Source organism: Streptococcus sp. HMSC066F10 (assembly GCF_001813805.1).
In the GTDB taxonomy this organism is placed as follows: Bacteria; Bacillota; Bacilli; order Lactobacillales; family Streptococcaceae; genus Streptococcus; species Streptococcus vaginalis.
The window spans coordinates 54,961-111,981 of the sequence record NZ_KV813993.1 but is presented as its reverse complement, the minus strand read 5'-3'; the positions used below and the strand labels follow the sequence as shown (position 1 = coordinate 111,981).

At 37.6% G+C, this 57,021-nt stretch carries 54 protein-coding genes and 3 pseudogenes (1 of these 57 only partly in view); 32 read left to right on the top strand and 25 right to left on the bottom strand.

Annotated features, from left to right (window positions below; genetic code table 11):
* The 4 genes from dnaB to rpsD all read left to right on the top strand — a co-directional run.
* Positions 1-869: the 3' portion of a replicative DNA helicase gene (gene dnaB, locus HMPREF2933_RS08420; protein ID WP_024053275.1), read on the top strand. It extends 484 nt beyond the left edge of the window; only the last 869 of its 1,353 coding nucleotides appear in the window; the start codon falls outside the window, past its left edge; the stop codon is at positions 867-869.
* A 3-nt stretch (positions 870-872) separates the two neighbouring features.
* Positions 873-1,145 carry a Veg family protein gene (locus HMPREF2933_RS08415; RefSeq protein ID WP_003026751.1) on the top strand — a complete coding sequence of 91 codons (273 nt, stop codon included), beginning with the start codon at positions 873-875 and terminating at the stop codon, positions 1,143-1,145.
* A 57-nt stretch (positions 1,146-1,202) separates the two neighbouring features.
* Positions 1,203-1,835 carry an HAD family hydrolase gene (locus tag HMPREF2933_RS08410; RefSeq protein WP_024053274.1) on the top strand — a complete coding sequence of 211 codons (633 nt, stop codon included), beginning with the start codon at positions 1,203-1,205 and terminating at the stop codon, positions 1,833-1,835.
* 205 nt (positions 1,836-2,040) lie between these two features.
* On the top strand, positions 2,041-2,652 hold the full coding sequence (rpsD, locus tag HMPREF2933_RS08405) for a 30S ribosomal protein S4 (protein WP_003026749.1): 612 nt from the start codon (positions 2,041-2,043) through the stop codon (positions 2,650-2,652).
* A gap of 115 nt (positions 2,653-2,767) precedes the next feature.
* On the opposite strand, the gene HMPREF2933_RS08400 is transcribed toward rpsD, so the two are convergent.
* Positions 2,768-3,301 (bottom strand): TetR/AcrR family transcriptional regulator, encoded by a 534-nt coding sequence (locus HMPREF2933_RS08400; RefSeq protein WP_070672793.1) that lies wholly within the window; start codon positions 3,299-3,301, stop codon positions 2,768-2,770.
* A gap of 174 nt (positions 3,302-3,475) precedes the next feature.
* Between HMPREF2933_RS08400 and HMPREF2933_RS08395 the strand changes: the two genes are divergently transcribed.
* Positions 3,476-6,052, top strand: a complete 2,577-nt coding sequence (locus HMPREF2933_RS08395; RefSeq protein ID WP_024053272.1) for a YhgE/Pip domain-containing protein — start codon at positions 3,476-3,478, stop codon at positions 6,050-6,052.
* 39 nt (positions 6,053-6,091) lie between these two features.
* Here HMPREF2933_RS08395 and HMPREF2933_RS08390 read toward each other — a convergent pair whose 3' ends face one another.
* Both HMPREF2933_RS08390 and HMPREF2933_RS08385 read right to left on the bottom strand, forming a co-directional pair.
* On the bottom strand, positions 6,092-6,865 hold the full coding sequence (locus tag HMPREF2933_RS08390; protein WP_024053271.1) for a Cof-type HAD-IIB family hydrolase: 774 nt from the start codon (positions 6,863-6,865) through the stop codon (positions 6,092-6,094).
* A 17-nt stretch (positions 6,866-6,882) separates the two neighbouring features.
* Positions 6,883-7,764, bottom strand: a complete 882-nt coding sequence (locus HMPREF2933_RS08385) for a helix-turn-helix domain-containing protein (protein ID WP_024053270.1) — start codon at positions 7,762-7,764, stop codon at positions 6,883-6,885.
* Between the two features lie 525 nt (positions 7,765-8,289).
* On the opposite strand from HMPREF2933_RS08385, the pseudogene HMPREF2933_RS08380 reads away from it, so the two are divergent.
* Positions 8,290-8,613 (top strand): annotated as a pseudogene (locus HMPREF2933_RS08380) (hypothetical protein); the annotation flags it as partial.
* A gap of 148 nt (positions 8,614-8,761) precedes the next feature.
* Here the strand turns inward: HMPREF2933_RS08380 and HMPREF2933_RS08375 are convergent.
* The 3 genes from HMPREF2933_RS08375 to HMPREF2933_RS08365 are packed head-to-tail and all read right to left on the bottom strand — an operon-like array spanning position 8,762 to position 10,697.
* Positions 8,762-9,379: an HAD family hydrolase gene (locus HMPREF2933_RS08375; protein WP_024053267.1), complete on the bottom strand. Its 618-nt coding sequence runs from the start codon at positions 9,377-9,379 to the stop codon at positions 8,762-8,764.
* Between the two features lie 9 nt (positions 9,380-9,388).
* The gene (locus HMPREF2933_RS08370; protein WP_024053266.1) at positions 9,389-10,384 is read right to left on the bottom strand and encodes a DUF4097 family beta strand repeat-containing protein; all 996 of its coding nucleotides are present in this window, start codon (positions 10,382-10,384) and stop codon (positions 9,389-9,391) included.
* The gene (locus HMPREF2933_RS08365) at positions 10,371-10,697 is read right to left on the bottom strand and encodes a PadR family transcriptional regulator (RefSeq protein ID WP_003026733.1); all 327 of its coding nucleotides are present in this window, start codon (positions 10,695-10,697) and stop codon (positions 10,371-10,373) included. Before HMPREF2933_RS08365 ends, HMPREF2933_RS08370 begins: the two co-directional genes overlap by 14 nt.
* Before the next feature lie 303 nt (positions 10,698-11,000).
* On the opposite strand from HMPREF2933_RS08365, the gene HMPREF2933_RS08360 reads away from it, so the two are divergent.
* From HMPREF2933_RS08360 to dltD, 5 genes are read left to right on the top strand one after another with little or no spacing between them, the layout of a single operon-like run.
* Positions 11,001-11,132 carry a teichoic acid D-Ala incorporation-associated protein DltX gene (locus tag HMPREF2933_RS08360; RefSeq protein ID WP_021002226.1) on the top strand — a complete coding sequence of 44 codons (132 nt, stop codon included), beginning with the start codon at positions 11,001-11,003 and terminating at the stop codon, positions 11,130-11,132.
* Positions 11,133-11,165: 33 nt separating this feature from the next.
* On the top strand, positions 11,166-12,692 hold the full coding sequence (dltA, locus tag HMPREF2933_RS08355; protein ID WP_206151501.1) for a D-alanine--poly(phosphoribitol) ligase subunit DltA: 1,527 nt from the start codon (positions 11,166-11,168) through the stop codon (positions 12,690-12,692).
* Positions 12,689-13,933, top strand: a complete 1,245-nt coding sequence (dltB, locus tag HMPREF2933_RS08350; protein ID WP_024053264.1) for a D-alanyl-lipoteichoic acid biosynthesis protein DltB — start codon at positions 12,689-12,691, stop codon at positions 13,931-13,933. The genes dltA and dltB overlap by 4 nt, the downstream gene beginning before the upstream one ends.
* Before the next feature lie 15 nt (positions 13,934-13,948).
* Positions 13,949-14,188, top strand: coding sequence for a D-alanine--poly(phosphoribitol) ligase subunit DltC (dltC, locus tag HMPREF2933_RS08345; protein ID WP_003026725.1), 240 nt, complete (start codon positions 13,949-13,951; stop codon positions 14,186-14,188).
* A complete protein-coding gene (gene dltD / locus HMPREF2933_RS08340; RefSeq protein ID WP_024053263.1) occupies positions 14,181-15,449 on the top strand; it encodes a D-alanyl-lipoteichoic acid biosynthesis protein DltD in 1,269 nt (422 codons plus the stop codon). The genes dltC and dltD overlap by 8 nt, the downstream gene beginning before the upstream one ends.
* 128 nt (positions 15,450-15,577) lie before the next feature.
* Here dltD and HMPREF2933_RS08335 read toward each other — a convergent pair whose 3' ends face one another.
* On the bottom strand, positions 15,578-16,402 hold the full coding sequence (locus tag HMPREF2933_RS08335) for a Cof-type HAD-IIB family hydrolase (protein WP_070672790.1): 825 nt from the start codon (positions 16,400-16,402) through the stop codon (positions 15,578-15,580).
* Between the two features lie 252 nt (positions 16,403-16,654).
* On the opposite strand from HMPREF2933_RS08335, the gene HMPREF2933_RS08330 reads away from it, so the two are divergent.
* A complete protein-coding gene (locus HMPREF2933_RS08330; RefSeq protein WP_024053261.1) occupies positions 16,655-17,239 on the top strand; it encodes a DNA-3-methyladenine glycosylase in 585 nt (194 codons plus the stop codon).
* Between the two features lie 66 nt (positions 17,240-17,305).
* Here HMPREF2933_RS08330 and HMPREF2933_RS08325 read toward each other — a convergent pair.
* Together HMPREF2933_RS08325 and HMPREF2933_RS08320 are read right to left on the bottom strand one after the other, a co-directional pair.
* A pseudogene (locus HMPREF2933_RS08325) lies at positions 17,306-18,479 on the bottom strand (CynX/NimT family MFS transporter).
* Positions 18,480-18,544: 65 nt separating this feature from the next.
* Positions 18,545-19,066 carry a TetR/AcrR family transcriptional regulator gene (locus HMPREF2933_RS08320; RefSeq protein ID WP_037593732.1) on the bottom strand — a complete coding sequence of 174 codons (522 nt, stop codon included), beginning with the start codon at positions 19,064-19,066 and terminating at the stop codon, positions 18,545-18,547.
* A gap of 170 nt (positions 19,067-19,236) precedes the next feature.
* Here HMPREF2933_RS08320 and HMPREF2933_RS08315 point away from each other — a divergent pair, with 170 nt between their 5' ends.
* Positions 19,237-20,100: a cation diffusion facilitator family transporter gene (locus HMPREF2933_RS08315; RefSeq protein WP_024053257.1), complete on the top strand. Its 864-nt coding sequence runs from the start codon at positions 19,237-19,239 to the stop codon at positions 20,098-20,100.
* A 189-nt stretch (positions 20,101-20,289) separates the two neighbouring features.
* A complete protein-coding gene (locus HMPREF2933_RS08310) occupies positions 20,290-20,589 on the top strand; it encodes a tyrosine-type recombinase/integrase (protein ID WP_042754219.1) in 300 nt (99 codons plus the stop codon).
* Positions 20,590-20,979: 390 nt separating this feature from the next.
* On the opposite strand, the pseudogene HMPREF2933_RS10435 reads toward HMPREF2933_RS08310, so the two are convergent.
* The 3 genes and pseudogenes from HMPREF2933_RS10435 to HMPREF2933_RS08285 form a co-directional block, all read right to left on the bottom strand.
* Positions 20,980-22,191 (bottom strand): annotated as a pseudogene (locus HMPREF2933_RS10435) (helix-turn-helix domain-containing protein); the annotation flags it as partial.
* A gap of 50 nt (positions 22,192-22,241) precedes the next feature.
* On the bottom strand, positions 22,242-22,580 hold the full coding sequence (cadX, locus tag HMPREF2933_RS08290; RefSeq protein ID WP_024053250.1) for a Cd(II)/Zn(II)-sensing metalloregulatory transcriptional regulator CadX: 339 nt from the start codon (positions 22,578-22,580) through the stop codon (positions 22,242-22,244).
* Positions 22,581-22,591: 11 nt separating this feature from the next.
* Positions 22,592-23,206, bottom strand: coding sequence for a CadD family cadmium resistance transporter (locus HMPREF2933_RS08285; protein ID WP_002911684.1), 615 nt, complete (start codon positions 23,204-23,206; stop codon positions 22,592-22,594).
* A 28-nt stretch (positions 23,207-23,234) separates the two neighbouring features.
* Here HMPREF2933_RS08285 and HMPREF2933_RS10430 point away from each other — a divergent pair, with 28 nt between their 5' ends.
* Complete coding sequence (locus HMPREF2933_RS10430; RefSeq protein ID WP_002892741.1) at positions 23,235-23,420, top strand: hypothetical protein; 186 nt, start codon at positions 23,235-23,237, stop codon at positions 23,418-23,420.
* A gap of 205 nt (positions 23,421-23,625) precedes the next feature.
* On the opposite strand, the gene HMPREF2933_RS08280 is transcribed toward HMPREF2933_RS10430, so the two are convergent.
* Positions 23,626-24,081: a helix-turn-helix domain-containing protein gene (locus HMPREF2933_RS08280; protein WP_070672787.1), complete on the bottom strand. Its 456-nt coding sequence runs from the start codon at positions 24,079-24,081 to the stop codon at positions 23,626-23,628.
* Between the two features lie 311 nt (positions 24,082-24,392).
* On the opposite strand from HMPREF2933_RS08280, the gene HMPREF2933_RS08275 reads away from it, so the two are divergent.
* From HMPREF2933_RS08275 to HMPREF2933_RS08255, 5 genes are all read left to right on the top strand, one after another.
* Positions 24,393-24,680 (top strand): hypothetical protein, encoded by a 288-nt coding sequence (locus tag HMPREF2933_RS08275; RefSeq protein ID WP_083308060.1) that lies wholly within the window; start codon positions 24,393-24,395, stop codon positions 24,678-24,680.
* 375 nt (positions 24,681-25,055) lie between these two features.
* Positions 25,056-25,478, top strand: a complete 423-nt coding sequence (locus HMPREF2933_RS08270) for a hypothetical protein (protein ID WP_070672781.1) — start codon at positions 25,056-25,058, stop codon at positions 25,476-25,478.
* Positions 25,471-26,529, top strand: coding sequence for a replication initiation factor domain-containing protein (locus HMPREF2933_RS08265; protein WP_070672777.1), 1,059 nt, complete (start codon positions 25,471-25,473; stop codon positions 26,527-26,529). Before HMPREF2933_RS08270 ends, HMPREF2933_RS08265 begins: the two co-directional genes overlap by 8 nt.
* A 94-nt stretch (positions 26,530-26,623) precedes the next feature.
* Positions 26,624-26,824 (top strand): DUF3173 family protein, encoded by a 201-nt coding sequence (locus HMPREF2933_RS08260; protein ID WP_070672774.1) that lies wholly within the window; start codon positions 26,624-26,626, stop codon positions 26,822-26,824.
* On the top strand, positions 26,817-27,935 hold the full coding sequence (locus tag HMPREF2933_RS08255) for a site-specific integrase (RefSeq protein WP_070672771.1): 1,119 nt from the start codon (positions 26,817-26,819) through the stop codon (positions 27,933-27,935). Before HMPREF2933_RS08260 ends, HMPREF2933_RS08255 begins: the two co-directional genes overlap by 8 nt.
* Positions 27,936-28,069: 134 nt before the next feature.
* On the opposite strand, the gene HMPREF2933_RS08250 is transcribed toward HMPREF2933_RS08255, so the two are convergent.
* Positions 28,070-28,981: a type II restriction endonuclease gene (locus HMPREF2933_RS08250; RefSeq protein WP_070672769.1), complete on the bottom strand. Its 912-nt coding sequence runs from the start codon at positions 28,979-28,981 to the stop codon at positions 28,070-28,072.
* Between the two features lie 100 nt (positions 28,982-29,081).
* On the opposite strand from HMPREF2933_RS08250, the gene dcm reads away from it, so the two are divergent.
* Positions 29,082-30,254 carry a DNA (cytosine-5-)-methyltransferase gene (gene dcm, locus HMPREF2933_RS08245; protein ID WP_070672766.1) on the top strand — a complete coding sequence of 391 codons (1,173 nt, stop codon included), beginning with the start codon at positions 29,082-29,084 and terminating at the stop codon, positions 30,252-30,254.
* Between the two features lie 105 nt (positions 30,255-30,359).
* Here dcm and rpmG read toward each other — a convergent pair whose 3' ends face one another.
* Positions 30,360-30,509 carry a 50S ribosomal protein L33 gene (gene rpmG / locus HMPREF2933_RS08240; RefSeq protein WP_003026692.1) on the bottom strand — a complete coding sequence of 50 codons (150 nt, stop codon included), beginning with the start codon at positions 30,507-30,509 and terminating at the stop codon, positions 30,360-30,362.
* A gap of 15 nt (positions 30,510-30,524) precedes the next feature.
* Positions 30,525-30,707, bottom strand: a complete 183-nt coding sequence (gene rpmF / locus HMPREF2933_RS08235; protein WP_003026691.1) for a 50S ribosomal protein L32 — start codon at positions 30,705-30,707, stop codon at positions 30,525-30,527.
* Between the two features lie 228 nt (positions 30,708-30,935).
* Between rpmF and hisS the strand changes: the two genes are divergently transcribed.
* From hisS to HMPREF2933_RS08215, 4 genes are all read left to right on the top strand, one after another.
* A complete protein-coding gene (gene hisS, locus HMPREF2933_RS08230) occupies positions 30,936-32,216 on the top strand; it encodes a histidine--tRNA ligase (RefSeq protein ID WP_024053242.1) in 1,281 nt (426 codons plus the stop codon).
* An 80-nt stretch (positions 32,217-32,296) separates the two neighbouring features.
* A complete protein-coding gene (locus tag HMPREF2933_RS08225) occupies positions 32,297-32,503 on the top strand; it encodes a hypothetical protein (RefSeq protein WP_003027825.1) in 207 nt (68 codons plus the stop codon).
* 119 nt (positions 32,504-32,622) lie between these two features.
* Entirely contained in the window at positions 32,623-34,377 is a 1,755-nt protein-coding gene (gene aspS / locus HMPREF2933_RS08220) for an aspartate--tRNA ligase (protein ID WP_024053241.1), read from the top strand.
* Positions 34,364-35,299, top strand: coding sequence for a YitT family protein (locus HMPREF2933_RS08215; protein WP_024053240.1), 936 nt, complete (start codon positions 34,364-34,366; stop codon positions 35,297-35,299). The genes aspS and HMPREF2933_RS08215 overlap by 14 nt, the downstream gene beginning before the upstream one ends.
* Positions 35,300-35,520: 221 nt before the next feature.
* On the opposite strand, the gene pulA is transcribed toward HMPREF2933_RS08215, so the two are convergent.
* The 6 genes from pulA to HMPREF2933_RS08185 form a co-directional block, all read right to left on the bottom strand.
* Positions 35,521-37,596 carry a type I pullulanase gene (pulA, locus tag HMPREF2933_RS08210; protein WP_024053239.1) on the bottom strand — a complete coding sequence of 692 codons (2,076 nt, stop codon included), beginning with the start codon at positions 37,594-37,596 and terminating at the stop codon, positions 35,521-35,523.
* Between the two features lie 13 nt (positions 37,597-37,609).
* Complete coding sequence (locus HMPREF2933_RS08205; RefSeq protein WP_003071525.1) at positions 37,610-38,596, bottom strand: LacI family DNA-binding transcriptional regulator; 987 nt, start codon at positions 38,594-38,596, stop codon at positions 37,610-37,612.
* A gap of 10 nt (positions 38,597-38,606) precedes the next feature.
* On the bottom strand, positions 38,607-39,419 hold the full coding sequence (locus HMPREF2933_RS08200; protein WP_024053238.1) for a maltodextrose utilization protein MalA: 813 nt from the start codon (positions 39,417-39,419) through the stop codon (positions 38,607-38,609).
* Between the two features lie 97 nt (positions 39,420-39,516).
* Positions 39,517-40,359: a sugar ABC transporter permease gene (locus HMPREF2933_RS08195; protein ID WP_003026676.1), complete on the bottom strand. Its 843-nt coding sequence runs from the start codon at positions 40,357-40,359 to the stop codon at positions 39,517-39,519.
* A 1-nt stretch (position 40,360) separates the two neighbouring features.
* On the bottom strand, positions 40,361-41,656 hold the full coding sequence (locus HMPREF2933_RS08190) for a sugar ABC transporter permease (protein ID WP_024053236.1): 1,296 nt from the start codon (positions 41,654-41,656) through the stop codon (positions 40,361-40,363).
* Positions 41,657-41,729: 73 nt separating this feature from the next.
* Entirely contained in the window at positions 41,730-42,992 is a 1,263-nt protein-coding gene (locus tag HMPREF2933_RS08185; protein ID WP_070242133.1) for an extracellular solute-binding protein, read from the bottom strand.
* Positions 42,993-43,321: 329 nt separating this feature from the next.
* Between HMPREF2933_RS08185 and malQ the strand changes: the two genes are divergently transcribed.
* The 4 genes from malQ to nrdI all read left to right on the top strand — a co-directional run bounded on the left by malQ (position 43,322) and on the right by nrdI (position 48,321).
* Positions 43,322-44,845 (top strand): 4-alpha-glucanotransferase, encoded by a 1,524-nt coding sequence (malQ, locus tag HMPREF2933_RS08180; RefSeq protein WP_024053233.1) that lies wholly within the window; start codon positions 43,322-43,324, stop codon positions 44,843-44,845.
* 25 nt (positions 44,846-44,870) lie between these two features.
* Positions 44,871-47,129 carry a glycogen/starch/alpha-glucan family phosphorylase gene (gene glgP, locus HMPREF2933_RS08175; protein WP_024053232.1) on the top strand — a complete coding sequence of 753 codons (2,259 nt, stop codon included), beginning with the start codon at positions 44,871-44,873 and terminating at the stop codon, positions 47,127-47,129.
* Positions 47,130-47,280: 151 nt separating this feature from the next.
* Entirely contained in the window at positions 47,281-47,790 is a 510-nt protein-coding gene (locus tag HMPREF2933_RS08170; RefSeq protein ID WP_024053231.1) for an ABC transporter permease, read from the top strand.
* A gap of 75 nt (positions 47,791-47,865) precedes the next feature.
* Positions 47,866-48,321 (top strand): class Ib ribonucleoside-diphosphate reductase assembly flavoprotein NrdI, encoded by a 456-nt coding sequence (nrdI, locus tag HMPREF2933_RS08165; protein ID WP_024053230.1) that lies wholly within the window; start codon positions 47,866-47,868, stop codon positions 48,319-48,321.
* 54 nt (positions 48,322-48,375) lie between these two features.
* Here nrdI and argS read toward each other — a convergent pair whose 3' ends face one another.
* Positions 48,376-50,064 (bottom strand): arginine--tRNA ligase, encoded by a 1,689-nt coding sequence (argS, locus tag HMPREF2933_RS08160; protein WP_024053229.1) that lies wholly within the window; start codon positions 50,062-50,064, stop codon positions 48,376-48,378.
* A gap of 103 nt (positions 50,065-50,167) precedes the next feature.
* Between argS and argR the strand changes: the two genes are divergently transcribed.
* Both argR and mutS read left to right on the top strand, forming a co-directional pair.
* On the top strand, positions 50,168-50,608 hold the full coding sequence (gene argR / locus HMPREF2933_RS08155; protein ID WP_003027809.1) for an arginine repressor: 441 nt from the start codon (positions 50,168-50,170) through the stop codon (positions 50,606-50,608).
* Positions 50,609-50,976: 368 nt separating this feature from the next.
* Positions 50,977-53,538, top strand: coding sequence for a DNA mismatch repair protein MutS (gene mutS / locus HMPREF2933_RS08150; protein WP_024053228.1), 2,562 nt, complete (start codon positions 50,977-50,979; stop codon positions 53,536-53,538).
* Between the two features lie 188 nt (positions 53,539-53,726).
* On the opposite strand, the gene HMPREF2933_RS08145 is transcribed toward mutS, so the two are convergent.
* Positions 53,727-54,185, bottom strand: coding sequence for a DUF3021 domain-containing protein (locus HMPREF2933_RS08145; RefSeq protein WP_024053227.1), 459 nt, complete (start codon positions 54,183-54,185; stop codon positions 53,727-53,729).
* Positions 54,182-54,622, bottom strand: a complete 441-nt coding sequence (locus HMPREF2933_RS08140) for a LytTR family DNA-binding domain-containing protein (protein WP_024053226.1) — start codon at positions 54,620-54,622, stop codon at positions 54,182-54,184. The genes HMPREF2933_RS08145 and HMPREF2933_RS08140 overlap by 4 nt, the downstream gene beginning before the upstream one ends.
* 253 nt (positions 54,623-54,875) lie before the next feature.
* Between HMPREF2933_RS08140 and mutL the strand changes: the two genes are divergently transcribed.
* Positions 54,876-56,822 (top strand): DNA mismatch repair endonuclease MutL, encoded by a 1,947-nt coding sequence (gene mutL / locus HMPREF2933_RS08135; protein ID WP_024053225.1) that lies wholly within the window; start codon positions 54,876-54,878, stop codon positions 56,820-56,822.
* Positions 56,823-57,021: the final 199 nt, after the last annotated feature.

Sequence of the window (57,021 nt, the reverse complement as noted above, 5' to 3'; positions counted from 1 at the left end):
TTAAAGAGATTTTGAATCTTAACTTTGGTAGCTTGGAAACGCGGTCTCAGCAAACTTCTGATATTACAGGGATTGCGACAGGTTATCAAGATTTGGATCACATGACCACAGGACTGCATGAAGAAGAGTTAATCATCGTGGCAGCTCGTCCAGCGGTTGGTAAAACAGCTTTTGCTCTCAATATTGCTCAAAACATTGGAACAAAGCTAGATAAAACAGTCGCTATCTTTTCTTTAGAAATGGGGGCAGAAAGCCTGATAGACCGAATGCTAGCAGCAGAGGGATTAATTGAATCACATTCAATCCGTACAGGACAATTGACGGAGGAGGAATGGAGGAAGTATGCAATTGCACAAGGAAATCTAGCAGAAGCTAGTATTTACATTGACGATACGCCAGGAATTCGGATTACAGAAATTCGTTCGCGTGCTCGAAAATTAGCGCAAGAAACAGGAAATCTTGGATTGATCTTGATTGACTACTTGCAGTTGATTACAGGGACTGGTCGAGAGAATCGTCAGCAAGAAGTATCTGAGATCTCTCGTCAATTAAAGATTTTGGCAAAAGAGTTGAAAGTGCCAGTCATTGCGCTGAGCCAATTGTCACGGAGTGTGGAACAGCGTCAGGACAAACGGCCTGTTTTGTCAGACATTCGTGAGTCGGGTTCTATTGAGCAGGATGCAGATATTGTTGCATTTCTATATCGTGATGATTATTATGAACGCGGTGGTGAAGAATCTGAAGGGCTTCCAAACAACAAGGTTGAAGTGATTATCGAAAAGAACCGTAGCGGTGCGCGTGGTACGGTAGAATTGATTTTCCAAAAAGAATACAATAAGTTTTCAAGTATTTCCAAGAGAGAGGAATAAACAATGAGTGATGCATTTACAGATGTTGCAAAAATGAGAAAAATTAAAGAAGAAATCAAAGCCCATGAGGGCAAAATGGTAGAAATGACTCTTGAAAATGGCCGTAAACGTCAAAAAAATAAGCAAGGGCGCTTGATTGAAGTTTATCCTTCTTTGTTTATCGTTGAATATACAAGTAATGGAGGTCAACCGGGTGAGATTGAAAATACTTATGTCGAATCTTACACTTATTCAGATATTTTAACGGAGAAAAATCTCATTCGTTATTTGGATTGAGAATAAATAGGTTTTAATGGCGAAAAACTGCTTTGATTGATGTGGCTGGAGTGAAAAATGATTAAAAATCTAGTTTTTGATTTTGGCAATGTTTTAATTGAATGGAACCCTGCTAAGATTTTAGCTGCTTTTGTAGAAGATGAAGGAGACCGTAAGTGCGTCAAGGATGCTATTTTTGATTCAGGGCTTTGGGCTCAGACGGATACTGGAGAATTAACTTTGGAGGAAGCCATTCAGGCGGCTCAAACATTGCTAGATAGTTCTTACTCTGCTACTGTTGAGGCTATTTTTACTCATTGGTATGAGACAGTAGATGTTTATCATCAGCTACAAGAGAAAATTTTTGAATGGGCTCAGCTGGGATATGGCATTTATATTTTGTCTACTACAAGTGAGATATTTTATGCAGTTGAAAATGCATGTTTATTACCGATGACGAAAGTTTTGACTGGGAAAATCCTTTCTTACGAAGTAGGGTATGCAAAGCCAGATAAAAGCATCTATCAAAAGTTACTAGCTCAATACGCATTACAAGCTAATCAATGTGTATTTATAGATGATTTACAGGTTAATTTAGATGTCGCTAAAAGTCTAGGATTTGAAACTATTTTAGCAACATCTGAACAGCAAAATATAATTGCGATAGAGGAATTGTTGAAGAAGAAAGGTTATTTTCATAGAAAGAAATAATCTGGTAAAAATCCGTCTTTACAGATAGGATTTTTTTTGATATAATGGCTTTTGTGTGAAATAGCAGCAGGAGGGCATGAAGCTCGTCAACAGAATATTAGCTATAAAAGTAGCCTTGGCTGTTTAGGCGAAAATGTTCTGCACGAATCAGGGCTTTCTAAGTGACTATTTCCTCAAATTATTATTTTTACAGGAGGACATGTTTATGTCACGTTATACAGGACCATCTTGGAAACAAGCTCGTCGTTTGGGCCTTTCACTTACAGGTACAGGGAAAGAATTGGCACGTCGTAACTACGTACCAGGTCAACATGGACCAAACAACCGTAGCAAATTGTCAGAATACGGTTTGCAATTGGCTGAAAAACAAAAACTTCGTTTTACTTACGGTGTAGGTGAAAAACAATTCCGTAACTTGTTCGTACAAGCAACTAAAATCAAAGGCGGAATCCTTGGTTTTAACTTCATGCTTCTTTTGGAACGTCGTTTGGATAACGTTGTTTATCGTCTTGGACTTGCAACTACTCGTCGTCAAGCTCGTCAATTCGTAAACCACGGTCATATCCTTGTTGACGGAAAACGTGTAGATATTCCTAGCTACCGTGTATCTGTTGGTCAAGTGATTTCAGTTCGTGAAAAATCACTTAAAGTACCTGCAATTCTTGAAGCGGTTGAAGCAACTCTTGGACGTCCAGCATTTGTATCATTTGATGCTGAAAAATTAGAAGGTTCATTGACTCGCTTGCCAGAGCGCGACGAAATCAACCCAGAAATCAACGAAGCGCTTGTCGTTGAATACTATAACAAACAACTTTAATCGATGGATTATCAGAGGTTGGGAATCTTCCCAGCTTCTTTTTTTGTTGTAAAGATTACGAAGAAAAGCCCTAGAGAGCTTGTGGGTGCTACTAGGGCAAGGTATAAGAAATATTCTAATCCAACATTTTTAAAAGAAAATCTGCCATTTGTTCAGGGCTTTCTTTTTTTTCTCTAGCAATCCACATTTGACAAACTCCAAAAAAGGCGTTTGTCAGGTAAACATAGCTGTATTCTTTCTCCACTTGACTTAGTAGTTTACTACTAAAGCGCTCTTGTAGGTCTTCAGCCAGCATGATTTGGAATTTATGGCGTAAAAATGTTTGAATTTCTTTTGTTCCGTTTTCTGTTAACAAAACAGAAAGGAGGGATTCTCGTGTGAGAAAATCAAAAACTTCTATAATCGCGCTACGCTTGTCTTGAGCATACTTCTCAAAAATGTATTCTAACTTATGGAAAAGTTTCTGTTGATAATGCTCAACCATATCATATTTATCTTTGTAGTGTGTATAAAAACTACTGCGACTAATGCCGGCAGTCTTGGTCAACTTGACAGTGCTAATCTGGTCGAATGATTCGTGTTCCAGTAGCTCTACCATCGCATTTTCAATAATCATTTTTGTTTTTTGGCGCTTGTTACTTTCTGCCATATTGTCTTTCCTCTTTTGAACAAATTTATCCAACGTGTCTAAAATTTAATTTTTTCTCTTGTGAAAAATTTCAGAAACTGTATAATCTATTATATCAAATATTTAGACAATGTGTATAAAAATATTTCGAAAATTAAAATTTTTATACAGAGTGTCTAAGATAGAGGAGAAAAAATGTTCAACGAATGGAAAGCAATTTTCAAAAAACCACTCTTCATTATTGTCATGGTTGGTGTTTCCTTGATTCCTGCTCTTTATAATGTTATCTTTTTGAGCTCCATGTGGAATCCTTATGGTAAAGTTTCAGAATTGCCAGTAGCGGTTGTGAATAAAGACCAACATGCGACATTTAACAGCAACACATTGTCTGTTGGTGATGATATGGTGAAAAGTCTTAGAAAGAATGATGCTTTAGATTTTCATTTTGTATCTGAAGCAAAGGCAAAAAAAGGCTTGGAGAAAGGTGATTATTATATGATTATCACGCTTCCAAGTGATTTATCTCAAAAGGCTGCTAGTATTCTGGATAATAAACCACAAAAGATGCAGATTGATTATCAAACATCTAGCGGGCACAGCTTTATTGCTAGTAAGATGAGTGATTCGGCTATGACGCGACTTCAACAAACTGTCGCAAACAATGTGACCAATACGTATACGACTTCTCTCTTCAAGAGTATGAATAGCTTGAGGAAAGGCATGATAACAGCTGCTTCTGGTAGTGGGCAACTTGCTTCTGGCGGTCAACAATTAAAAGACGGTAGTCAAACTTTGACAGATAATTTACAGACCTTGTCTAGCTCAAGCATGACATTTGCAGACGGTGCTAATACATTGACGACAGGTTTGGGAACCTATACGCTTGGGGTGCATCAGCTGTCAGACGGAATTGGTACGCTATCGACACGCCTTTCAGCTTATACGTCAGGTGTCGGTCAATTGGCTTCTGGTTCAGATACGCTTTCAAAAGGTCTGACAGACTATACAAATGCTGTTGGTCAATTGGCTGACGGTTCAAGAGAATTATCAGATGGTTTAAATGCGTATGCCAATGGTGTAGCAAATCTTGCAGGCGGTGCGAATCAGTTAAATGCTCAATCGCAAAATTTATTGGCTGGAGTCAATCAATTGACCGCTTCTAATGGAGAAATTCAAAAATTATCAAGCGGTGCGCATCAATTAGCTACGGGTCTGAATACGTTAATGACAACTGTTCAACAATCTGGCATGACTGCTGAACAAGTTCAAAAGCTACAGGATTTGCAAGCAGGTTTAACTGCTGTGCAAACCGCTCTTTCAACTGGATCAGACTTGTCAGCCGCTAAAGCAAGCATGACGACTGCTTTAAGCGATATGGAAACGGCTGCGAACACGCTTGCCAATAGTGCGACGACAGACAAGACTACGATTGCAACTAACGTGGCTGCTACAGCTGCTTATCAAAAGTTAAGTGCTAGTGAGCAGGCAGAAATCAATGCTGCGATTTCGCAAACTCCAAGTCAAACTGCTACGACTGCGGCAAGTCTATTGACAAATATTCAAGCGCTCAAGACGCAAGTGACGAACTTGCCAGAGCAATCTTCTAATCAACAAAGTGTAGCTGTCATCGGACAAGCGAAAGGTGCGCTTTCAGAGCTTCAAACGAGCGCACAACAATCCCAATCAAAAATCCTTGCAGCTTTACAACAATCAACTGCGGGTGCTAATCAAGTAGGAGCAGGTATTGATCAATTGGCAAAAGGTGTAACCGACTACACCAATGGGGTTGCGCAGATAACAGCAGGAGTTAATACCTTATCTAGTAAGAATGACCAATTGACGTCTGGCATGGCAAAAATCAATTCCGGAGCTAATCAATTGGCGGCTAATAATGGTCAAATTGATGCCGGCTTGGCAAAATTAGCAGACGGAGCTAGTCAATTAGTGAACAATTCTGCTACACTCGTGTCAGGGGCAGACAAACTGTCTGATGGTGCTGGTAAAATAGCAGATGGTTCTACGAAGCTGGCAGACGGCAGCTCAACTATCACGTCTAATCTGGGGACACTTGTGTCGGGTGCGGACAGCTTGACAGCAGGTTTGACAGATGCCAAAAATCAATTATCTATGGTGACAACCAATAAAGCCAATGCTAAAGCTCTCGCAAATCCATTGACAACGAAGAAAATAGATAAAGACCATGTTGGTAAAAATGGTATCGGGATGGCACCATACATGATTTCTGTGGCACTCTTTGTAGCAGCTATTTCAACCAATATCATCTTTAGCACGTTACCTTCTGGTAAGAAGCCAAAGACACGTATGGAATGGTTGAAAGCACGTATTCAAGTCAACGGCATGATTTCTCTCTTAGCAGGTTTGTTGGTGTACGGTGCGGTACATATGATTGGCTTAACCGCCAACCACGAATGGGCAACGCTTGGTATCATTCTTTTGACCAGCATGTGCTTCATGGCGGTGGTGACGGCTCTGGTAACGTGGGACACTAAGCTTGGTGCTTTCACTTCTTTGATTTTGTTATTGTTGCAACTAGCCTCTAGTGCAGGGACTTACCCACTTCCGTTGACGGATAAGATTTTCCAAGATGTCAATCCTTGGTTGCCGATGAGCTATTCTGTTTCGGCTTTGCGTCAAACGATTTCGATGACGGGGCAAGTCGGCGGACAGGTTGCCTTCATGACAATCGTTCTGCTGCTCTTTGTTGGTCTTGGTTTCTTGGTTTACAATCCAAATAAAAAAGAATTAGTTTAATCAAAAAGCTCTTGTATCTTGAATACAGGAGCTTCTTTTTTAAATTAAACCAAAGTGAGCAAGGGCGTGTGGAATGCCATTTTCATCATTAGAGTGTGTGATGAAAGTGGCTGCTTCTTTGACGGTTGCTTGGCTATTGCCCATTGCAATGGGATAATCTACTGTTTCAAACATGGTCAGGTCATTGAGTCCGTCTCCGAATGCGTAAGTCGGTGCTTTATCTGCCAGCAAGGTCAGCAGGTGCTGAATCCCAGAGCCTTTGTTACAGCCGTGTGGCGTGATGTCTATCGAGTAGGGGCTGTTACGGAAAAAGTGCAGTTCAGGGACTTCTGTTTGGTACTGGGTGTCTTTTTCGGGCTCTTCACTAAAAATGAGCAACATCTGACAAGGCTGGTTTTGATAAATGGTTGGCCCGACTTGGGGCAGGTCTTGATGAAAATATCGGAAATTCTGCTGAACGGTCGGGCTGAGCGCCGTCACACGCATTTCTCCTTGCGAATAAAAACCGAGGTCATGCTCATTTTCCTTTGCCAGTTGCAGGAGCTTGAGAATGCTGTTTTGTGCAATTCGTCCTTCAAACAGGAATTGCTTTTCATGGAGGATTTCCATGCCATTTAGCAAGATAGCGGAATGAATCCCAGCGTCTTTCAGAACCGTCCCCATTTCTCCGCGCCCGCGCCCCGTACAGATAATAGGCAGAAAGCCGTTGGCTCGTAGTTGAGCAATGGCTGTTTTGTTGTCTGCTGGGACTTGTCCTTGGCTATCAACCAAGGTGCCGTCAATATCAAAAAATACAAATCCGTTGTAAGTCATTTGCTTCTCTGTCTCCTTTAAGGTGCTGAAGTTCCACGTGAAACATGAGAGAAAGGGGAAGTACGATGCTGTTTGACTTCTTCTTTCAAGTTTTCGAGCAAGGTCGTTTCTTCTGTCAGCTCAAGCAACTGGAGACCTTTCTGGATAAGGTCGTCGTCTCTTTGGCAAATACCCAGACGAACCTGAGCAAAGCCGAGCTTGTCGTATCGTTTTGTTTGCCTGGCGAGCGGTAAGATCATCTCGGTGATACGCTGGCAATCGTCAAGGCAATTGTTGTAAAGGTAGATGGTCGAAAGGTTGGCTAAAATGGAGAATTGTGTACTGTGAATTTCTTTGTAATGCTTATACTTGTTGAGACTGGCTAAGATTTTTTCCGTTATATTTTGAATGGTTTCTAGTGGGAAGAAGTAAAGAATAACACTTAGTAAATTTAGGTCACTTTCATAAAAAGTATCTCGTTTTTCTAAATCTGTCCATAACTGTTGGGCTAAAACTTGTGCTTGACTACTGATTTTATTTTTTCTAATTTCAATTAGTATATTTGCCATACGCAAAATATTGCTAATGGGAATATCATGATGAGCTTTCAAGTAGGCTTCACACTGTTTGGTTAAATCCAGTAATTGTTCTGTTTCAACGACAGATAAATAATTTTTAAATTGCAAGATAATCTTCATTCTGTGATTTGAATGATAATAATCACAAAGATATTCAAATTCCCCAAAGCTCATGTCAATCTGGTGGAGCAGAAATTCCATGGTTTCATAGCTGGGAACGGATTGGTTGCTTTCAAACTTGGAAAGATTGGAGCGAGAAATCCAATCTCCGCAAATCTCTTGCTGGGTGATTCCCTTTGCTTTTCGAATCGTCTTGTAAACTGTTCCAATATCCCAACGCATAGGCGACTCCTTGTGTTAAATATGAAATGTGAAAATAGTGGGCATTTTGTGAATGCCTTTTCATCATATTATATCATATAGATGAAAGGAGAAAAAGTGATGAAGAAAAATACCTTTTCTGCTTCTGCCGTCCATTAAGGACTGTGTGTTCAAACTGTTTTGAAAGTGGTTAATCCTCTTTTTCAGAAAATTTCCTATAATTTCCCATTCATGTTATACTAAATGAGATGATTTTTCTGGATTTCGTTGGCTGATGAGGTGAGGCGAGACAATTTTACTTCGTCCGCGCAGCTGACAAGGCAAACTGATTGTCGTTCACTTCGTCCGCCCGGCGGACAGCATGAATCAAAAGTAGTTTATCTCGTCCGCCGGGCGGACGGAGTAAACCAAAAGTAAGGGAAACTTTCTGCCGGGCGGACGAAGCAAACAAAAAGTAGTTGAGGTCATCCGCCGCGCTGACGGAAAAAGGAGAAGTCATTGAAACGGTCGCTTTAAGTGACAAGTAAAAAAGGAAAGAAGGAATTTATGAAGCAAGAAAAGCTCATTGGACTTAAGATTAGTAATCTCCGTCATGCGGAATTCACGCAGTTTATCACTCGTTTTTTAGACGATGTGGAGAAAGAAGCGCTCGACTTTAAAAATGAGGATGTCATTACCGCTCTCGTCAAGAAGATAAAAGCAGCCTTGCCTGCTTATCAAGCCTCTCTCGGTCAGATTCGGGCGAGTGAAAAGTCAGCTTCGATTAGTGCGGCTGACGAATTGCGCGACGCTGATTTGCAAGCTCTTCGCGATGCGCTGAAACCTTATCGGGCAGCCAAGCGGGAAGAGGAAAAGTCAGCTTTTTTTTCATGTTTAGTAACCTCACTTTTTCCTTTTTCAACCTAAATGTATCACAAAAATAAGAAAAAACAAGTCTATTTTAAAGGAAAATTTATGATATAATAAAGTTGATAACGTTAAAAAAACTAGAGCGAAACAACTCTAGTTTTTTGCATGCTCAGCCTAAAATCTCTAGAATCTCTGTCAAATTATCAATAGTCCAATCTGGTGTTTCTGCTGGATTCGTTATGTGGTTCAAGTGGCTAAATCCCTGTCGGATCCAAATGGTTTGCATTCCAAGTTGTTTAGCCGGAAGAATATCATTGTCCAAACGGTCGCTAATCATCACAGCGTGTTCAGCCAAATAGTTCGCTTGTTGGAAAGCTAACTCAAAAATAGCGAAATCGGGTTTTGCCAAGCCAACATCGGCAGAGGAAATCACCAGATCAATCCAAGAATCAATACCAAATCTTCTCAATCTTGCTTGCAAGTTCGGTAACTGGTTGGCAATAATCCCAATCTTGTAGTGTTGGTGGAGAGTTTTCAGCACTTGCTTGCAGTCAGGATACAGCACCTTTAAATCAGACCTCCAAGACGGACGCTTCAGACCATAATCGTTCAGAGCTTCCGCATCGCCTTTTTTATTTTCCTTAAAATAGTGGTTCATAGTTTGATAAAATGCTGCATAAGAAATATTAGTATCCGCAATAGCCTGTTCAATCCGATCTTTGTAGGCTTTTTCTTCATTTACCAAAGTTGATCCAACATCAAAGAATAACCAATGAATCTCTTTCATGCGAAACCTCTAATAAAGATTGATGTCTCCGCTGACAGCTTGGATAGTAAGAGAATCTGTAGAAGCCATTGCTTGGTGGTGGATTGTGTTGCAAATGATTTGGTGGCTCGGCTGGAGCTGATTAGAGATAGAAATGTCTCCGTGCACTGTTTCAAGATCATAGCTGAAATCATGGTGCAGCAGATGAAGTGAAATATCTCCGCTAGTTGTTTGAATGAAAGTCTTACCAGCAATTTCTAAAGAATGCGTGTCGAGATCCCCTGACACAAGAGACAGCTTACAATCCGTCAATTTGGCATGTGCCAGATGGATATCGCCACTGATAAGGGTAACATCGGTTTGTTGCAAATGGCAATGCCGCATAGTCAGATCGCCACTTGAAAGCTCAATCGTTCCTTTTTGTGTTTGAAGATGAGATACAGCTACATCACCAGAAGTTGCTTGAAGTGAGAATGATTGAAGAATCTTGCCATTCGGGATTTGAATGCAGATGGGATGATTATCAAAACCGTTTTTCATGACATTAATAATCCAGTCCAAACCACTATAATGCGTGTTGCCTTTTTCTGTAATGTGCCACTTCTCGTTTTGAACAGTAGAAATGATTTGATTGTTGCCTTTTCCATTATAGTATTTGATGTGGAAAAAATCATCAGGTGAAGGCTCAATAAGAATATCTTGCGTGGTGACATCAATATGCAATTCAGAGATTGTTGCATAGTCTTCAAAGATATAAGCATTGTCGGTATATGATTGGTGATTGTGTGCAGATGACTGGTGTTGAGGACGAGTTGACGTTTCTTCTGCTTGATTTGCTGAAAGTGAGCGAATAATCTCTTCGGCTGCGTCTTTGGGATCTCCCAACTCCTCAATGACTTGTGCTTCATTTTCAGATCCGGCTTCTTCGAAGTATTCCGTAAAATAATCCATTGCTTCTTTATAATCTGCTTCTGGCAATGTTTTCAAGTATTTCTCTAGTGCGGCTAAATAGTCAGTTTTTGTCATGGCGAATGCTCCCTTCTATGATACCGTTGACTGTCGCTGTATATAACTTCCACTCCCTTTTAAGGGTGTTTAACTGCTTTCGTCCCTCTGGAGTAAGGGAGTAATACTTCCGTTTTCGACCTTGATATTCTTGCGAGTAAGTTGTTAAGTAACGATTCTTTTCTAACTTTTTTAAAATAGGATATAAGGTTGATTCCTTGATATTGGCAATCAATTTAATCGTTTGGCTAATCTCATAGCCATAGGAATCTTCACTTTCCAAAATCGCTAGAATGAGAAATTCAATTAGGGTAGAAGATGTTGGAAAATACATGAGCCACCTCCTATGTATAATATTTTTATATATAATTTTTCTATACATAGTATAGCGCTTTTCACTTTCAAATTCAAGAAAATATATAAAATTTTTATATATTTTTAAAAGGTAAGTCTAAAACTATTTTCTTTTCTAGTTTTTTGAGACAGCACATCTGTGATTTCCCTAGGTTTGTTGTAAATAAACCTTAATTCTAGCTTAATTCCTCAATTAAAGAATGTTTTGTATTGAAAAATAGCGTTAGAAAATGGTAAAATATATTAAGTCTTATCTAGAAGTAAGACAAAAGTGATGAATATGATGAAAAAACATAAAATAATTTTTAAATTTCTTGGACAGACGCTGCTTTATTTTGTGATATTTCTAGCGTTGCTTTATTTCTTTAATTATCTTGGCCAAGGCCAAGGTGGTTTTATCTATAATGAATTTTAGGAGCAGACTGTGACCAATTCAGTAATTAACGACATGATTGAAACGATTGAGTATTTTGCTCAGTCTCAACCAGATTTTCCAGTTTACAATGTTCTAGGAGAAGTTCATACTTATCATGATTTGAAAGTGGACTCGGATTCGCTCGCTGCAAAGATTGACAGCCTTGCGCTTCCTGAAAAGTCACCAGTGGTGGTGTTTGGTGGGCAAGAATACGACATGCTGGCAACCTTTGTAGCTTTGACGAAGTCAGGGCATGCTTATATTCCGATTGATAGTCATTCAGCTCTGGAGCGCGTGACAGCGATTGTGGAAGTGGCACAGCCTAGTCTCATCATTGCAATCAATGACTTTCCGCTGAAAGATGTGAACATACCAATTCTTGACTTGGCAGCAGTTCAAACTGCTTTTGCAGCCAAACATCCTTACGAAATTACACACCCTGTTAAAGGTGATGATAATTACTATATCATTTTCACTTCGGGAACGACTGGAAAGCCAAAGGGTGTGCAAATCTCGCACGATAATTTGCTTAGCTTTACCAACTGGATGATTACAGATAAGGAATTTGCGACTCCAGCTCGTCCGCAAATGTTGGCGCAGCCACCTTATTCTTTTGACTTATCGGTTATGTACTGGGCGCCAACCTTGGCACTTGGAGGAACACTTTTTGCAGTTCTGTCTGCCATTACGCAAGATTTCAAGCAGCTGTTTGAGACTATTTTGAACTTGCCAATCGCTATTTGGACATCAACACCGTCTTTTGCAGATATGGCGATGCTGTCTGAGGATTTCAATGCTGAAAAAATGCCAGGCATTACGCATTTCTACTTTGACGGAGAAGAATTGACGGTTAAAACAGCTCAAAAATTGCGTGATCGTTTTCCAAATGCACGTATTATTAATGCTTACGGTCCGACAGAAGCAACTGTGGCTCTATCTGCTGTTGCTATAACGGATGACATGCTGACAAATATGAAACGCTTGCCGATTGGCTATACCAAAGCGGATTCTCCAACTTTTGTGATTGATGAAGACGGAAACAAACTGCCGAATGGTGAGCAAGGAGAAATCATTATATCTGGACCAGCTGTATCAAAAGGCTATATGAACAACCCAGAGAAAACAGCCGAAGCATTTTTTGAGTTTGAAGGGTTACCAGCCTATCATACAGGCGATGTTGGTACTATGACAGATGAAGGTTTACTGCTTTATGGCGGTCGTATGGATTTCCAAATCAAGTTCAACGGTTTTCGTATTGAATTAGAAGATGTTTCCCAAAACCTGAACAAGTCTCAATATGTGGACTCAGCTGTGGCTGTACCGCGTTACAATAAAGATCATAAAGTACAAAACCTTCTAGCCTATGTCATCCTGAAGGACGGGGTTAAGGAACAATTTGAGCGTGAGATTGACATCACCAAAGCTATCAAAGAAGATTTGCAAGATATTATGATGTCTTATATGATGCCTTCCAAATTCCTTTATCGGGATTCCTTGCCATTGACACCAAATGGTAAGATTGATATTAAAGGTTTGATTAGCGAGGTCAACAACCGATGATGGATTTCATAAGACAGCTTCCTCACTTGGAACCGTACGGGGATCCGCAGTATTTTGTTTATATCATTTTAGCCGTTTTGCCAATCTTTGTTGGTTTATTCTTCAAAAAAAGATTTCCCATTTATGAAGCTCTGGTCAGCTTTGCTTTCATCATATTTATGTTAATTGGACCTAAATTAACACAAATCTATGCTCTACTGTTTTATGTTCTTTGGCAAATACTTTGGGTTTGGACTTATAAAATTTATCGAAAAACGGGAGATAGCAAATGGATTTTCTATTTGCACATTGCTTTGTCTATCCTACCGCTTTTCTTTGTAAAGGTAACGCCAGCTATTTATGGTCATCAATCACTCTTGGGCTTTTTAGGAATTTCCTACTTAACTTTCCGTTCAGTAGGAATGATGATTGAGCTGCGGGATGGTGTTCTAAAAGACTTTAACTTATGGGAATTTCTACGTTTCATGCTCTTTATGCCAACTTTTTCAAGTGGGCCGATTGATCGTTTTAAGCGGTTCAATCAAGATTATGAAAATATCCCTGAGCGTGATGAACTGCTAGATATGTTGGAGCAATCCGTTCAATACATAATGCTTGGTTTCTTATACAAGTTTATTCTTGCACATATTTTAGGCTCAATGATTTTGCCTCCTCTCAAGCAATATGCAGTGCAAATGGGTGGTATCTTCAACCTGCCAACTCTAGGAGTGATGTATGTATTTGGATTGGATTTATTTTTTGACTTTGCGGGTTATTCCATGTTTGCCCTCGCTATTTCTAATCTAATGGGAATTAAAAGTCCGATTAACTTTAACAAACCATTTATCTCTCATGATTTGAAAGAGTTTTGGAATCGTTGGCATATGAGCCTGTCATTCTGGTTTCGTGATTTTGTATTTATGCGGCTAGTCACAGTACTTATCCGAAACAAAGTTTTTAAAAATCGGAATACCACTTCAAGTGTCGCTTATATCATCAATATGTTGGTCATGGGCTTTTGGCACGGAGTCACTTGGTATTATATTGCTTATGGACTTTTTCATGGTCTAGGACTCGTTATCAATGACGCTTGGGTGCGGAAGAAAAAGACCATCAATAAAGAGCGGAAAAAGAAGAATTTGCCACCATTACCAGATAACAAATGGACACAAGCAGTAGGGATGTTTATCACCTTTAATGTTGTAATGTTTTCATTCTTAATCTTCTCAGGATTTTTGAATGACTTATGGTTTAAAAAATAAAAAAGGAGTTCTCTAATGGACGTAAAAGCAGAAGTATTAGAAATTATTGATGATTTATTTATGGAAGATGTATCAGACATGATGGACGAAGATTTGTTTGATGCAGGAGTTCTGGACAGTATGGGAACGGTTGAATTGATTGTTGAATTAGAAAACCGTTTTGACATTCATGTTCCCGTCTCAGAATTTGGTCGTGATGATTGGAATACTGCTAATAAAATTATTGAAGGCGTAACGGAGCTTCGTAATGCTTAAACGATTGTGGCTCATTTTAGGCCCAGTTTTCTGCGCCCTTTTGATGGTGGTGGCTTTACTATTTTTCTACCCAACCAAGCAACAACATGATTACCAAGCTGAAAAGCGCTCGGCTGTTTCTTTGACGGCGGGAAGTTTCAAGGGAAGAACGCAAAAAGTACGTGCTTTGACAGATAAGAAGCACCGCTTTGTTCCTTACTTTGGTTCAAGTGAATGGCTGCGCTTTGACAGCATGCATCCTGCGGTTTTGTCAGAAAAATATAAGCGTAATTATCGTCCGTATTTTTTAGGACAACGAGGAGCCGCATCTCTTACGCAATATTTTGGCATGCAGCAAATGCTTCCGCAGTTAAAAAATAAGCCAGCTGTCTATGTTGTCTCTCCTCAATGGTTTACTAAAAAAGGCTACAGTCCAGCAGCATTTCAACAATATTTTAATAGTGATCAATTGACTAGTTTCTTGCGCCAGCAAGAAGGAGACATTGATGCTCAATATGCGGCGAAGCGTCTCTTACAACTGTATCCGACAGTGGCTATGAAAGACAATGTAAAAAAAATAGCTAATCATCAGAAACTGTCAAACTTTGACAAACAGTACATCCGTCTTATCAGCCGTTTAAATAAACGTGAGGATTCCCTTTTCAGTTCTCTTTTTGCCGAACGTAATGAGAATTATGAAAAATTGGTACAGCCTCAAATTAAGCGTTTGCCAGATAAATTTTCTTATCAGGATTTGGAAGAATTTGCGACAAAAGATGCTCAAAGAAACACGACTAATAATGATTTAGGAATTGATAATAAATTTTATAAGCATCGCTTGCGGAAACGTATTAAAAAGTTTAAAGGAAAGCAAGCAAAGTTTTCTTATACCAAATCTCCCGAGTATAACGATTTACAACTTGTTTTGAAGCAATTTGCCAAGTCAAAAACGAATCCAATCTTTGTTATTCCCCCTGTCAATGCAAAATGGATGGCCTATACTGGTTTGAGTCAAGAAAAGTATCAACAAGCGGTGAAGAAAATTCGTTATCAGTTGGAAAGTCAAGGTTTTACCAATATCGCGGACTTTTCAAACGATGGTGGGAAGCCCTACTTTATGCAAGACACCATTCACATGGGCTGGCTTGGCTGGTTGGCGTTTGATAAGGCTGTCAATCCTTTTATTTCCAATCCCAAGCCTGCTCCGACTTACCAGATGAATGATCGATTCTTCAGCAAAGAATGGGCAAATTATGACGGAGCAATTGAGAATTTTAAATAAGAAAAAGAAAACACGAACACAAATTAACTAGTTGGTTGCTAGTTTGCTTGTCCGTGTTTTTTTATATGGGGAACTAGAGAATTTTATGAATCTGTCAGCTTTTCTATTGTATTTTGGAAAGATAGCTGTTAATCTAAAACATATTGCTCTATTGCTTGAGCGACACCATGATTATTATTGGTGTGGGTAACGGCTGCAGCTTGCTCTTTGACTGCTTTAGGAGCATTTCCCATAGCCACTCCTAATCCGGCTAATTTCAGCATGGGGAGGTCGTTGAAATTATCACCAATTGCCATGACTTGCTGGAGAGGAATTTGGTAAAAATGAGCAATCTCTTGAAGAGCATTTTCCTTAGAAACCTGTTTAGCTGTAACTTCTAGATAATTCTCTTTGGAAAGATAAAAGGCTGTTTTAGGAAAATTTGTGTTTTGCAGAGAGTCGTGAAGATTTTGGATGGTGATTGCTTCACCTATCAGAAGAAGTTTGTGAATAGAAGTCCGCCCTTCTACAACAGAAACTAGAGATTGAAGGATAGGATTTTCACCGGTAATATCTGCTTCTTCCTGACCCCATTTGTCAATCTGTTCAGCAAACCAATCCTTTCCTGAATAGAGATTAATAGCTACAGCTGGAAACTTCTCTTGGACGAGCTCTAGCAAATACTGAACTTCTTTTTTATCCAAACCGTGTTCCATTAAAACATCATAATTCTGGGAATTTCCTTTGATGACAAGAGCGCCATTGTAGCAGGCCAATGGATTGTCAATGAGACCAAGTTGCTGTGCGATTGGTTCCATGCCAAGTGGTGAACGCGCAGATGCCAACACAAAAGGGATTCCTTTTTCCTGCAAAAGAGGAAGCTGTGTTTTTAGCTGATAATCAACTTGGTGTTGGTCATTTAAAATGGTACCGTCAATATCGCTTATGACAAGGCGGATAGGTCGTTTGTTCATAAAATTTCTTCCTTATAAGCATGATATCATTGTGGGGTGATAATCAGAATGTTCATTTTTCTTCTTTGTTATTATTTTAACACAAAAAAGAATTTTTGAAAGCGGTTTAGCTGTTTTCTATTAAGACAAATTTAAGCAAAACAAGGTATATTATAACTAATCCTAAAAAACTTTTTTCATCATAAACTCCTAAACAAAAAAGCAGTCTTTCTCGATTGCTTTTTTGTATGGAATTCATGTTATAATGAAATTATGTTATCAAAAGAATTTAAACATATCATGCAGACAGATACAGTCGCAACGGCTAAGTCTTTGTTAGGTATGCAATTGTGCTTAGACGGACAAGTGTTGGGACGAATTGTTGAGACAGAAGCCTATTTGGGAGCTAAAGATAGTGCTTGTCATAGTGCGTGTGGCAGACGAACACCAAAAAACGAGTCTATGTACTTATCTGCTGGACACTGGTATGTCTATCAAATCTACGGGCATCAAATGCTGAATTTAGTCACAAGGGCTGAGAATGTCGCAGAAGCCGTCTTGATTCGAGCCTTGGAATTACCAGACGGGACATTGCTTGCCAACGGCCCAGGAAAATTAACCAAATTTGCAAGGATTAGCAAGGAATTTGATGGCCAAGATTTGACCACTTCAAGGTTGCAATTAGTAGAAAATGCTGTCCCGCTTCAAATTGGCTCGCGCTCTCGAATTGGCGTGACCTGCACAGATGAATGGCGAGCTGTGCCTCTGGGCTTTTATGTTATGGGCAATCGGCACGTTTCTAAAATTTCGAAGGTAGGTTTATTGCCAGATGTTAAGACATGGAAAATAGATAATTAAAAAAACAGAGTGGAGAAAAGAACCCAACAACTGAAAAAGGTTCACTCTCCATTCTGTTTTTGATTTTTATAAAATTTTATCAGATTTTTCTACATAAAAGAGAGCAATAATCATAATGATTGTAAGAATGAGCAAGACACATACAGCAGGTAGCCAAGAATGGAAGAAATCGGCACTATAACCAAATAGAGCTGGTCCAAAAGCAGCTAGTAAATAACCACCTGTTTGTGCTAAGCCAGATAGCTGAGCAGTTTGTTCAGGGCTACTCGTTTTTGTTGAAAAAGTAACCATAAGATATGGGAAAAGAGCACTCGCAGCTGACCCAATGAAAATATTTGCAATGAGCCAATAAAAGAAATCATTCGTTTGGATTAAGAGCATGCTAATACCAAGGACACCCGCAGCAGAGATAATTGCTAACATTATCATACGATGACGAGGAGACAGCCGTGTTGTCAAGCTAGGAATGGTCATTGAAAATGGCAGACTAATCAGATTAAAAACAGAAGCTAAAAATCCAGCAGAAGCATTTGAAATGCCAGCTTGTATGGCCATCGTCGGCAACCATGTTAGGCAAGTGTAAAAGAGTAGTGATTGCAGACCACCAAAAATAATAATAGCTCAGACTTTTTTATTTTTCCAAATAGTGTTGCCTTGACTTGATTTGTCTTTGCTGACTAAGTAGTGATTGTAGGAAGTATTTGGCAACCAAACTAAAAATGCTAAAAGACAAACCATTGTCAAAAAAAGGACAAGACCTTGCCATGAAGTTGCTTTTGTTATCGGCACTGCAATAGAAGAAGCAATAGCGGTTGATAGCCCCATAGAGGTTACATACATGGTTGTCAAGAGTCCAATCCGATGCGGTTGATTGGCTTGGATGACACTTGGAAGTAAAACATTAAGTACTGCCTGCAATGGAAACTCCAATGAGAATCATCCCCACATAAAGAAGTGGTAGATTAAAAATCCGAATGAAGGATCCAATGGTAAGCAGAGCAAGGACGAGAGTAAAAAGCCGTTCGAGCCCAATTTTGCTCGCTAAACGCGCCGAAAATGAAGAGCAGAGAGCAAACATGATTAAGGGCAGACTGGTCAAAAGACCGAGGGAATTAACTGAAACATGAAGCCCGTTGGCAATGTCTGTTAAGACAGTTGGAAGCGTTGTAAAGGGCGTCCGCAAAGCGACACCCATCATGATAATTCCTGGTAATAAAAAGATAGAATGTTGTTTTTTCATAAATTCTCCTAGAAGGGTTCTTAAAAAAATTATACCATAGCGATAACCAAAATTATAGCCCTATATTAGTGCATTAGCTCAAGATAGTAGGCTGTAATAGTGGCTTCATCGATTTTATTTCGTTGTCCCAACCACCAAGTAACCGTTTCGATAAAAGTTGTCGTGACATAATTTTTTAAAAATGGTTCTGGTAAATTAGATTTTTGTGTCAATAGCTTTTCGCGAATGAGAGGAAAGAGATAGTGTTCTAGCTCTAATTTTAAACGATTGATAAAATAAATATTTTTTGACAATAATAAAGTGGCTATTTTATCTTGGTTTTTCCTGAAATGGTAAAAAATATGAGCTGTTGCGTCAAAAAGTTCACTTGCTTGGTAGCGCTCAACAAACGTATGCTGGAACAAATCTTGGCACATTTCTTCAAGTAGTGCCTCTTTTGTCTCAAAATGAGCATAGAAAGTCGACCGACCGACATCTGCAAGGTCAATGATTTCTTGAACTGTGAGGGACTCATAGCTTTTTTGATTCAAAAGAGTGAGAAAAGCCTGATAAATGGCTGTGCGTGATTTTTTAACTCGTCTATCCATCATTTCCGAACAAATCTCCTTAAATGTACACTATCAAACGAAGCATTAGATTTGTTTCTTGTTTCCTCCGTTAAAATAGTAGATAATATAATTGAACAAAGTGTTTTGTTTTGAATACATTATACAATAAATAAAATCAAATCTCAATGTGCGATTAGAAGGAGACAATAATGAAATCAAGCAAAAATGTCTGGATTGCATTTCTATTAAACTTTTCTTTTGCAGTTATTGAATTTATCTTTGGAGTTCTTTTTAATTCTAGTGCTGTGTTAGCAGATGCGGTGCATGATACGGGTGATGCCCTAGCGATTGGTTTATCAGCATTTTTTGAAAAAATTTCCAATAGACGAGGTGATAGAAACTATACATTAGGCTATAAACGGTATAGTTTGCTGGGAGCTATGTTGACTTCTACCATTTTAATAGTGGGTTCTATTCTCATTCTGGTTGAAAATGTACCCAAATTGTTTGCGCCTGAACGGGTAAATTACGACGGTATGCTTATCTTGGGAATTTTTGCAATTGTAATCAACTTTGCAGCCAGCAGGGTGGTTAGTCATGGACGGACGCACAATGAATCCATTCTGAGTCTGCATTTCTTAGAAGATATTTTAGGCTGGTTGGCTGTGACCTTTGTATCCTTCATTCTTCGTTTTACAAACTGGTATTTCCTTGACCCATTGCTTTCACTCATCATTTCAACCTTTATCTTGAGTAAAGCACTACCAAAGTTTTGGGAAAATATTCAAATCTTTCTTGATCACGTACCGAGCGATGTAAATCTGAATGACCTTTATGTAGAAATTCAAACAATCGAGAATATCCAAACAGTCACTCAGCTAAATGTTTGGACAACCGATGGACTAGAAAAATTTGCGATGATTCATATTTGCATGAAACATCCCGAACAACAAGCAGAAACTCAGCAGCTCATTCGCCAACATCTCAAAATGTATGGAATTACAAAAGTAACCATTCAGACAGACGAAAGTTTAGATGAGCACGAAGAATGCTGTATTGGTGAGCAACAGTGAGGGGCAAAAAGTTTAAGACAGATGTTTTAAACTCTTTATTTCTATGTTTTCTTTTTAATGATTGTTGAAAATTCTACTTTCATAAAATGGTTGATTATTTTACTTATAAATTAAAATATGGAAACTAGTATCACGTATATTAAATGTAAGAATCAGTAAGGTAGCCCATTGTATCATACAGAAACTTCAATGTTCTTAAGAGGTAGGACTAGTCAGTCAGCAAAATATAATAAGAAAAGTGGAAAACCCTATAAGGATATTGACGACCTAGTCGATTTTGGTAGACCTATTCACATAGTTCCCCACATGTTTCGACATAGTTTTGTTTCAGTCATGGCTGATAAGAATGTAAGCCTAAATGTTATCCGAGAATTTGTGGGACATTCAGAAGATAGTAGAGAGATAGAAAAAATCTACCTTTATGTCATGCAAAAAGGGAAACATAAGATTGAACAAGCTATGATAGATTTGGCTGAAATGATTTCTTGATGATTATAAATATTTGATATTTAGTTTGAGATATAAGAAAAAACCTTTGAAAGATTGATTTCATAGGCTTTAAATATCATTTGCGATTTCTATAAATGAGTATTCCAATAGACAAAGAGATAGTAATCAAAGCACTTATCGATAATATTTTTATATTATTAGTAAAAATATCTACAACTTGAAGAACAGAGACCAAACTAACGATGAAAAGCATAATTTCCATAATCCTATCCTTTTGTAACTCATTAAATTGATTTCGCTCCTTTAACAAATTGAATTCTTCTTGCTTAATTTTTTCTATATATTCATCATGCTTAAAGTAAGAATTCTTTTGTAAATGAGTAAATAAGTCAAAAATAGCTCGATGATTGATTCGATAGATAAAAAGAGAACTAAATCAATAAGGTCGATTTCGCTTAGTCCTTGAGCTGCAGCTTCTTCAATTCTTTTCTTATCCTCTAGTGAAAATCTTGTTGGCTCTAATTGAATAGTGTGCCTTTCTTGAATTGGTCTTGTTGCATAAGGGTTGGAACCCAACTGATAATTTCATCAAAAGTTCTTTCCTCAGTCCTTTCTATATCATTGGATTGATAAATATTAATGCCTAGATTTGCCAACTCTTCTTTAGAATATTTTTGATATAACTCTGTGATATCCTTACCTTGACTGAGTAATTTCATATAGTCCTCAGATATCTGTTTGAATTTCACTCCATCTATTTGTTGACCACCAGTCATACTAAACGAAGAGGTTGTTCTTCCTTTTTGAGAAATAACTAACGGGACGGATGTAAGGTAAGATTTTGGACTATTCTCTTTATACATTCTTTCTAATATATCATTTACCATAAATCCGATATTAAATAAGGGATTTTCTTTGAGTTTTTTTATTAGATTAGGGATAATTTCTGTCGAAACATTATCATACCACCATTTATTGATGAGAGGGTCAATGTTTTCTTGCCTAAATGTTGAGGGTATGTCATTTCCGCCTAATTCAAATAGGATACCACAGACATTAACTTCAAATGATTTAATTAAATTATCCCCTAACATCAACTAAAGAATATCAAATATTTCTTCAAAATCAATGACAGTCAATTCATTGATGGTACGGGTTCTAAAACTTCTAGCGGGGTTATAACTTTTTCCACCGACCATACGTCAATGTCATCTTTCTTGTGAAAAGTATCCATTTCAGTTTCAGTAGAAATCATAAATCTTTTTCTTTGAATATTGAAATTTGCAAATGTCTTGGCAATACTTAGACAACTTGATTGGATTGAAATTAAATCATCACTCATGAAAGAATATAGTTTTTCATCTACAGCCTCTAAATCTCTATATAAAATAGAACTGAAAAAATAATGAAACAGATTCTCAATAAACTCATCTAACTCTCCAAAAACGATATACGTATAGCTCGAAGCGGTTAGAGCATTTAAATAAACTAACATCGAACTCGTAATTGGTCGCTTACCACTTTCAACTTGACTAACTTGACCTGCATTGCCTAGTTCGCTTTGTGTAATATTGTATTTTTTCTTAAATTTTTGATACGAGTAGGTATTTCTTGTGAATAATTTTCTTCAAAAAATTTCATATATAATCCCCCTATAATCATGGAAAAGTAGAAAGTAGTAAAAATAGTTGTTATCCTAGTTGATTAAAAAAATCTCTGATTTCCTCATCTTTTATAAAATAATATATAATTTTCCCCTCTCTTCTAGTGTCCAAGATGTTTTGATTGGCTAGTTTACGAAGATGGTGGGAGGCAGATGCCATACTGAGATTTAATAAACAGGCTATATCGCAGACACAGAGTTCTTCGACGGAAAGGAGATAAAAGATGATATTTATCTGTTTATTATCGGTAAATTTTGATAAAATGCGAAGTGATTTTTGGACTTTTTCCTTTTCAAGGTAGTTCGTTGCGGTTGTAACATTTTGTTGATTTATAACATCCACTTGACAGATACTATCTTTATTCATAATTTTTTCTCCTAGCCTAACACAGCCCATAGCATGTCAAAGCTGTTGTTTTCAATCAGGATATACATCCCCAATCCTAAATAGACAACGGCAATAAACCATCTGCTATATTTTTCCAAAGTTTCTCCAACAGAAGGGACTTGTGCTAATTTTTGGGCAGAAAAAACCAAGAGATAAATCATGACTAGAAAAGTAAGTAAAGTCACTATCAAATTCGCTAAATTTAAGGTGGTAAAATATGGGACAAAGACACCAATATTGTCAGCGCCACAACTTGCAAAAGTAATCATAGCGACTAGAAAAATCAGGTTTTTATTGTCTTTTCGCAAACCATCTTTTGCAATAGCTTCTCCATCAGAATCTCCTAAAAGCAAAACTTTGAGGCCTAGGAAAATTGGAATCAAACCGAGTAAACCTAAAATCTCTTTACTAGGAATATAATTTAAGACAAATGCAAAAAGCAAACTTAGGAATATTAGACTAACAGAGCCTAGAAATTGCCCTAAATAGATGTTAATGATGTCCTTTCTGCTTTTTCTTTTGGCAAAAAATAACATTAGGATAATAAGTAAGTCTACGGCTGTCCCAGAATACAGGATTATTGAAGTAACAATATTTTGAATCATAAAACACCTCATTCAAATATATTTTTGAATGTATTCTAACATTAAACTTTGTAGATGTCAACTTAAAATCCACCAAAATATAGATAAGAAGTTAGTGTACCAAATATTAAAAAGCCCTGCCATCGAAATGATAGCAGGGCTTAACTTCAATATCCAGATGATATATTTATCTAAAAAAGGTAGAGTAAAAGGTAGAGTTTTTATTGATTTGTAGTGCGATATAATGAGTTTCAAAAAATCAAAAATCGCTTAAAATCAATATTTTGACGTCTATTGACGTGTACTGAAACCCTTATTTAACCTCTGTAATTTAGTTGTTGCGCAGTGTTTAGAATACTGCGTTTTGTTGTGTTCTAATAAGGTTTTAGTTACTAAAAATAGGTCTATTTTGTATCAGTTGTTTCCGAATTGTTGCCAATTTAAAACTTATCACTTATAATAGCTGATTTTAGTTGTGAGATAATTCGCTGTAGTATCTGAATTTGCTTATCGTTTAAGTCATGTTGTTCAATTAACTCTTCCATGATTTGTTTACTTCCTTTTTTATAGTTCGTATATTCTGCAAGGATAGCCAAACTTAAACTTGGATATAAATCAGCAGGAAGACTTTCTATATTAGACAAATCAAATTCAGAAAGTGGTATCCTTTTTGTATGATGACTAATAAAAGTCTTACCTAAAAGATAATCTGTACTTGTATCAAGTATATCAGCCAGCTTTATTAAGTTATCGAAATTTGGTTCACGCTTTCCATTTTCCCAATTAGTAAAAGTATTTTGTTTCACTCCTACTTTTTCTCCTAACTCTTTTTGAGTCATTCCTCTTTTTAGTCGCATTTCTTTTAGTCTTTCAGGAAATACATTTGTATTGTTCATAAAATCAATCCTTTCAAAATAAATCTCAAAAAGACGTATTTTTAGTTGACAAACACGTCAAAAAGAGATACCATATAAATAATCACAATATGACGTTATTAGTATATCATTTCTGTGTATTTTGTTCAAGGAGGGTATAGCCTATAAAGTATTATTACGAAGATATTGAAAAGAAAACTGGTAAATCACACTCAACTATCAAGCGTTGGAGGAGAGAAATTGAGAAACTAGTAGGGTATAAATTTGAGCAGGAATACATTCGGACAAGTCAAAAGACTTATAATTGGGTCTATGTATTTAGTGAAGATGAAATGCAAAAATTCATATCTTTATCTGATGAACTCTTTTTTGGAGAAAAACTTGATAGTTCTATCAAAAAGGTGTGGGGCGACCTAGACGCTCAGTTCAAACAGGATTTAAGTAAGGATTTAGAAGTTCTCTGGGGAGTCTTTGAAAAACTTGAACGAAAAGTAAACCAAGATATTAAGGAACTTGAGAACAGGAATGTTAGCCTTGCTCAACGTGTGTATACGTTGGAAACTAAATTAAAGGAATTTGAAGAAGAAAAGTCAAAAGGTTTCTTTAGTTTCAGAAGATGATTATTCTGTGAGGGCAGATATGGGGAGTGCCGGTGGGCTGTACGCAGGGGCGTTATGCCCACAACGGCACGAATTCCCTAGATGCTCGAACGCATAGAATAATTATCTTCTGAAAAGACTCAAAATTTCACAAAGTCTGATATTTTGTTTTTGACCCACTCTACTAATAGGTGGGTCACCCGTACACGAAAGTGGGGTTAAACCCTTGCTACGTAAGGTGGGGCAGGCATTTTATTGAACGTTTTGCTGTTCGTCCTTACAGGCTCAACGTTTTCACTGCGTTTTCATGTACAGATTCGAATTACGTTACATTTTTGTGTACAGATAAAGTTTGTGAAATTTTTAGTTTGGTATATAAATAATAAGGAGAAAATAATGGAAAAAATTAATTTAATTACAAAAAAAGGTATGAGTTTCGGAGAGTTAGAATTTGATAAAAGTCAATTTGAATTTCCAAAACAAGTTAGAATAGATTTTTCTAAAACAAGAGTATCATTTGAGTATGAAGAGCAGGGGGGCGAGCAGGTTAAAACAGACCGTATAAAACGTCTATCTTTATTCGGAGTTGATGAAAATGTTGCAAAACTATTAGAAGCTCAAGGAATGGATATTGACAATTTAAGCCCCTTAGAAATCTGGGTACAGAATGATTTTTCTAAGTATCAACTCTATCAAGAGCAGGGACTGGTAAAAATAATGGAGTTGAAAGAATTTTCTATTGTACCTAAATGGGTTAATGGAGCTTATCGAGATATTGCTTTAGTTGTAAAAAATCTAAAGGAGTTGTCAAATGAATAATACAGTCTGTGTAGACTGGTTTGCCGTAACAATTAAGCCGATTGAAACAGACCCTATTAAGGTAGTTCAAGATGTAATTGAAAATATCTTACGAATGGATGTTAAAAAATTTGTATTTCAAAATTTTGGAATCAATAAATACAATTGTCATTTTGTTTGTGGGGGAATAAAAGTTTATTACTCTCAAAATGAGCGTACAGGTTTATTATCTGAAAAAATGGGAGTATTCATCCAAATGACAGGTGAGGGTTGTCGGCAGTATGAAGAATACATGAATAACAATATCAATAATTGGGTTGCTTTAGTCAATCGATTTATACAGCAGAGGGGTAACTTTACCCGTATAGACGTTGCTAATGATATTTACGATAATTCTTTAGATGTTCAACAAATCTATGAATACTGTAAAAAGGGACTATGTATTTCAGCTTCTAAAAAGTATGAATATCATGAAACAGGAATTTTGGTAAGTGGGCAAAGAGTTGGCGAAACAGTTAATATCGGTGCAAAGGGTAGTGATGGTCAACAACTAGGTATCTATAACAAACTGATGGAGCGTAAAGAACAGGGACAATCATTACAAAATAAGAAGACCTGGATACGAGCAGAATTACGATTATTTGGTAAGCGATCGAATGAATTTGCGAAACTTATGGCAACGAAAAAACCACTCAAAGATCTCTATTTTGAAGTAGTTCACTCTAGCTATCGTTTTGTTGTAGATGATAGATATAGTGCCGATAAAAATAAACGGAGACGTCCAACGGTTCAATGGTGGTTAAATTATATAGCTACTAAACAAAAAACCAGTCTCAAATATACTCGGGATAAACCTACTCTGAAAGATACTGAACAGTATTTAGATAAGCAAGTTAAAAAATCTTTGGCAAAAGTTTATAAAGCCAAAGAGTTAGCTATTGGTTCAGAGGGGGCTGTTGCTTATATTGTAAAATTGCTTGAAGAGGGGGAGGAAAAATTGACCGATAAAGATATGGCTGAAGTTAAACAGTATGCCGAGGAACAAAATAATGAAAGGTTTTGGGTAAAATGATTGTATTTAATAAAATTAAAAAATGATGCAGTCAGTAAACCGCATCACATATAAAAAACTAAAATAATTATAACATGAAAGGGAGAAAAATACTATGTTTGTACGTAAGGAAGATTTAATAAAATGTGGCTTTGGAAATTATCAAGCCTATACTTTAATTAAACAAGCCAAGGCTTTAATGGTTCAAAAAGGATTTGCTTATTATGCTTCAAAAGGTTTAGGGCAAGTACCAATTGAGGCAGTAGAAGAAATTTTAGGAACAAAACTAGAATTACAGGAAGAACAACATGCCTAAAATTCCACATGTATATTATGATAAGGGGTCTAAAACTTATTATGCGGTCGCCTCTTTAGGTTATGACTCTTTGACAGGTAAACGTATGCAAAAGAAGAAAAGAGGCTTTATAACGCAAGCAGAGGCTAAAAAATGGTATGACGAATTTATGGCTAAGCATTCACGTAAAGCGATAGTTCATGGTGCTAGCCTAACTGTAGGAATGTTTCTTGATAACTATTTTATTCCAGACTATAAAAATAAAGTATCGGATAGGACGTTTTTGACGTTTTCATCTAAGCTCAAACGATTACAATATTTTAGTAAGATGAAAATAATTGATGTTTTACCAATTCATGTTAAACAGTGGCACACTTTGATTTTGAAAGAAGGGCTTTCTAATAATTATTTAAAGGATTTACACCAGTCCTTAAAGGAAATTTTTGATATGGCAACTTCGCTAGGTATTATTAGTGAGAATCCTGTTAGAAAGGTAAAAAATGTGAGTAGAACAAAACAGCATGTTGATTTTTGGACGAAAGAAGAATTTGAAAGATTTATTAAGACATTTGAGAAAGTAGATGTGCTTGAGCATTTAAAATTCATAACATGTTTAACATTGTTTATGACAGGTCTACGTATTAGTGAGTTACAAGCCCTAGTGTGGGATGATATTGATTTTGAAAATAAATCACTTAAGGTTAGTAAGTCTATATTCTATCAAAATAGAAATAATTGGCAGATTAACCCTACAAAGACTTTTTCAAGTAACCGAATTATTTACCTAGATGATATGACGTTGTTTGAAATATCGAAATGGCGAGAACATCAACAACAATTAGGAAATATTGAATTTGTATTTTCTTATAATTGTATGCCAATTACAAAAACTATGCTTACTAAAGCAATTAAAGACCACAGCAGTATGGCAGATGTAAAAGTCATCAGAATACACGATTTAAGGCACTCTCATGCGAGTTTAATGCTTTCTTTAGGTATGAATGATTTAGAGCTTAAAAATCGGTTAGGACATGCTAGCATTCAAACTACATTAGGTGTTTATTCTCATTTACGTCCTACAGCAATGAAGGAAATTGCTGATAAGTTAGAAGGTATCATAGATATTAATTAATAGACTAGTCCTAGTTGCTATGTAATTAGTTAAATGATAATCGTGGCTTTTAGAGGACTAGCAAAGTCTGTCCTCTAAAAACGCAGATTGCAAAAAGGCAGTAAGGGAAAAAGATACTTACTGCCTTTTGTTAGCTATAAAAATTTATTAATTTGACGTTCATAGTATTCTTTAACAAAAGTATGTTGCTGATGTTTACTTAGTTGTTTTTCTAAATTAAGTCTAATCTCATTCTTGACTTCTTCGGTATAAGTAAAATTTTTCCATTTTTCGACAGTTTCTTTTAGAATAACTAAGAGATTTTCTATACTTATCACACTATGATACTTTTTGTAATTTGCTTCTTTAATTGAATATGTAGTAACGACTTGGATATTAGCATCATTTAAAGTTTCTATAACTTCTTGACTAATAGTATTATCTAAAGTTACAAGAAACATTTCTCTCGCTCCTGTTCTCCCCATTTCTTCAGGAACTTCTTGCCAGCGTTCTCTTAAGGTTGTTTTAGCACTAATTAATACCGTATTACGTTTATTGATGACGTATTCGCTAGAACTAGGGGATACAATATCTACTAATTTACCTAAACCTTTATCCAAAAAGAATTTCTTTCCAATGTTACCTTGACTATCCATTGGAATATCAGCTCCAATTAAAATTAATTCTATGATTGCTTCAAATTCTTTTCCTGCTCTACTTCTACGACTCTGTGTGTTAGAAAGATTTAAATTGTAGATGTGCATTGGAAACTTTTCAACAAACCAAGCGATTGCTTCACTACTAGTCATATTTTCTACATCTCTTGTTGTATACAGAGCTGAAAGCATTTTTGATGTAAACTCATGCTCTTTTGCTTGAAATTCATTCCATGAATTCTCCCTGAGTTGTTCCATAATATAGCTAGCATTTTTAAAAAAGTACTCTATTGATTGACTGGTTAACCCTAGTTTTTCAAAGTGACGATATATTAAGTTGTACGGCATATCATCGATGAAGTAATCTTTTCTTTGTTTCTGTACAAAATTTTTATATTCTTCTAATTCCATAGTTTTCCTCACTTCACAAATTTAGATTTTTAAGGTATAATTGTGTCAGTAATAGGACATTTTGACCTAATAATGACACATAAAAACAGAAAGGCTTTTTATGAACTCTATTATACTAGAAAAAAATGATTTAAGCAGTACGGTTTCACTTTTAATAAAAAATAAACGAACACGCCTGAATATGACTCAAAAGGAACTTGCAGATGCAATTGGGCTTCCTAAATTTGGTGATAGGACTATTAGACGGTGGGAAAATAATGAATGTAAACCCTCTAAAATTGAATTAGAACACATTCTAAATTTTCCCGAAGAAGCTCCTTTTCAAAATCCAAGTACTGCAGATTATACTATGATAGATTTGTTTGCAGGTATCGGTGGAACACGCTTAGGGTTTCAGCTTACTGGACGAACTAAATCTATTTTTAGTAGTGAGATTGATAAGTTTGCAATTAAAACTTACAAAGCTAACTATGGTGATATTCCCAAAGGTGATATTACCGCAATTAATGAAACAGATATACCTGACCATGATATTTTAGTGGGTGGATTTCCTTGTCAAGCTTTTAGTCAAGCTGGAAAAAAGTTAGGCTTTGAGGATACTAGAGGAACTTTGTTTTTTGAAATTGCTCGTATTATTAAAGCAAAACGCCCTAAAGCATTTTTGCTAGAAAACGTTAAAAACTTAAAAGGACACGATAAGGGGCGGACTTTTAAAGTTATTGAGAGTACGTTAAAGGATATGGATTATGAAGTTTATAATGCTCTTTTTAAAGCTAAAGATTTTGGTGTTCCACAGAATCGTGAACGCATATATATTGTAGGGTTTGATAAAAAACAAATTAAGAATTATGCTGATTTTGAATTTCCAACCCCTTTGTTGACTCCAACTCGTTTAGGAAATATATTGGAAAAAAAAGTATTGGATAAATACACTATATCCGACAAATTATGGCAGGGACACCAAAGGAGAAAAGCTGAACATAAGCGAAATGGAAATGGATTTGGCTATTCATTATTTAATGAGGATAGTCCATATACCAGTACTATTTCTGCTCGCTATTATAAAGATGGTAGCGAAATTTTGATTGAACAAAAAGGTAAAAACCCTCGAAAATTAACTCCTAGAGAAGCTAGTAGACTTCAGGGATTCCCAGAGAAATTTATTATTCCTGTCAGTGATACACAGGCTTATAAGCAATTTGGGAATTCTGTTGCAGTTCCAGTTGTCAATGCCATTGCTAAACAAATTCTAAAAGTGCTTGATAATCAATAAAAAGCAGTAAGATGTTTACTGCTTTTTATGTTTCCAAAATGTTACCATTTTAAGTTTATATAGTGTATAAACGTTGATATAACGCTATTTTCACTAATTAAAATCTTATTTAACCTCAGTAAACACTACATGTTTACGTAATTTTGGTGAGTATTTCTTCAATTGAAGACGGTCTGGAGTGTTGCGTTTGTTTTTAGAAGTAAGGTACAAGCGTTCACCAGATGCTTTGTGTTCAAGTGTGATATTTACGCGCATGATAGCTCCCTTCTATTATTCTGCTGCTGCAGCTTTGGCGATTTTACGTCCTTTGTAGTATCCTTTGAGGGATACACGGTGAGAACGTGAGTAATCTCCAGTAGTTTCGTCAAAATGTACAGATGGAGCTGTAATTTTGTAGTGAGTGCGGCGTTTGTTTTTCTTCGCTTTTGAAGTGCGACGTGCAGGTACTGCCATTTTCTTTATTCTCCTTTTAATATAAGTTCGATTCAATCTCTTTGATTTTCATCAACTGTAATAGTATATCAAAAAAAAATTGTAAAGTAAAGTTACTTGACAGATTTTCTTTTATTTTTTGGAAAATGGCAGAGCATGCTAGCTTTTTAGAGAAAATATACCGAAACAGTCCTCAAAATCTGTTACTTGTGGTAAAATAATTATATTATATGAATGAAGAGGAAAGCTATGAAATTACAAAAACCGAAAGGGACTCAGGATATTCTCCCTCAAGAGTCTGTCAAATGGCAATATGTAGAAGAATTTGCTCGCAAAACATTTAAAAAATATCATTACGCAGAAATTCGCACCCCACTATTTGAGCATTATGAAGTGATTAGTCGTTCTGTTGGAGATACGACTGACATTGTAACCAAAGAAATGTATGATTTTTATGACAAAGGCGACCGTCATATCACATTACGCCCAGAAGGAACAGCACCAGTTGTGCGTTCTTATGTGGAAAATAAACTCTTTGCCCCAGAAGTCCAAAAGCCGGTGAAACTTTATTATATGGGTTCTATGTTTCGTTATGAGCGTCCACAGGCAGGGCGTTTGCGTGAGTTTCATCAGATTGGTGTAGAGTGTTTTGGCTCCAATAATCCTGCGACTGATGTAGAGACGATTGCCATGGCAGCTCAATTTTTCAATGAAATTGGTATTCAAGGTGTAACGTTGCAGTTGAATAGTTTGGGGAATGCGAAGAGTCGCGCCACTTATCGTCAAGCATTGATTGATTATTTGACGCCGTTGAAAGACAGTCTTTCTAAAGATAGTCAGCGTCGTCTGGAAGAAAATCCTCTCCGTGTGCTAGACAGTAAGGAAAAAGAAGATAAACTCGCTGTTGAAAATGCACCCTCTATTCTGGATTATCTAGATGAGGAAAGCCAAACTCATTTTCAAGCTGTGCGTTCGATGTTGGAAGCACTGGGAATTCCTTATGTTATCAATACCAATATGGTCCGCGGATTGGATTATTACAATCACACGATTTTTGAATTTACTGCAGATGTAGCCGGTAATGAACTGACTATTTGTGCAGGCGGTCGTTATGATAGCCTTGTTGCTTATTTTGGTGGACCAGAGACGGCTGGATTTGGCTTTGGGATGGGCGTAGAACGTCTGCTCCTCGTTCTTGAAAAGCAGGGTGTAGCCTTGCCGCTAGAGGATAGTTTGGACGTTTATATTGCGGTTCTGGGAGACGGTGCTAATAACAAAGCTTTGGAAATTGTACAAGCACTTCGCAAGCAAGGATTTACAGCTGAACGTGATTATTTAAATCGTAAGTTAAAAGCGCAATTCAAGTCAGCAGATACTTTCTCTGCTAAGACTTTGATAACTCTTGGTGAAAGTGAGATTGAAAGCAATCAAGTTATCATCAAAAACAATCAAACTCGTGAAGAATTGACAGTCAGCTTAAATCAGATTCAAAAAGATTTTCAAACAATTTTTGAACAACTGGGGTTTTAATTTAAAAAGGGAGAAAGCCAGTCAAATGGCTTTTTTCTCTCATAACATAGTAGAATGTTGAAGTAGAAGTGGAGAGAACAATGAAAAAAATAATCATTCCGTCTGTAATTCAGTTTCTAATTGTTTTTTTGATTATAGGAGGAATTGCCTATTTTGTAAGAGGGGATTTCTTTTTTCGGTTTTTAGCACCGATTTTTGGCTTGGCAGCAGGGCTATTGCGCTTAGCATCAAGTTATGTGGTCAAGGTTTTGCATCCTGAATTATATGACAAAGAAAGTAAGAGGTGAGTCGTCATCTTCTTTTGTAAAAATATTACGTTAAGATATGAAGATTTTGAAAAGCATGTCTTCTTTTTCATCGCTTTTGTGGTAAAATAGTAAAAGAATTAAAAGTTTGGAGAATAAAAATGAAACGTTCAATGTATGTCGGGCGTGTTCGTAGTGAACATGTTGGTCAAAAAATCACTTTGAAAGGTTGGGTGTCCCGTCGTCGTGACTTGGGAGGACTGATTTTCATTGATTTGCGTGACCGTGAAGGCATAATGCAGCTAGTTATCAATCCTGAAAATGTGGATAAAGAAGTCATGGAAACCGCTGAAAGTTTGCGAAGCGAATATGTGATCGAAGTGACTGGAAAAGTAGAAGTCCGTACGCAGGCGAATGATAAATTGGCAACAGGAGCTGTTGAATTACACGTGGAGCATTTGACAGTTCTCAATACGGCCAAAACGACTCCATTTGAAATCAAAGACGGTATTGAAGCGAATGATGATACCCGTCTCCGTTACCGTTATTTAGACCTTCGTCGTCCTGAAATGTTTGCAAATTTGAAATTACGAGCTAAAGTAACACATTCAATTCGTAATTACTTAGATGAGCTTGAATTTATTGATGTGGAAACGCCGTTTCTTACTAAGTCAACTCCAGAAGGGGCGCGTGATTATTTGGTACCAAGTCGAGTGAACCAAGGTCATTTCTATGCACTGCCACAAAGTCCTCAAATTACCAAGCAACTGTTGATGAATGCTGGATTTGATCGGTATTATCAAATTGTAAAATGCTTTCGTGATGAGGATTTACGTGGAGACCGTCAACCAGAGTTTACACAGGTTGACTTAGAAACTTCTTTCCTATCTGATCAAGAAATCCAGGATATTACAGAAGGCTTGATTGCTCGAGTGATGAAAGAAACGAAGGGGATTGAGGTTTCTCTGCCCTTCCCACGCATGAACTATGATGATGCAATGGCTTTGTATGGAAGTGATAAGCCAGATACACGTTTTGAGATGCTGTTACAAGACTTGACAGGGATTGTCAAGGAAGTTGACTTCAAAGTTTTCTCAGAAGCACCAGCCGTTAAAGCTATTGTTGTGAAAAATGCAGCTGACAGCTATTCGCGGAAAGATATAGATAAGTTGACAGAGCAAGCAAAACAGTATGGAGCAAAAGGGCTTGCTTGGGTGAAGGTGGCATCAGGTGAATTAAACGGCCCAGTTGCTAAGTTTCTGAAAGACTTGACAAGTGAGTTGACAGATGCTTTACAGCTTGAAGACAATGATTTGGTTCTTTTTGTAGCTGATACTCTAGAAGTTGCCAATGCATCCTTGGGAGCTCTTCGTGTTCGTCTTGCAAAAGATTTGGGCTTGATTGATGAATCGAGATTTAATTATCTTTGGGTTGTGGATTGGCCAATGTTTGAATGGTCGGAAGAAGAAGGTCGCTATATGAGTGCGCACCATCCATTCACTCTTCCACAAGCAGACACAGCTCATGAATTAGAAGGTGATTTGAGCAAGGTTCGTGCTATTGCTTATGATATTGTCTTGAATGGTTATGAATTGGGTGGTGGAAGTCTTCGTATTAACCACAAAGATTTGCAAGAACGAATGTTTAAAGCTCTTGGTTTTTCTGAAGAAGAAGCTACTGATCAATTTGGTTTCTTGCTAGAAGCAATGGATTATGGTTTTCCACCGCATGGTGGACTGGCAATTGGGCTAGATCGTTTTGTCATGTTGCTGGCTGGCGAGGAAAATATCCGTGAAGTGATTGCTTTCCCTAAAAACAACAAAGCAAGTGATCCAATGACTCAGGCGCCAAGCATAGTCGACGCTAAACAACTTGAAGAATTAAGTTTACAAGTAGAAACTCATGAAGAAAAGTAAGATTTACAAACGATTGCGTTATTATTTGCGCCGTCTAGCCTATGATTTTAAGTTGATACGAGTACTTAAGAGTATTTCTCGTGAGAAGTACGATGAAAAGATTTCTGCTTCGCTCATTTATGGTTTTCTATCTGCGGTTGCAGTGAATCTTTTCTTTCAATCGGGACATGTTTATTCAAGCGGTGCGACTGGATTGGCACAGATTTTAGCCGCTTTAAGTACGCGTTTTTTAGGATTTACTATTCCGGTTTCTGTGACTTTCTATCTCATCAATATCCCGCTGATGATTTTAGCTTGGTATCAAATTGGGCACAAATTTACGGTATTTACTTTTATAACCGTTTCCATGAGTTCGCTGTTTATCCAGTTTGTTCCTGAAGTGACCTTAACAAATGACCCGATTATCAATGCTTTGTTTGGTGGGGTTATCATGGGAATGGGAATCGGCTTTGCTTTGCGTTCCAATATTTCTAGTGGTGGGACGGATATTGTCAGCTTGACGGTTCGGAAGAAAACCGGTAGAAATGTGGGAAATATTTCCTTTATGGTCAATGGCATGATTATGATTATTGCCGGTGTGACTTTCGGCTGGAAATATGCACTATATTCGATGATTACGATTTTTGTGTCAAGCCGTGTGACAGATGCAGTCTTTACTAAGCAAAAGAAGATGCAGGCGATGATTATTACCAGTCATCCCGAAGAAGTTATTGATAAAATTCATAACAAATTGCATCGTGGTGCAACCATGGTTAATGGTGCAGAAGGAACTTACAATCATGAGAAAAAGACTGTTTTGATTACAGTCATTACGCATGCTGAATTTAATGAATTTAAACATATTATGCGTAAAACCGATCCGCATGCTTTTGTATCGGTAGCAGATAATGTTCACATTCTTGGGCGTTTCGTAGAAGAATAAAACATCAGATTGGCTAGTTTGGTCAATCTGATGTTTTTTGTTATATGACTTGCAGTCCGTCTCGCGGCCTTCGGTGCGGGACAAATAGAGGATGGGCAAAAACAAGCATAAAAGCAAAAAGGCTTAGAATCTGATTTAAATAAATCTTGATTTTAAGCCTTTTATGATGTCGTTGATTATTTATTTCAGATTAAAAATGGTGTTTTTGCCCAGCCTCACGATTATTTAAGTACGAGAACTTGTTTTGCAGGAACAGTATATTGTTTTTGGATTTCCTGAATGGGGGTATCAAGGTTGATTTTTGGATATTGGATAAAGATAGCTTGTTTTTCTTGATTTTGATAAGCAATATCTTCATTTCCAAAATTGATGAGGATAGTAATTTGTTCTTTTTGCCTTTTAATTTTGTATTCAACAAGGACATCGGTGAGCCATTGGACAGAGCAAAAGTCAAGGATTTCTGTCGTTGTTTCCAAACCGAGAAGCGGATTTGCTTTTCTGAATTGGATCAACTGGCGAACAAAATCTACGTCTTTCTCATATTCAATTGAGCGTAGCCAATCAAGACGGTTGATGGCGTCTTGAGCATTATAAGTATTATCCATGAGGTTTTTACTACGGAAAAACTCTTGCCCACTATGGATGAACGGTACCCCTTGAGCTAACAAAGTAATATGCAAAGCGAGTCGTGCATCTGCTAACCGCTCATTTAGAGAGATATCTGGCTTTTTAATTGCAAAATAATCAAAAGCCGTTGCATCGTCATGGCATTCCACGTAGTTGATAGCTTGCTGGGGTGCGATAAAATGTGCTGTTTCCGTTAATCCAACATTAGCTGTCAATACATTTTCTATCGTATCTATTGGTTTGGAATCTTGGATTTGACTGCCTTCTAAAATTGTTTCTTTGATTGTATTGCGGAAGTGGTCGCTGAAAAAACCATAGCTTGGTAACTGAGCGGCGTTGAATTGATGTGCAAGCCGATTGCTATCCAGTCCGGTGGCCATACGCCACCCTTCTCCGTACAAATAAACATTTGGATAAAGAAACTTCAATTCCTCTGCGATTTGTTTCATGGTTTCCATATCTAGAATGCCCATGAGGTCAAAGCGGAAGCCGTCCATTCCATAAAGAGTTAGCCATTGTTTGAGGGAATGCTTAATATAGCTACGAACCATTGCCCGCTCACTTGCTACGTCGTTCCCACAGAAAGTCCCATTTGTTAAATTGGCATTGTGATCATAGCGGAAGAAATAGCCTGGGACAATTTTTTCAAAAGCATAGGTTTGGGGATTGTAGACATGATTGTAAACGACGTCCATGATAACACTGATGTCGGCTTGATGATAAGCAGCGATTGCTCCTTGCAATTCAACGATTCTTGTATAAGGATCATGTGGATTCGTTGCAAAACTACCGTCAGGAAGATTGTATTGCATAGGGTCGTAGCCCCAGTTATACACGAGTTCTGGATGGTTTTCATCAACACTGCCAAAATCATACACTGGCATGAGTTGGATATGAGTAACACCCAGTTGTTCGACATAATCCATTCCCAAAGTGTGTTCTTGTAAATCAGGAGACTCTGTTAGGGACTTGAATTTCCCAGAGTAGGTAAATCCTGCTTCTTTTTGCATGGAAAAATCTCTCACACTCATCTCGTAGATAACAGCTTTTGTTATTGGAATTTGTGTTGCTGCTCGGTGAATTGGGCGAGTAATTTTCTCTGGATTGACAACATAACTAACACCAGAATTGCTTTCAGAAGATAGGGCATAAGGGTCGTGGACTTCCACCCAATGACCATTCACTTTGTGTAGATAGTAATAAGCAGCCCCATCAAAATCTCCAGAGACCTCTGTTTGCCAAACGCCCTTTTCACCAAGTGTCATCGGATAAACTTGATTTTGTAAATGGAGCAAAACTTGCTCGGAAATAGGAGCCCAGAGTTTAAAAGTCGTTACTTTAGGAGTGTAATGAGCTCCTAAGTCATCGCCATCATAAGCAAAGGTCTGGTCAAAAATCGGTTTTCTCACAATATGGCGAAATTGCAAAAAGGTTTTATTGCGATCTTGGTCGTAAATCCAATAATGACTGGTTAAATCTAACGGCTCAAGAGGAGCAAGACTGTATTGCACGAAGTCATCTTGTTCTTTCAGAGTTCTTATCTGTAAGGTTTGTGTGCTATCAATCGTTTCGATTGTAAATTGTAATTGTTCAGTATAAAATTGTTTTTCTAACTCGATCGTGATGAGACTTTGGTCATCTAAGTAGGCTTGGAATGTTCGGAAAGCCATAAACTTCCTTTCTTTATTGTTCAATAATGCGATGTGGAATTACTTGGCGATAACAAATTTGTCGATTTTCTTTGGTATCATTGATAATTTGCAGGATAGTTTTAAAAGAAATCCGCCCCAGTTCTAGCGTATTAATATCAACATAAGCTGCCAAGTCAAGTTTGGGTTTAATAGAGTCAAAAGCTAGAGTAGGAATAGATAATTGATTTTGATTTAAATAGTTGCAGACCCCTTCTGCTAGCATGCTATCTGTTGTGATAATCGCATCAATTTTTGAATCATGATTTAGAAGATGTTTTGTGAATTGATATCCTTTTTCTTCCAAAAATTCATTTGCAAATGCTGTGTTTTGAGGATCAAGCTCTAAGTGGTAATCTTCCAGCGCTTTTTGATACCCTTTATAACGATCTTGCGTTACAAATAGTCTTTTACTACCACCGATAAAAGCAATATTGCGGCAGCCTTTTTTGATAAAATATTCTGTTGCATCATATCCAGCTTGGATATTGTCATTATCCACCAAAGGAATAAACGGAGAAAGAGATTTTCCTAAAATTAAGAAAGGAAATTGTTCCTCACTAACCATTTTCACTAATGGATCATTTTCCTGAGAATAGAGAAAAATGAGCCCGTCCACACGTTTCCCTAGAACCATTTGGGAAATAGCTTCCATACGCTCTTTTTCATTTTTCCCGGTCGCAATTTGAATAGCGTAGTGAAATTCAGAAGCTACCTGAGCAATCCCACGAAATACTGAAGGGAAAAATGGATTTTGATAAAAAGCATCGGAATCATCAGGTAAAACAACACCAATGACTTGTGTGTAACTGCTAACAAGACTACGTGCATTGAGATTAGGATGATAATTCAATTCCTTCATAGCTTTACGGACTCTTTTTTTGGTCTCATCGCTGATGCTGGATTTATTTTGGACAACACGGGTAACGGTAGAAGGCGAAACTCCTGCCAATTTAGCAACTTCTTTAATAGTAACTCGCATAAAAAACCTCCTACTTTTTCATTTTTTCATCACGGAAATGTGTCCGATAGAAAATAATGACGAGATAAAGCACAAAAAGAATGTTTTGAATGGTAATCATAGTGGTCATGGCTTGACCGAACAATAACCCTGCTGCAACAGCAATCAAAGTTGGCAAACCTAAACAATTCAAAGCAAAATGATAGCATTCTTTGACGGTTTTAAAAGAAAAAAGACGTGATTTTTTCGTTAAATAAAGGAAAAAGGTAGCTCCTAAGATGATGATGAAGAAATTCAGTGTCAAAAGACCGCCAGAAAGGAGAACGAGAAATAGACTGACTGTCACACGATTTTGTTGAAACCAATCTTGTGAAATGGCGGTACTGAGCGACTTTTTATTTTTTAGAGCAGCTTGATTGATATGCTGATATTGAATGTCTGCCAGTTTTTTTCCTTTTTTGCTGATAATCAGTTGTTTGGATCCAAAAGCAAGTGTTAGTTTTTCTCCTAAGGTAGACTGTTCTTTCCCTAGAAGGACAGTTCCTGCTTTGCTATTGTGAGTTGATTGCTGACCAGCATAGCTGAATTGATAATTTTCTATTTTAGCATTCTCTGTGATATCGTCCATTACTTCCTTTGTAACAGGGTCAAAAACACCATCTACAAAAGTAGTGAGTGGATAAGTCTTGAGAGACGCGTTTTGCACAGCAACTGGTATTATGGATAAGGAAATTAAAAAGATGCTTGTAAAAATCAATTGAAACCAGGTCAGTAATTTTCGGTTGGCAAAAGGCTTTTTAAAACCGTAAATACTAGAAAAATAATTAAATGGATAAGGTAGCATAAGACACTCTTTCTAAAAATTTATAATCAGGTAATGGCTAATAAAGCAAAGTTTATTAGCTATCATACAACTATAAATAAAAGAGGGTGGGACAAGATTATCCCTTGTCGCCACCACTTGTTAAACCAGATACAAAGTTCTTTTGTAGGAAGAAGAATAAGATACAGATTGGCAAAGCAATCAAGATAGCACCTGCTGAGAAGTAAGCAATCTTCAAATTCTTCACATCACTAACAAAGGTTTGTAAACCAACAGCAACTGTATAGAATTCTTTTTCACGAAGTAAGAAACTAGATAAGATGTAGTCTCCGAATGGTCCCATGAAAGCCCAGAGAGCTTGTACAGCAATCATTGGACGAACGAGTGGCAGTACAATTTGCCAGAAGCGTCTGAAGTGACCAGCACCGTCCAATTTAGCGGACTCATCAAGCGAGATAGGCACAGTATCAAAGTACCCTTTCATGAGCCAAGCGTTCATTGGGATACCACCGCCGACATAAAGGAAGATGAGGAACCAACTGTGGTTGAGCGCATTTAACATCAAAGCCATAACGAAGAAAGCGGTCAGGGCAGCCATTGTTGGCACCATTTGAATGATTAAGAAGAAGACCAGACTTTGTTTTCTAGCTAGGAAATTATAACGACTATAAGCGTAACCAGCTAGTACAACTATACTTGTTTGGATAATCATTGTCAAGATAGCAATGATTAAAGTGTTAAAGTACCAAGTCCCATAAAGAGTTTCAGTAAAAAGCTTGCTAAAGTTTTCTAGGCTAAAATTAATATCTGTATCTAGCTTAAACGCAAGGACATTCCCTGTCTTGAAAGCAGACATAATCGTAATCAAGAGAGGATAGATAATGATAATAGATAAAGCCACTAGATAGAAATAAGTTAAAAAGTGGTTTAAACGGCGTTTAAATTTAATAGAATTATTCATCTTACACATCCTCCATATCAAATGCATGTAGTTTCTTGAACGCAATCATGGAGATTGAAATCACAATAAGAGAAATGATAAGTGTTACCGCAGCAGCCATTGAGTATTGAGGAGCTGCACCTGTCGTTAAACGATAAATCCATGAAATGAGGATGTCAGTTGAACCTGCACCACCACCAACTGTACCAGGACCGCCATCATTAAAGAGGTACATGATAGAGAAGTTGTTGAAGTTGAAAGTATACTGACTGATGAGTGTAGGAGCAGCAACTGCTAAAATCATTGGGAAAGTGATATTGCGGAATTTTTGCCATGCATTTGCACCATCAATGTAAGCTGCTTCGTAAAGATCGTTTGGAATGGATTGCAAGATACCAAGTGTCAATACATAAATGTAAGGGAAACCAAGCCAACCTTGCATCATAATTAGAGCAATTTTAGTCCAGGTCGGATCTGTTTTCCAAGGAATCAGATGTCCATTTAAGAATGGCAATACTTTACCAAGAAGCGGAATAACTTGGGTATTGATTGCACCGATACTATCGTTGAACATGTTACTGAAAGTTAAGATAGTGATGAATGCTGGGACAGCCCAAGGCAGTAGGAAGATAACGCCGAAAATGCGTTTTCCTTTAATAAATGGTTGGTTTGCAATAATAGCGGTAAAAATACCAATAACGATTTGGATAGTTGAGGCAGCCAGTGCCCAGATAATAGTCCAAACAAGAACGGCTCCAAAAGCAGAACGGAAAGTGCTAAGTCGCCAAATATTAGTGAAGTTTGTCACGCCAACCCAATCCAAGAGCTTGGTTGGAGGCAAATGTTGGAAATCATAGTTTGTAAAGGCGATTAAAAGAGTGACCAATACAGGGAAAATGATAGCAAAAGTCATTGCAATATATGAAGGAATAATCAATAGGTAAGGAAAACCATTAGCGTAAATTCCTTTTAACATATCTTTGAAAGTCGTAGGAACTGGATAATCATTATTCCAACGTTTCGCAATAGTATAAGCATCTTTTAGATTGAGAGCATAAAAGATGAAATAAACAATGACAAGAATAAAGTGGAATGCACCACGAATCAGCATGAAAAGAGAGTTATCGCGTCCAGGCATCTCACCGAGAGTAATTAAGTTTCCTAACTCAGGAGCAGCAATGGCGAAAAAGTAAATCAAAAATAAAATGGTAACTCCTAAAAAGATAGCCCCTTTTGCTTTTTGTTTATTATAAATTTGCCCAAGTCCTGGGATGAGGGAGAGCAGCAATGCTTTACGTGGCTGTTGTTGTGTAGTCATCAGAGTCTCCTTTTTCTAAAATATAGAACTCGACTGGTGCTGCCAATCGAGTTCTATCCTACCTCAATCTGTTTTATTTTTTACCAAATTTTTGATTGATAGTATCTTTAATCAATTTAACGGCATCATTTACAGCGGCTTTAGTATCTTTTTTTCCACTTACAGCATCAAAGAGCATACTTGCTGCTGGATCCCATACAGTACTCATTTCAGAGATATTTGGCATAGGTTGAGCAGATTGGAATTGTTTAATAACAGCTGAAGTCAATTCATCATTCTTTCCTTCAGCGTATTTACGAGCCTCTGTGTTTGCAGGTACTTCGTTTGTAGCATCATAGAAAGCGTTTTGTTGTTCAGTCGAAGTCAAGAAGTTAACAAACTTTTGAGCTGTTTTGGCATTTTTAGATCCTGCAGGGATGACCCAAGCTTTACCACCACCAAAGGCTTGATAGTTTTTACCATTTGGAAGTGTAGGAATAGTGGCAACACCATAGTTCACTTTAGCTTCTTTGAATGATGCGGCTTTCCAAGGGCCTTCAATGATAGCAGCTGTTTTACCTGATTGGAATTGAGTTTGAATTAAGTTTGCGGCACCTTTAGTATCTTGCATTCCTTTTGGCCATTTTGCATACCAATTTTTAGCGTATTCAACACCTTTGATAGAACCGTCATTTGCAAGTCCAATGTCTTTAGGATCAGTACCGTTCTTACCAAAGACATATCCACCATTACCCGCTAACAGACCATAAGCATAATAGAAGTTTGTCCAGTCAGCGAGGAAAGCAGTTGTTTTGCCATTTTCGTTAGCAAAAGCATATTTGCTGTCTTTTGCCAGTTCTTCTAATTCAGCAAATGTAGTTGGAGCTTTAGAAACAAGGTCTTTATTGTAATACATTACTAATGTTTCGATAACAGCAGGAGCACCATAAGTTTTACCTTTTGTTGTTACGAGTGCTTTGGTAGTATCATCTGTCATTGAACCTTTATCAAGTTTCATTTCAGAAAGTTGGCCGTCTGAACCGAGACTACCTACGCGGTCATATGGAGACATCATAACGTCTGGAGCTTTGCCAGATTGGTTGTCAAGTGAAAGATTTTCAAGACCTTTAAGTTGGTCGCCAGTTTTAATAGTAACTTTTGTTCCACTTTCTTTTTCAAAAGCAGCAGCAGCTTTCTTCATGTAGCCTTCGTATTGTTTTTCTACGTAAACAGTGAGGTTTTTACCATCACCAGAAGAAGCTGATTTATTATTTTTGCTACCGCAAGCTACTAGTAACAAACTAGCCAATCCTACAGTTCCAAGAACTGCAACACTTTTCAACATTTTACGTTTCATGATTTATTCCTCCTAAAGAATAAAATAATAAGATAACAATTTAGAATAGTTTGCGCAAACGTTTTCTTAAACTATGCTTAGTATACCACAAATAGAAAACGGTTGCAACACTTTTTTAAAAAAATCTTAAAAATTTTTTATTTTCCACTCCAAAAATCATGATAGAATATAGAAGAAAATGATTCAATTATCCGAAATATTTTAAAAATTTACAAAAAAACTAGAAAAATGGTTGCACACATGTCGGAATTAAGTTATAATCAAATCAACGCAAACGTTTTCGTTAAATGAATGCAAAATTTAACAGAAAAATTTATTGAGGTGATAAGATGAAAGAGCGTCAAAGTGGTGTTCTCATGCATATTTCTTCTCTTCCAGGGAAATACGGAATCGGCTCATTTGGGAAAAGTGCTTACGATTTTGTGGATTTTTTGGTAAGAACAAAGCAACGCTACTGGCAAATTTTGCCTTTAGGCACGACCAGTTATGGAGATTCTCCATATCAATCTTTCTCTGCATTTGCGGGAAATACACATTTTATTGATTTTGATCGATTGATTGAAGAAGGATTGCTTGTGCAAAGTGATCTTGAAGGGTTAGACTTTGGTCAAGATCCAAGAAAAGTAGATTATGCGAAAGTGTTTAACAATCGCAGGCCTGTTTTGGAAAAAGCTGTGAAACGTTTCTTAGAACGTGGAGACTTAGCAGCCTATGAAAAATTTGTAGCAGATAATGCATCATGGCTTGAAGTGTTTGCTGAATACATGGCGATTAAAGAGCATTTCGACTTGAAAGCTTGGACGGAATGGCCAGATGCAGCGGTACGTCGTCGTGAAGCGTCTAGCTTGGCAACTTATCGCGAAAAGCTAGCTGATCGATTGACCTATCATCGTGTTACGCAATATCTCTTCTTCAAACAATGGTTAGAATTGAAAAATTATGCTAACGACCATCATATTGAAATCGTTGGTGATATGCCAATCTATGTGGCAGCTGATAGCTGTGATGTTTGGGCGCAACCGCATTTCTTTAAAACAGATGAATTAGGACAGCCTACATGTGTAGCAGGATGTCCGCCAGATGAATTCTCTGCGACCGGTCAACTTTGGGGAAACCCAATTTATGACTGGAAGGCAATGGATGAAGATGGGTATAGCTGGTGGATTGAACGCTTGCGTGAGAGTTTCAAAATCTACGATGTGGTTCGTATCGATCATTTTCGTGGTTTTGAATCTTATTGGGAAATCCCTGCTGGATCCGATACAGCCGCTCCTGGTAAATGGGTGAAAGGTCCTGATTACGCTTTGTTTAAAGCTGTGAAGGAAGAATTGGGTGAACTAAACATCATCGCCGAGGATTTGGGCTTTATGACTGATGAAGTAATTGCTTTACGTGAAAAAACGGGTTTCCCTGGTATGAAAGTGGCTCAATTCGCCTTTAATCCAAATGATGAAAGCATTGATAGCCCACATCTTGCTCCGAACAATTCTGTTATGTACACAGGGACACACGACAACAATACTGTTCTTGGTTGGTACCGTGATGAGATTGATGATGCTACACGTGAATATATGGCTCAATACACCAATCGCAAGGAATATGAAACAGTTCCTCATGCAATGTTACGAACTATCTTTGCTTCTGTCAGCTTTATGGCAATTGCAACCATGCAAGATTTATTAGAGTTAGACAGTTCAGCTCGTATGAACTATCCATCAACTATCGGTGGCAATTGGTCATGGCGTATGACAGCAGATGAATTGGACCTCGTGATTGAAGCAGAGTTATACAGCTTGACGAAAACATATCGTCGTTTAAATAAAAAATTATTAAAGAAAGAGAATGAATTGTAACGTTCTTTTCTAGGTAGGAGAAAAAATGTCAAATTTACAAGAATTTATCCAACAAACTTATCAAAAAGAAATTGCTGAATGCAGCAATGAAGAATTGTATATTGCCCTTTTAAACTATACAAAATTGGCTAGTGCACAAAAACCAGTTAATACTGGTAAAAAGAAATTGTATTACATTTCAGCAGAATTTTTGATTGGAAAACTGTTGTCAAACAACCTCATCAACCTTGGTCTTTATGATGATGTCAAAAAAGAATTAGCAGACGCTGGTAAAGACTTGATTGAAGTGGAAGAAGTCGAATTAGAACCTTCACTTGGTAATGGTGGTTTAGGACGTCTGGCTGCTTGCTTCCTTGATTCTATTGCAACACTTGGTTTGAATGGAGACGGTGTAGGTCTGAACTACCACTTTGGTCTTTTCCAACAAGTATTGAAAAATAATGAGCAAACAACAGTACCAAACTTCTGGTTGACAGAGCAAAATTGGTTAGTAAAATCAAGCCGTAGCTATCAAGTACCATTTGCTGATTTCACTTTAACATCAACTCTTTATGACATTGATGTGCCTGGTTATAAAACAGCTACTAAAAACCGTCTTCGTCTGTTCGACCTTGACTCAGTAGATGCAAGTATCATTGAAGATGGGATTGACTTTGATAAGACAGATATTGCTCGTAATTTGACTCTATTCCTTTATCCAGATGATAGTAATAAGCAAGGTGAATTGCTCCGTATCTTCCAACAATACTTTATGGTGTCAAATGGTGCACAATTGATTATTGATGAAGCGATTGAAAAAGGTAGCAATCTTAATGACTTGGCTGACTATGCTGTTATCCAAATCAACGATACACACCCATCTATGGTCATTCCAGAGATGATTCGTCTTTTGACAGAACGTGGTATTTCGCTTGATGAAGCAATCAATATCGTTAAGAATATGACGGCTTATACAAACCATACCATTCTTGCTGAAGCGCTTGAAAAATGGCCGCTTGAATTCTTGGAAGAAGTTGTTCCACACTTGGTTCCAATTATCAAAGAATTGGATAAGCGCGTGAAGGCTGAATACGCAGATCCAGCTATTCAAATTATTGATGAACATGATCGTGTACACATGGCTCACATGGATATTCACTATGGATATAGTGTCAATGGGGTTGCTGCTCTTCATACAGAAATCTTGAAAAACTCAGAACTCAAGGCCTTTTACGACATTTATCCAGAAAAATTCAACAATAAAACAAACGGGATCACCTTCCGTCGCTGGCTCATGCACGCAAATCCACGCTTGTCAAATTACATTGATAGCTTGATTGGCCGCGATTGGCACCATGATGCTTCAAAATTAGAAGACTTACTTGAATTTTCTGGTAAGGCTGATGTGAAAGCCGAACTTGAAAAAATCAAAGCTCACAACAAACGGAAATTAGCTCGTCACTTGAAAGAACACCAAGGTGTTGAAATCAATCCTGAATCAATCTTTGATATCCAAATCAAACGCCTTCACGAGTACAAACGCCAACAAATGAATGCTCTTTATGTCATTCATAAATACTTGGACATCAAGGCTGGAAACATTCCTGTGCGTCCAATTACAGTCTTCTTTGGTGGGAAAGCTGCTCCAGCATATACGATTGCGCAAGATATTATTCATTTAATCCTTTGCTTGTCAGAAGTAATTGCTAACGACCCAGAAGTTTCTCCATACTTGCAAGTCGTTATGGTTGAAAACTATAATGTAACAGCAGCTAGCTTCTTAATTGCAGCCGGTGACATTTCTGAGCAAATCTCCCTTGCTTCTAAAGAAGCTTCAGGTACTGGTAACATGAAATTCATGCTAAATGGTGCTTTAACGCTTGGTACTTCAGATGGGGCAAATGTTGAAATTCATGAATTAGTCGGAGATGACAACATTTATATCTTCGGTGAAGATTCTGAAACAGTTATTGATTTGTATGCCAAAGAAGCTTATAAGTCAAGTAAATTCTATGCTCGTAAAGCAATCAAACCGCTGGTTGACTTCATTGTCAGTGATGCTGTTCTTGCAGTTGGTAAGAAAGAGCGCTTGGAACGACTTTACAATGAATTGATCAATAAAGACTGGTTCATGACGCTTCTTGACTTGGAAGATTATATCGAAACAAAAGAACGCATGTTTGCGGATTATGAAGACCGTGACGTCTGGCTTGAAAAAGTTCTTGTCAATATCGCAAAAGCAGGCTTCTTCTCTGCTGACCGTACGATTGCTCAATATAACGATGAAATTTGGCATTTGAACTAGTTCAATAGCGAATTGGCCCCTTGATTGATAGTTGAGGGGCTTTCTTTTGTTTGAAAAAAATAATTGACACTAGTGAAATTTTTGTTGCCATTTTTGACTGCTTACGTTATAATAAATAAAACTGAAAACTCTTTTAAGCAGGAGGCTTATTGTGAAAAAACGACCAATTTATTTATATGTATTGCTGACGTTATCAGCCATTTTATCATCGTTTACATTTATAGGAACTTTTTTTGGCAGTGAAAAAATAACGAATACAAGTTCCTACAAAGGTTTATCTGAAACAGTTGTAAAACAAATAGTGAAAGTGACTGAAAAGAGTCTTGTCTTTCTTCATAATGGTCCCCATAAATTATTAATTATCCTTTCTATTCTGTTGTTGATAGCTGCTGTTGTTTTCATTGTTAAGAAAAACATTTTATACGCTAATTTTGCCTACATTGCCTATGTATTATTAGGAATTATTGGGACAATTTACAATTATATCGGTGGTATGCCACTCAACAATCTTTATAAAGATCAAACGATGCGTGCCACAGCAATCTCATCGACAAGAGTTTTGACCATTATTTATTTTGCATTTAATATTCTTTTCCTTGTTATTGTCTTTTTCAAGATGAAACGGCAGCAACAAGACTTAGCAAAAGAAAAATTACAATAGTTGACAAAACATATCTATCAGCTTAGAATTTTAAGAGAATGATAGATGTGTTTTATTTTTAGAAAGTGAGAAAATATGAAGATTTCCTTGGTTTATATTAGCTTAAGTGGGAACACAGCGAGTTTTATCAAACGTTTGTCCACTTTTTTGCAAGAGCGACATGAAAATGTTGAGATTGAGCAGGTGGATATAAAAGATATGGTGAAAGAGGAGCGACCATTTTACGCCATGTCTCAGCCCTTTGTAGCCTTTTTACCAACCTACTTAGAAGGTGGAAATGGTTTGAATAATGGAGATGTAGAGATTCTTACCAATGATTTAGGTGACTTTATTGCTTTTGAAGAGAATTACAAGTGCTGTTTTGGAATTGTTGGTAGTGGTAATCGTAATTTTAACAACCAATATTGTTTAACAGCTAAGCAATATGCAGAGCGCTTTGGCTTTCCAGTCTTGGACACATTTGAACTTCGTGGCTTGAATGAAGATGTCAAACGAATTGGTCTGAAAATTGAAGAATTATACGGAATGTAATAAAAAATCCTATCGTTGTAAATACCGATAGGATTTTTTGATAGGGTTAGAAAATTACATTTTTTCTGGAGCATCAACGCCGAGAAGACGAAGAGATTCTTTTAGAACAACAGCTGTTGCGTAGCTGAGAGCCAGACGGCTGTCACGTTCAGGGCTTTCGTCTAAGATACGAGTGTGTGCGTAGAATTTGTTAAATGCTTGTGCAAGACTGATTGCATATTTTGCAATGAGTGATGGGTCATAATTGTCAGCTGCACGCTTGACAACACGGGCAAAATCTTGTAGCAGTTTAATGATTTCCCAACTTTCAGCATCATCTAGGCTGTATGTTACTTCAGAACTTGGCTTGAAGTCAGCCTTGCAAAGGATTGATTGGATACGTGCATAAGCATATTGGATGTATGGACCTGTTTCTCCTTCAAAGGATACCATGGCTTCCAAATCAAAGTCGTAACCGTTGCGGCGGTCTGTTTTTAAATCGTAGAATTTAACAGCTCCTACTCCGACAGCACGAGCAACAGCTTCTTTGTTTTCAAGGCCAGGATTTTTGGCTTCAATTTGTGACTGAGCACGATTGATAGCTTCTTGAAGAGTTGGTTCAAGAAGGATGATATTTCCTTTACGTGTAGACAATTTTTGGCGGTTCTTTGTTACCAAGCCAAAGTCTACATGAATCATATCGTCGCTCCAGTCAAATCCCATCTTCTTCAAAACGGCTTTTAATTGTCTGAAGTGATTAGCTTGTTCTTGACCTACAGCATAAATGTTTTTAACGAAGTTGTAAGTGCGAGCACGGTACATAGCTGTCGCAATATCACGTGTAATGTAAAGTGTTGCTCCGTCAGATTTCTTAATCATAGCTGGTGGCAGATTGACATCATCAAGGTTGACAATGCTAGCCCCCTTAGACTCTTCCAACAATCCTTTTTCTTCAAGGATTTTGATGCCTTCGTCCATCTTGTCATTATAGAAGGCTTCACCAGCCAGACTATCGAATTCAACACCAAGCAATTTGTAGATACGGTTAAATTCTTTCAGGCTTTCGTTGCGGAACCATTGCCATAATTCAGTAGCTTCAGGATCACCGTCTTCTAATTTTTTGAACCAGAGGCGACCTTCGTCATCAAGCTCAGGATCTGTTTCGATTTCCGCATTGATACGAACGTACAGTTTCAGTAATTCATCAATTGGATTTGCTTCGACGGCTTCTTTGCTGCCCCATTTTTTATAAGCCACCATTAAAAGACCGAATTGTTTTCCCCAGTCACCTAAGTGATTGATTTTAATGGTGTTATAGCCCAATTTACGGAAAATATTAGAAAGGGCATCACCGATAACAGTTGAGCGCAAATGACCAACTGAAAATGGTTTTGCAATGTTTGGGCTGGAGAGGTCAATGGTGATGTTTTCTCCATTTCCTTCATTTTGCTGACCATAGTTATTTCCTTCTTTTACAATTTCTTTGATAACTTGAGCTGAAATTTTTGATTTATCAAGGAAGAAATTAACATAAGGACCAGTTGCCACTACTTTTTCAAAGTTTGTTGAGTCAATTTTTTCTGCAATGTCTGCTGCAATTGCTTGAGGCGCTTTTCGTTCTACTTTCGCTAAAGAAAAGGCAGGAAAAGCGATATCACCTAAATCTGAGCTTTTGGGTTTTTCTAGTAAATTTAAAATAGCGTCTTGGTCTAAGCTGTCAATGACCTTAGCCAATTCACTTGCAATCAATTGTTTATTGTCCATGGTTTCTCCTTTGGTCTTTTACTAGTATTTTAACATATTTTTTGACGAATCTTCAATTTTTTTGGTATAATTTTGAGTATAAATATACATTATTGAGGATAAAATGAAAAAGAGTGAACGTCATAAACTAATTAAGCGAATGATTAAGGAAGAAAAACTGAGTACACAAAAAGATATTCAGGATCGTTTAAAGGCACAAGGCATCATTGTAACACAGACAACCCTCTCTCGGGACTTACGTGAAATTGGATTGACGAAAGCCAAGAAAAACAATGAAGTTTATTATGTTTTAGCAGATGAAACAAATAAAATCGATTTGGTTGAGTTCTTGTCTTATCATGTAGAGGGCGTTTCTCGGGCGGAATTTTCCTTGGTTCTTCATACTCGCTTAGGGGATGCTTCTATTCTGGCTAACTTTGTGGATGCCAATAAAGGTGAGCTAATTTTAGGAACGGTAGCAGGAGCTAACACGCTCTTAGTTATCTGTCGTGATACAGCAGCTGCAAAACAAATGGAAGAGCAGCTTCTTGAGAAAATGGATTAAGAAAATGAATGATGAGGCTGGGACAAAGAGCTCAGCTTCCTTTGTTTATGTAGTCAACAAGACGCAGTAGCTGATTGCTCAAAGCAATGCTTCGAGGTGGCGGATAGGACTTGCGAAGCACGTCTCAAGCTGTTGTTTTTCAAACTCGGAAAAACACCTTTGACAAAAACTTTGTTTTCTTTATCCACCATCTCAACAGTCTTCCAGACTGTTGAGCAACCTTGCGGGAGTGAGACTACGAACTGAAAATTTTCAAGATGAGTTTTGTCCTACTCCAGCTATGTGGATGTGGGATAGAAATCAAGTTTCTACGAAACTATTGATTTCTATCCCACTCTTATCACTATTAACCAACAGAAAGGATGAGAATGACAAAAGAAAAACTATCTCCAGGAATGCAACAGTATTTAGATATAAAAAAAGATTATCCAGATGCTTTTTTGTTGTTTCGCATGGGAGATTTTTATGAATTATTCTATGATGATGCGACCAATGCGGCACAGATTTTAGAGATTGCTCTGACTAGTCGCAATAAAAACTCGGAAAATCCAATCCCAATGGCAGGAGTTCCTTACCATTCAGTGCAGCAATACATTGATGTTTTAATTGAAGCAGGCTATAAAGTTGCGATTGCAGAGCAAATGGAAGATCCTAAAAAAGCGGTTGGAGTAGTCAAACGCGAAGTAGTACAGGTGATTACGCCGGGGACAGTAGTTGATTCTTCAAAACCAGACAGTCAGAATAACTTTTTAGTGGCTTTGGATAAGCTGTCAGGTATATATGGACTGGCTTATATGGATGTGGGAACGGGTGAATTTCAGGTCACAAGTCTTAGTGACTTTAACATAGTCTGTGGAGAAATCCGAAACCTGCGAGCGCGTGAAGTGGTCTTAGGGTATGAATTGTCTGAAATGGAGCGCCAAGTATTGGAGACTCAAATGAATCTCCTTTTATCGCAAGTAGAAACTACATTTGATGATGTTCAGCTACTAGGAAAGGACTTGTCGCCGCTAGAGCGCCAAGTAGCTGGAAAGTTATTACAGTATGTTCATAAAACGCAGCTACGTGAGCTTAGTCATTTGAAACAAGTTCATCATTATGAAATCAAAGATTTCTTGCAGATGGACTACTCAACTATGGCAAGTCTGGATTTAATAGAGAATGCTCGAACAGGAAAGAAGCACGGGAGCCTTTATTGGCTGATGGATGAGACTAAGACAGCTATGGGAACACGATTGTTGAGAGCGTGGATTCAACGTCCGTTGATTGATAAAGAGCGGATCGTCAAGCGGCAGGATGTAGTGCAAGTCTTTTTAGATCATTTCTTTGAGCGCAGTGACTTATCAGACAGTCTCAAAGGAGTGTATGATATTGAGCGTTTAGCCAGTCGGGTTTCGTTTGGCAAGACCAATCCGAAAGATCTATTACAACTTGCTGCGACATTGAGTCATGTGCCACAAATTAAGGGAATTTTAAAAGGAATTGATAGCCCAGTTTTGGAAGATTTGATTGCAAAATTGGATGAAATTCCTGAACTGGCGTCCTTAATTCAGTCAGCAATTTCGCCGGATGCTCCAAATGTCATTACAGAGGGTAATATTATTAAAACAGGTTTTGATGAAACCTTGGATAAATATCGAGTGGTTATACGAGATGGAACGAGCTGGATTGCAGATATTGAGGCGAAAGAAAGAGAAGCTAGTGGAATTAACAACCTGAAGATTGATTACAATAAAAAAGATGGTTATTATTTCCATGTCACAAATTCCCAGCTTGAACACGTTCCCAGTCATTTTTTCCGCAAGGCAACTCTGAAAAATTCAGAGCGTTTTGGTACGGAAGAACTGGCTCGTATTGAAGGGGAGATGTTGGAAGCGCGTGAAAAATCAGCTAATTTGGAATACGAGATTTTTATGCGCATTCGTGAGGAAGCTGGTAAATATATCAAACGCCTGCAATCCTTGGCGCAAACTATGGCAACAGTTGATGTGCTGCAAAGCTTTGCAGCTGTAGCTGAAAAGCAACACTTTGTGAGACCAGAATTTATTGAGCAGCGCTCTATCCAAATTGATAAAGGGCGGCATGCGGTCGTAGAAAAAGTTATGGGTGCACAAACCTATATTCCTAATAGCATTTCAATGGATGAGAATGTTAATGTTCAGCTAATTACAGGCCCAAATATGAGTGGGAAGTCAACTTATATGCGGCAGTTAGCGATTGTTGTGATTATGGCTCAAATGGGCTCTTATGTTTCAGCTGAAAGCGCTCAATTGCCGATTTTTGATGCAATCTTTACTCGAATTGGTGCAGCTGATGACTTGGTTTCTGGACAATCAACCTTTATGATTGAAATGATGGAAGCGAACCATGCTATTTCTCAAGCAACAGAAAATTCACTCATTCTTTTTGATGAGTTAGGAAGAGGAACAGCCACCTATGATGGCATGGCGCTTGCTCAAGCTATTATTGAGTATATTCACAATCGGACAGGAGCTAAGACACTTTTTGCGACTCACTATCACGAGTTGACAGAACTGTCAACTAGCTTGACACAACTAGAAAATGTCCATGTAGCAACCCTAGAAAAAGATGGTCAAGTAACATTTCTTCATAAGATTGAGGTTGGACCTGCTGATAAATCTTATGGGATTCATGTAGCAAAAATTGCAGGTTTGCCAAATGATTTGTTGACAAGAGCGGATCAAATATTGACACGATTAGAAAGCCAAGTAAATGAGAAGCCATCTTTTGGCATCTTTAATACATTACCTGCGGATGCTCGTGAAAAAAATCAAGTGGCTGAGCAGATGTCTTTATTTACAGAAACAACTGAATCACCTATTTTAGACGAGTTGCGCCAGTTGGACATTTATAATATGACCCCAATGGAAGTGATGTTGGCTGTGGCAGAGATAAAGAAGAAACTTTAAAATGTTGAAGCTATAGTGGATGTGACTGACTAACAGCTTAATTTGCTGAAATGTCATACCAGAATTGCAGCTAGGGTCTAATCTTCAAACCACAACAATTTAGTAAGCTATGATCGTTTTCTATCAATCTGCATTCTAAGTTGGGCTCAAATAACCGCCGTGAGTTTTTTCACAGCGGTTATTTCTTGCTATTTGCTTTGTTTGTTTAAGTGATGATTGATTTTCTCAATTTTCTTCTTAGTCAGATAAGACAGGATTGCCCAAAGGATGAGATAAACAACAGTAAATTCCAAAATCAACTGTAAGATGAAAATGGGTTCACTTGGGAACCATCCGGCTAATAGAGCTAGAGGGATAAAGCCTAAAATCATAAGCCCATAGTGGTAGATTGTTGCTTTGAGAATGCTCCAATCTTTTTTGAAAAGCTCTTTTCCTAAGCTAAAGAGCAAGCCGATTAGACTCCAAATTACTGCGCAATAGAGAACGACTAAGGCGCCGTGAATATGATGCTGTTCCATCCAAAGACCAACTGCTGAATAAGGGTTGAGCGGATGATAGACAGGTGCAAAAAAGTAAGAAAAGATGACGGATAGGAGGAGTCCGATAACAATGCCTCCTAGAGCATCTCTGAATAATGTTTTTTTCATAGTTGTAATTTCTCCTTTATAGCTTTGAGATAACGGCGAGATGAATAAGTTATCTGACCGTTTTTTAGTGTAATCTGAATCAGACCGCTGCCGGTCAATTTCAGATGATCAATCTGTTTGGTATTGATGATTTCAGATTGGGAAATCTGTAGAAAATCAGCAGGAAGCAATTCCAAAACTTGATAAAGTGGAAGCCCTAAGTGATAATTGTCTGTTACTGTTTCAGCCCAAACTTGGCGATTTTCAATATAAACCCGCTGAATTTCAGTAGTATCTAATAGGTAAATCTCTTCCTCTTTTTTGGCTCGAATAACTTTGTTTTTATCGAGTTGTTGAGCAAATTTCAGCAGTTGCTGAATGGTATCTGACAAACCCGGTGCTTCGATAATGACTTTTTCCTCTGAAAACTTTTCGTCAATATGCAATTGAACTTTCATAAACATTCCTTCTTTCCAGATGTTGGTTTGCTGCTGATTTTCGTTAATACCAAGAGGTCACTAACTACCTCCTTCTTCCTAAATCTATTAAACATTATTTCGACTAGGAAAACAAGGACTTTTACCTAAGTGGTTGCTTTGCTTGTCTATTTGGTTCTTTCTAGGAAGCGATGTGTGTTCCCCTCACATCGGGCTTCTGATAGAAAAACAGCTTTATGTTATAATAATAGCTAGAATACTTACGGAGAAAACTATGTCAAAAATTATTGAACTACCAGAAAATCTTGCTAATCAGATTGCAGCAGGTGAGGTCATCGAGCGACCTAGCAGCGTGGTCAAGGAGTTGATAGAGAATTCCATTGATGCTGGTGCTACTCGGATTATAGTTGAGATTGAAGAAGCGGGACTCAGGAGCATTCAAGTCATTGATAATGGTGAAGGAATTGAGCATGAGGAGGTTTCCTTGGCTTTGCGGCGGCATGCTACTAGTAAAATCAAGAAACAAGCCGACCTTTTTCGAATTCGGACATTGGGCTTTCGGGGAGAGGCACTTCCATCCATTGCCTCTGTTTCACGTTTGACGATTGAAACTGCGACAAGTAGTGGTGCACATGGAACGCTTCTGATTGCGCAAGGTGGAGAAGTTGAGACTTTAGAGCCAAGTAGCTGTCCTAGGGGCACCAAAATCAAAGTGGAAGACCTTTTTTTCAACACGCCTGCTCGCTTGAAATATATGAAAAGTCAACAAGCGGAACTATCTCACATTGTAGATGTGATTAACCGTTTGAGCTTGGCTCATCCGGAGGTCGCTTTCACTCTTGTTAATGACGGTAAAGAGATGACACGGACAGCAGGAACAGGAAATCTGCGTCAAGCAATTGCTGGCATTTATGGACTGACAACAGCCAAAAAAATGATTGAAATTTCAGCTTCTAATCTGGATTTTGAAGTATCAGGCTATATTAGTCTACCAGAGTTGACGCGTGCCAATCGTAACTACATCACCATTTTCATCAATGGTCGTTACATCAAGAATTTCCTGCTCAATCGAGCTATTCTTGATGGTTACGGTAGTAAGCTCATGGTTGGGCGATTCCCGATTGCTGTGATTGATATTCGGATTGACCCATATCTTGCTGATGTCAATGTTCACCCGACCAAGCAAGAAGTGCGGATTTCAAAGGAGCGAGAGCTCATGACCTTGATATCGCAAGCTATTGCTGCAAGTTTGAAAGAGCAAGATTTGATTCCGGACGCATTAGAGAATTTAGCCAAATCAACCATTAACCGAGCAATTAAGCCTGAGCAGACCAGCCTCCCTCTCAAAGAGAACCGACTTTATTACGATAAAGAAAGAAATGACTTCTTTGTGAAACCACAAGTGTCAGAAGCTCAACCTTCTTTTGAGGAATCTGCCCGATTAGACCAACAATCTGCTGATACAGATGAACTCAATTCAAAAGCTGCTTCTGTCAAATTTGCAGAAAGGCAATCTCCTTCTTACAATCAACTAGATCATCCAGAGCTGGATCAGGCGAGCTTAGAGAGAGCTTTAGATAAGCTAAATAGAGAAGAAACTTCAACGTTTCCAGAATTGGAATATTTCGGGCAAATGCACGGCACCTACCTTTTTGCTCAAGGAAACGGTGGTCTTTATATTATTGACCAACATGCAGCTCAAGAGCGAGTAAAGTACGAATATTATCGTGAAAAAATCGGAGATGTAGATGCTAGTCAGCAGCAGCTTCTGGTTCCCTATATCTTTGAATTTCCAGCTGATGATATGTTGCGTCTGAAACAACGAATGACTCTTTTAGAAGAAGTCGGTGTTTTCCTTGAAGAATACGGAACTAATCAATTTATTCTTCGTGAACATCCCATTTGGTTTAAGGAAGAGGAAATCGAATCAGGTATTTATGAGATGTGCGATATGCTGCTTCTAACCAAGGAAGTCTCTATCAAGAAATATCGCGCTGAGCTGGCTATTATGATGAGTTGCAAACGCTCTATTAAAGCCAATCACAGTTTAGATGACTATTCAGCGCGTGATTTGATTTTTCAGTTATCACAATGCGACAATCCCTACAACTGCCCTCACGGTCGTCCCGTTTTGGTCAACTTCACCAAATCTGATATGGAAAAAATGTTCCGTCGGATTCAGGAAAATCATACTAGCCTGAGAGAATTGGGCAAGTATTAAAACTATTTATAAAAGCTCTAAAACAGAGAGTGGGACGATGAAATCAGTAGTTTCGTAGAAACTTGATTTCATCATCCCACCTCCGCACAGCTCGAAAGGTTTGGGGAACCCTTCGAGGCTGGAAATAAAGTCAAGTGAAACTTGGGTCAAAAGGACTGGAAAAGTTGAGTTATCAACGTATTAGAGTCCACTCAGCAGT

What these genes read in the sequence shown, in the direction of transcription:
- argR (WP_003027809.1), top strand. Translation starts at nt 50,168, where the DNA reads ATGAAAAAGAGTGAACGTCATAAACTAATTAAGCGAATGATTAAGGAA.
- HMPREF2933_RS08200 (WP_024053238.1), bottom strand. Translation starts at nt 39,419, where the DNA reads ATGCTACCTTATCCATTTAATTATTTTTCTAGTATTTACGGTTTTAAA.
- HMPREF2933_RS08285 (WP_002911684.1), bottom strand. Translation starts at nt 23,206, where the DNA reads ATGATTCAAAATATTGTTACTTCAATAATCCTGTATTCTGGGACAGCC.
- dcm (WP_070672766.1), top strand. Translation starts at nt 29,082, where the DNA reads ATGAACTCTATTATACTAGAAAAAAATGATTTAAGCAGTACGGTTTCA.
- HMPREF2933_RS08195 (WP_003026676.1), bottom strand. Translation starts at nt 40,359, where the DNA reads ATGAATAATTCTATTAAATTTAAACGCCGTTTAAACCACTTTTTAACT.
- aspS (WP_024053241.1), top strand. Translation starts at nt 32,623, where the DNA reads ATGAAACGTTCAATGTATGTCGGGCGTGTTCGTAGTGAACATGTTGGT.
- HMPREF2933_RS08385 (WP_024053270.1), bottom strand. Translation starts at nt 7,764, where the DNA reads ATGCGTTGGGATATTGGAACAGTTTACAAGACGATTCGAAAAGCAAAG.
- argS (WP_024053229.1), bottom strand. Translation starts at nt 50,064, where the DNA reads ATGGACAATAAACAATTGATTGCAAGTGAATTGGCTAAGGTCATTGAC.
- HMPREF2933_RS08260 (WP_070672774.1), top strand. Translation starts at nt 26,624, where the DNA reads ATGTTTGTACGTAAGGAAGATTTAATAAAATGTGGCTTTGGAAATTAT.
- HMPREF2933_RS08145 (WP_024053227.1), bottom strand. Translation starts at nt 54,185, where the DNA reads ATGAAAAAAACATTATTCAGAGATGCTCTAGGAGGCATTGTTATCGGA.
- dltD (WP_024053263.1), top strand. Translation starts at nt 14,181, where the DNA reads ATGCTTAAACGATTGTGGCTCATTTTAGGCCCAGTTTTCTGCGCCCTT.
- HMPREF2933_RS08320 (WP_037593732.1), bottom strand. Translation starts at nt 19,066, where the DNA reads ATGGATAGACGAGTTAAAAAATCACGCACAGCCATTTATCAGGCTTTT.
- HMPREF2933_RS10430 (WP_002892741.1), top strand. Translation starts at nt 23,235, where the DNA reads ATGTATTCTAACATTAAACTTTGTAGATGTCAACTTAAAATCCACCAA.
- mutL (WP_024053225.1), top strand. Translation starts at nt 54,876, where the DNA reads ATGTCAAAAATTATTGAACTACCAGAAAATCTTGCTAATCAGATTGCA.
- HMPREF2933_RS08390 (WP_024053271.1), bottom strand. Translation starts at nt 6,865, where the DNA reads ATGACTTACAACGGATTTGTATTTTTTGATATTGACGGCACCTTGGTT.
- HMPREF2933_RS08395 (WP_024053272.1), top strand. Translation starts at nt 3,476, where the DNA reads ATGTTCAACGAATGGAAAGCAATTTTCAAAAAACCACTCTTCATTATT.
- HMPREF2933_RS08270 (WP_070672781.1), top strand. Translation starts at nt 25,056, where the DNA reads ATGGAAAAAATTAATTTAATTACAAAAAAAGGTATGAGTTTCGGAGAG.
- nrdI (WP_024053230.1), top strand. Translation starts at nt 47,866, where the DNA reads ATGAAGATTTCCTTGGTTTATATTAGCTTAAGTGGGAACACAGCGAGT.
- HMPREF2933_RS08375 (WP_024053267.1), bottom strand. Translation starts at nt 9,379, where the DNA reads ATGAAAGAGATTCATTGGTTATTCTTTGATGTTGGATCAACTTTGGTA.
- HMPREF2933_RS08205 (WP_003071525.1), bottom strand. Translation starts at nt 38,596, where the DNA reads ATGCGAGTTACTATTAAAGAAGTTGCTAAATTGGCAGGAGTTTCGCCT.
- HMPREF2933_RS08190 (WP_024053236.1), bottom strand. Translation starts at nt 41,656, where the DNA reads ATGACTACACAACAACAGCCACGTAAAGCATTGCTGCTCTCCCTCATC.
- rpsD (WP_003026749.1), top strand. Translation starts at nt 2,041, where the DNA reads ATGTCACGTTATACAGGACCATCTTGGAAACAAGCTCGTCGTTTGGGC.
- rpmG (WP_003026692.1), bottom strand. Translation starts at nt 30,509, where the DNA reads ATGCGCGTAAATATCACACTTGAACACAAAGCATCTGGTGAACGCTTG.
- malQ (WP_024053233.1), top strand. Translation starts at nt 43,322, where the DNA reads ATGAAAGAGCGTCAAAGTGGTGTTCTCATGCATATTTCTTCTCTTCCA.
- HMPREF2933_RS08415 (WP_003026751.1), top strand. Translation starts at nt 873, where the DNA reads ATGAGTGATGCATTTACAGATGTTGCAAAAATGAGAAAAATTAAAGAA.
- HMPREF2933_RS08370 (WP_024053266.1), bottom strand. Translation starts at nt 10,384, where the DNA reads ATGACAAAAACTGACTATTTAGCCGCACTAGAGAAATACTTGAAAACA.
- HMPREF2933_RS08335 (WP_070672790.1), bottom strand. Translation starts at nt 16,402, where the DNA reads ATGAACAAACGACCTATCCGCCTTGTCATAAGCGATATTGACGGTACC.
- HMPREF2933_RS08250 (WP_070672769.1), bottom strand. Translation starts at nt 28,981, where the DNA reads ATGGAATTAGAAGAATATAAAAATTTTGTACAGAAACAAAGAAAAGAT.
- HMPREF2933_RS08140 (WP_024053226.1), bottom strand. Translation starts at nt 54,622, where the DNA reads ATGAAAGTTCAATTGCATATTGACGAAAAGTTTTCAGAGGAAAAAGTC.
- HMPREF2933_RS08275 (WP_083308060.1), top strand. Translation starts at nt 24,393, where the DNA reads ATGCAAAAATTCATATCTTTATCTGATGAACTCTTTTTTGGAGAAAAA.
- glgP (WP_024053232.1), top strand. Translation starts at nt 44,871, where the DNA reads ATGTCAAATTTACAAGAATTTATCCAACAAACTTATCAAAAAGAAATT.
- HMPREF2933_RS08410 (WP_024053274.1), top strand. Translation starts at nt 1,203, where the DNA reads ATGATTAAAAATCTAGTTTTTGATTTTGGCAATGTTTTAATTGAATGG.
- rpmF (WP_003026691.1), bottom strand. Translation starts at nt 30,707, where the DNA reads ATGGCAGTACCTGCACGTCGCACTTCAAAAGCGAAGAAAAACAAACGC.
- HMPREF2933_RS08225 (WP_003027825.1), top strand. Translation starts at nt 32,297, where the DNA reads ATGAAAAAAATAATCATTCCGTCTGTAATTCAGTTTCTAATTGTTTTT.
- HMPREF2933_RS08315 (WP_024053257.1), top strand. Translation starts at nt 19,237, where the DNA reads ATGAAATCAAGCAAAAATGTCTGGATTGCATTTCTATTAAACTTTTCT.
- HMPREF2933_RS08280 (WP_070672787.1), bottom strand. Translation starts at nt 24,081, where the DNA reads ATGAACAATACAAATGTATTTCCTGAAAGACTAAAAGAAATGCGACTA.
- HMPREF2933_RS08185 (WP_070242133.1), bottom strand. Translation starts at nt 42,992, where the DNA reads ATGAAACGTAAAATGTTGAAAAGTGTTGCAGTTCTTGGAACTGTAGGA.
- HMPREF2933_RS08360 (WP_021002226.1), top strand. Translation starts at nt 11,001, where the DNA reads ATGAAAAAACATAAAATAATTTTTAAATTTCTTGGACAGACGCTGCTT.
- HMPREF2933_RS08330 (WP_024053261.1), top strand. Translation starts at nt 16,655, where the DNA reads ATGTTATCAAAAGAATTTAAACATATCATGCAGACAGATACAGTCGCA.
- mutS (WP_024053228.1), top strand. Translation starts at nt 50,977, where the DNA reads ATGACAAAAGAAAAACTATCTCCAGGAATGCAACAGTATTTAGATATA.
- pulA (WP_024053239.1), bottom strand. Translation starts at nt 37,596, where the DNA reads ATGGCTTTCCGAACATTCCAAGCCTACTTAGATGACCAAAGTCTCATC.
- dltC (WP_003026725.1), top strand. Translation starts at nt 13,949, where the DNA reads ATGGACGTAAAAGCAGAAGTATTAGAAATTATTGATGATTTATTTATG.
- HMPREF2933_RS08215 (WP_024053240.1), top strand. Translation starts at nt 34,364, where the DNA reads ATGAAGAAAAGTAAGATTTACAAACGATTGCGTTATTATTTGCGCCGT.
- dltB (WP_024053264.1), top strand. Translation starts at nt 12,689, where the DNA reads ATGATGGATTTCATAAGACAGCTTCCTCACTTGGAACCGTACGGGGAT.
- dltA (WP_206151501.1), top strand. Translation starts at nt 11,166, where the DNA reads ATGATTGAAACGATTGAGTATTTTGCTCAGTCTCAACCAGATTTTCCA.
- HMPREF2933_RS08365 (WP_003026733.1), bottom strand. Translation starts at nt 10,697, where the DNA reads ATGTATTTTCCAACATCTTCTACCCTAATTGAATTTCTCATTCTAGCG.
- HMPREF2933_RS08265 (WP_070672777.1), top strand. Translation starts at nt 25,471, where the DNA reads ATGAATAATACAGTCTGTGTAGACTGGTTTGCCGTAACAATTAAGCCG.
- HMPREF2933_RS08400 (WP_070672793.1), bottom strand. Translation starts at nt 3,301, where the DNA reads ATGGCAGAAAGTAACAAGCGCCAAAAAACAAAAATGATTATTGAAAAT.
- HMPREF2933_RS08255 (WP_070672771.1), top strand. Translation starts at nt 26,817, where the DNA reads ATGCCTAAAATTCCACATGTATATTATGATAAGGGGTCTAAAACTTAT.
- cadX (WP_024053250.1), bottom strand. Translation starts at nt 22,580, where the DNA reads ATGAATAAAGATAGTATCTGTCAAGTGGATGTTATAAATCAACAAAAT.
- HMPREF2933_RS08310 (WP_042754219.1), top strand. Translation starts at nt 20,290, where the DNA reads ATGTTCTTAAGAGGTAGGACTAGTCAGTCAGCAAAATATAATAAGAAA.
- hisS (WP_024053242.1), top strand. Translation starts at nt 30,936, where the DNA reads ATGAAATTACAAAAACCGAAAGGGACTCAGGATATTCTCCCTCAAGAG.